This window comes from Marinomonas transparens, assembly GCF_016463975.1.
GTDB classification, from domain to species: Bacteria; Pseudomonadota; Gammaproteobacteria; order Pseudomonadales; family Marinomonadaceae; genus Marinomonas; species Marinomonas transparens.
Genome location: NZ_JAEMNX010000001.1, coordinates 55,689 through 113,359, shown reverse-complemented (window position 1 = coordinate 113,359; position 57,671 = coordinate 55,689). Strand labels below are relative to the sequence as shown.

54 protein-coding genes (2 of these 54 cut by a window edge) are annotated in these 57,671 nt (G+C 44.8%); 30 read left to right on the top strand and 24 right to left on the bottom strand.

The genetic code is table 11. From position 1 onward, the window contains the following. From I8J31_RS00565 to I8J31_RS00510, 12 genes are all read left to right on the top strand, one after another. Positions 1 to 8, top strand: the 3' portion of a protein-coding gene (locus I8J31_RS00565) for a MarC family protein (RefSeq protein WP_199466636.1). It extends 604 nt beyond the left edge of the window; 8 of the gene's 612 nt are visible here — the last part of the coding sequence; its start codon lies beyond the left edge, outside the window; the stop codon is at positions 6 to 8. 101 nt (positions 9 to 109) lie between these two features. Further along, positions 110 to 1,093, top strand: coding sequence for a nickel/cobalt transporter (locus I8J31_RS00560; protein ID WP_199466240.1), 984 nt, complete (start codon positions 110 to 112; stop codon positions 1,091 to 1,093). Next, positions 1,093 to 1,593, top strand: coding sequence for a Fur family transcriptional regulator (locus tag I8J31_RS00555; protein ID WP_199466239.1), 501 nt, complete (start codon positions 1,093 to 1,095; stop codon positions 1,591 to 1,593). The genes I8J31_RS00560 and I8J31_RS00555 overlap by 1 nt, the downstream gene beginning before the upstream one ends. Continuing rightward, positions 1,590 to 2,366 (top strand): zinc ABC transporter ATP-binding protein ZnuC, encoded by a 777-nt coding sequence (gene znuC, locus I8J31_RS00550; RefSeq protein WP_199466238.1) that lies wholly within the window; start codon positions 1,590 to 1,592, stop codon positions 2,364 to 2,366. Before I8J31_RS00555 ends, znuC begins: the two co-directional genes overlap by 4 nt. A 38-nt stretch (positions 2,367 to 2,404) precedes the next feature. After that, positions 2,405 to 3,196: a zinc ABC transporter permease subunit ZnuB gene (gene znuB / locus I8J31_RS00545; protein WP_199466237.1), complete on the top strand. Its 792-nt coding sequence runs from the start codon at positions 2,405 to 2,407 to the stop codon at positions 3,194 to 3,196. Positions 3,197 to 3,355: 159 nt separating this feature from the next. Continuing rightward, complete coding sequence (locus I8J31_RS00540; RefSeq protein ID WP_199466236.1) at positions 3,356 to 4,984, top strand: methyl-accepting chemotaxis protein; 1,629 nt, start codon at positions 3,356 to 3,358, stop codon at positions 4,982 to 4,984. Positions 4,985 to 5,178: 194 nt separating this feature from the next. Next, on the top strand, positions 5,179 to 6,807 hold the full coding sequence (locus I8J31_RS00535) for a TadE/TadG family type IV pilus assembly protein (RefSeq protein WP_325101153.1): 1,629 nt from the start codon (positions 5,179 to 5,181) through the stop codon (positions 6,805 to 6,807). 39 nt (positions 6,808 to 6,846) lie between these two features. Continuing rightward, complete coding sequence (locus I8J31_RS00530) at positions 6,847 to 12,429, top strand: beta-propeller fold lactonase family protein (protein WP_199466235.1); 5,583 nt, start codon at positions 6,847 to 6,849, stop codon at positions 12,427 to 12,429. 59 nt (positions 12,430 to 12,488) lie between these two features. Beyond that, the gene (locus I8J31_RS00525) at positions 12,489 to 14,168 is read left to right on the top strand and encodes a TolC family protein (RefSeq protein WP_325101152.1); all 1,680 of its coding nucleotides are present in this window, start codon (positions 12,489 to 12,491) and stop codon (positions 14,166 to 14,168) included. Further along, complete coding sequence (locus tag I8J31_RS00520) at positions 14,165 to 14,947, top strand: efflux RND transporter periplasmic adaptor subunit (RefSeq protein ID WP_199466234.1); 783 nt, start codon at positions 14,165 to 14,167, stop codon at positions 14,945 to 14,947. Before I8J31_RS00525 ends, I8J31_RS00520 begins: the two co-directional genes overlap by 4 nt. Beyond that, entirely contained in the window at positions 14,944 to 16,305 is a 1,362-nt protein-coding gene (locus tag I8J31_RS00515) for an efflux RND transporter periplasmic adaptor subunit (RefSeq protein WP_199466233.1), read from the top strand. Before I8J31_RS00520 ends, I8J31_RS00515 begins: the two co-directional genes overlap by 4 nt. Positions 16,306 to 16,321: 16 nt before the next feature. Then, positions 16,322 to 18,490 (top strand): HlyD family efflux transporter periplasmic adaptor subunit, encoded by a 2,169-nt coding sequence (locus I8J31_RS00510; RefSeq protein ID WP_199466232.1) that lies wholly within the window; start codon positions 16,322 to 16,324, stop codon positions 18,488 to 18,490. Here I8J31_RS00510 and I8J31_RS00505 read toward each other — a convergent pair. Together I8J31_RS00505 and I8J31_RS00500 are read right to left on the bottom strand one after the other, a co-directional pair. After that, entirely contained in the window at positions 18,487 to 19,863 is a 1,377-nt protein-coding gene (locus I8J31_RS00505; protein ID WP_199466231.1) for a sensor histidine kinase, read from the bottom strand. The genes I8J31_RS00510 and I8J31_RS00505 overlap by 4 nt on opposite strands. A 4-nt stretch (positions 19,864 to 19,867) precedes the next feature. Continuing rightward, the gene (locus I8J31_RS00500; protein WP_199466230.1) at positions 19,868 to 20,533 is read right to left on the bottom strand and encodes a response regulator transcription factor; all 666 of its coding nucleotides are present in this window, start codon (positions 20,531 to 20,533) and stop codon (positions 19,868 to 19,870) included. Between the two features lie 331 nt (positions 20,534 to 20,864). Between I8J31_RS00500 and I8J31_RS00495 the strand changes: the two genes are divergently transcribed. From I8J31_RS00495 to I8J31_RS00430, 14 genes are all read left to right on the top strand, one after another. Beyond that, positions 20,865 to 21,062: a Flp family type IVb pilin gene (locus I8J31_RS00495; RefSeq protein ID WP_199466229.1), complete on the top strand. Its 198-nt coding sequence runs from the start codon at positions 20,865 to 20,867 to the stop codon at positions 21,060 to 21,062. A gap of 14 nt (positions 21,063 to 21,076) precedes the next feature. Continuing rightward, positions 21,077 to 21,625, top strand: a complete 549-nt coding sequence (locus tag I8J31_RS00490) for an A24 family peptidase (protein WP_199466228.1) — start codon at positions 21,077 to 21,079, stop codon at positions 21,623 to 21,625. A 16-nt stretch (positions 21,626 to 21,641) separates the two neighbouring features. After that, on the top strand, positions 21,642 to 22,574 hold the full coding sequence (gene cpaB / locus I8J31_RS00485) for a Flp pilus assembly protein CpaB (protein WP_199466227.1): 933 nt from the start codon (positions 21,642 to 21,644) through the stop codon (positions 22,572 to 22,574). Positions 22,575 to 22,622: 48 nt separating this feature from the next. Next, entirely contained in the window at positions 22,623 to 24,026 is a 1,404-nt protein-coding gene (locus I8J31_RS00480) for a type II and III secretion system protein family protein (RefSeq protein WP_199466226.1), read from the top strand. A gap of 18 nt (positions 24,027 to 24,044) precedes the next feature. Next, the gene (locus I8J31_RS00475) at positions 24,045 to 24,692 is read left to right on the top strand and encodes a CpaD family pilus assembly lipoprotein (protein ID WP_199466225.1); all 648 of its coding nucleotides are present in this window, start codon (positions 24,045 to 24,047) and stop codon (positions 24,690 to 24,692) included. A gap of 15 nt (positions 24,693 to 24,707) precedes the next feature. Then, positions 24,708 to 25,946 carry a CpaE/TadZ family protein gene (locus tag I8J31_RS00470; RefSeq protein ID WP_199466224.1) on the top strand — a complete coding sequence of 413 codons (1,239 nt, stop codon included), beginning with the start codon at positions 24,708 to 24,710 and terminating at the stop codon, positions 25,944 to 25,946. A 2-nt stretch (positions 25,947 to 25,948) separates the two neighbouring features. Beyond that, positions 25,949 to 27,310: a TadA family conjugal transfer-associated ATPase gene (locus I8J31_RS00465; RefSeq protein WP_325101151.1), complete on the top strand. Its 1,362-nt coding sequence runs from the start codon at positions 25,949 to 25,951 to the stop codon at positions 27,308 to 27,310. Next, positions 27,311 to 28,300, top strand: a complete 990-nt coding sequence (locus tag I8J31_RS00460; protein WP_199466223.1) for a type II secretion system F family protein — start codon at positions 27,311 to 27,313, stop codon at positions 28,298 to 28,300. Then, positions 28,297 to 29,250: a type II secretion system F family protein gene (locus tag I8J31_RS00455; protein ID WP_199466222.1), complete on the top strand. Its 954-nt coding sequence runs from the start codon at positions 28,297 to 28,299 to the stop codon at positions 29,248 to 29,250. The genes I8J31_RS00460 and I8J31_RS00455 overlap by 4 nt, the downstream gene beginning before the upstream one ends. Before the next feature lie 2 nt (positions 29,251 to 29,252). Further along, entirely contained in the window at positions 29,253 to 30,149 is an 897-nt protein-coding gene (locus tag I8J31_RS00450) for a tetratricopeptide repeat protein (RefSeq protein ID WP_199466221.1), read from the top strand. Then, positions 30,149 to 30,640, top strand: a complete 492-nt coding sequence (locus I8J31_RS00445) for a pilus assembly protein (RefSeq protein WP_199466220.1) — start codon at positions 30,149 to 30,151, stop codon at positions 30,638 to 30,640. Before I8J31_RS00450 ends, I8J31_RS00445 begins: the two co-directional genes overlap by 1 nt. Continuing rightward, the gene (locus I8J31_RS00440) at positions 30,637 to 31,197 is read left to right on the top strand and encodes a TadE/TadG family type IV pilus assembly protein (protein ID WP_199466219.1); all 561 of its coding nucleotides are present in this window, start codon (positions 30,637 to 30,639) and stop codon (positions 31,195 to 31,197) included. The genes I8J31_RS00445 and I8J31_RS00440 overlap by 4 nt, the downstream gene beginning before the upstream one ends. Before the next feature lie 45 nt (positions 31,198 to 31,242). Beyond that, positions 31,243 to 31,620: a YbaN family protein gene (locus I8J31_RS00435; protein WP_233402518.1), complete on the top strand. Its 378-nt coding sequence runs from the start codon at positions 31,243 to 31,245 to the stop codon at positions 31,618 to 31,620. A gap of 89 nt (positions 31,621 to 31,709) precedes the next feature. After that, positions 31,710 to 32,318, top strand: coding sequence for a biliverdin-producing heme oxygenase (locus I8J31_RS00430; protein WP_199466218.1), 609 nt, complete (start codon positions 31,710 to 31,712; stop codon positions 32,316 to 32,318). Positions 32,319 to 32,331: 13 nt separating this feature from the next. On the opposite strand, the gene I8J31_RS00425 is transcribed toward I8J31_RS00430, so the two are convergent. The 7 genes from I8J31_RS00425 to I8J31_RS00395 form a co-directional block, all read right to left on the bottom strand. Further along, positions 32,332 to 32,808 carry a DoxX family protein gene (locus tag I8J31_RS00425; protein WP_199466217.1) on the bottom strand — a complete coding sequence of 159 codons (477 nt, stop codon included), beginning with the start codon at positions 32,806 to 32,808 and terminating at the stop codon, positions 32,332 to 32,334. 15 nt (positions 32,809 to 32,823) lie between these two features. Beyond that, entirely contained in the window at positions 32,824 to 33,579 is a 756-nt protein-coding gene (locus I8J31_RS00420) for an HvfC/BufC N-terminal domain-containing protein (protein ID WP_199466216.1), read from the bottom strand. After that, on the bottom strand, positions 33,563 to 34,486 hold the full coding sequence (gene bufB, locus I8J31_RS00415; protein ID WP_199466215.1) for an MNIO family bufferin maturase: 924 nt from the start codon (positions 34,484 to 34,486) through the stop codon (positions 33,563 to 33,565). Before bufB ends, I8J31_RS00420 begins: the two co-directional genes overlap by 17 nt. Before the next feature lie 15 nt (positions 34,487 to 34,501). Further along, positions 34,502 to 34,777, bottom strand: a complete 276-nt coding sequence (locus I8J31_RS00410; RefSeq protein WP_199466214.1) for a BufA1 family periplasmic bufferin-type metallophore — start codon at positions 34,775 to 34,777, stop codon at positions 34,502 to 34,504. 110 nt (positions 34,778 to 34,887) lie between these two features. Next, positions 34,888 to 35,079, bottom strand: a complete 192-nt coding sequence (locus I8J31_RS00405; RefSeq protein ID WP_199466213.1) for a zf-HC2 domain-containing protein — start codon at positions 35,077 to 35,079, stop codon at positions 34,888 to 34,890. Positions 35,080 to 35,087: 8 nt separating this feature from the next. Beyond that, positions 35,088 to 35,717 (bottom strand): RNA polymerase factor sigma-70, encoded by a 630-nt coding sequence (locus I8J31_RS00400; protein WP_199466212.1) that lies wholly within the window; start codon positions 35,715 to 35,717, stop codon positions 35,088 to 35,090. 90 nt (positions 35,718 to 35,807) lie between these two features. Further along, positions 35,808 to 36,365 carry a gamma carbonic anhydrase family protein gene (locus tag I8J31_RS00395; RefSeq protein WP_199466211.1) on the bottom strand — a complete coding sequence of 186 codons (558 nt, stop codon included), beginning with the start codon at positions 36,363 to 36,365 and terminating at the stop codon, positions 35,808 to 35,810. Positions 36,366 to 36,555: 190 nt separating this feature from the next. Between I8J31_RS00395 and prlC the strand changes: the two genes are divergently transcribed. Beyond that, on the top strand, positions 36,556 to 38,586 hold the full coding sequence (gene prlC, locus I8J31_RS00390) for an oligopeptidase A (RefSeq protein ID WP_199466210.1): 2,031 nt from the start codon (positions 36,556 to 36,558) through the stop codon (positions 38,584 to 38,586). Between the two features lie 46 nt (positions 38,587 to 38,632). Then, the gene (locus I8J31_RS00385; RefSeq protein WP_199466209.1) at positions 38,633 to 38,893 is read left to right on the top strand and encodes a YheV family putative zinc ribbon protein; all 261 of its coding nucleotides are present in this window, start codon (positions 38,633 to 38,635) and stop codon (positions 38,891 to 38,893) included. A 74-nt stretch (positions 38,894 to 38,967) separates the two neighbouring features. Here the strand turns inward: I8J31_RS00385 and I8J31_RS00380 are convergent, their stop codons facing one another. The 3 genes from I8J31_RS00380 to I8J31_RS00370 form a co-directional block, all read right to left on the bottom strand. Next, positions 38,968 to 40,881, bottom strand: a complete 1,914-nt coding sequence (locus tag I8J31_RS00380) for an alpha-amylase family protein (RefSeq protein ID WP_199466208.1) — start codon at positions 40,879 to 40,881, stop codon at positions 38,968 to 38,970. 440 nt (positions 40,882 to 41,321) lie between these two features. Continuing rightward, positions 41,322 to 41,960, bottom strand: a complete 639-nt coding sequence (locus I8J31_RS00375; protein WP_199466207.1) for an NAD(P)H-dependent oxidoreductase — start codon at positions 41,958 to 41,960, stop codon at positions 41,322 to 41,324. Between the two features lie 94 nt (positions 41,961 to 42,054). Continuing rightward, positions 42,055 to 44,001, bottom strand: coding sequence for a putative bifunctional diguanylate cyclase/phosphodiesterase (locus I8J31_RS00370; protein WP_199466206.1), 1,947 nt, complete (start codon positions 43,999 to 44,001; stop codon positions 42,055 to 42,057). A 304-nt stretch (positions 44,002 to 44,305) separates the two neighbouring features. Between I8J31_RS00370 and I8J31_RS00365 the strand changes: the two genes are divergently transcribed. Next, on the top strand, positions 44,306 to 44,815 hold the full coding sequence (locus tag I8J31_RS00365) for a glycine cleavage system transcriptional repressor (protein WP_199466205.1): 510 nt from the start codon (positions 44,306 to 44,308) through the stop codon (positions 44,813 to 44,815). A gap of 198 nt (positions 44,816 to 45,013) precedes the next feature. On the opposite strand, the gene I8J31_RS00360 is transcribed toward I8J31_RS00365, so the two are convergent. The 12 genes from I8J31_RS00360 to I8J31_RS00305 form a co-directional block, all read right to left on the bottom strand. Then, on the bottom strand, positions 45,014 to 45,196 hold the full coding sequence (locus tag I8J31_RS00360) for a YgaP family membrane protein (protein ID WP_199466204.1): 183 nt from the start codon (positions 45,194 to 45,196) through the stop codon (positions 45,014 to 45,016). 235 nt (positions 45,197 to 45,431) lie between these two features. Then, complete coding sequence (ahpF, locus tag I8J31_RS00355) at positions 45,432 to 46,976, bottom strand: alkyl hydroperoxide reductase subunit F (protein WP_199466203.1); 1,545 nt, start codon at positions 46,974 to 46,976, stop codon at positions 45,432 to 45,434. Positions 46,977 to 47,106: 130 nt separating this feature from the next. Next, positions 47,107 to 47,664, bottom strand: a complete 558-nt coding sequence (gene ahpC, locus I8J31_RS00350) for an alkyl hydroperoxide reductase subunit C (RefSeq protein ID WP_233402517.1) — start codon at positions 47,662 to 47,664, stop codon at positions 47,107 to 47,109. 218 nt (positions 47,665 to 47,882) lie between these two features. Then, on the bottom strand, positions 47,883 to 49,124 hold the full coding sequence (locus I8J31_RS00345; protein ID WP_199466202.1) for a cystathionine gamma-synthase family protein: 1,242 nt from the start codon (positions 49,122 to 49,124) through the stop codon (positions 47,883 to 47,885). A gap of 267 nt (positions 49,125 to 49,391) precedes the next feature. Beyond that, positions 49,392 to 50,315 (bottom strand): 5-oxoprolinase subunit C family protein, encoded by a 924-nt coding sequence (locus I8J31_RS00340; protein WP_199466201.1) that lies wholly within the window; start codon positions 50,313 to 50,315, stop codon positions 49,392 to 49,394. After that, positions 50,305 to 51,018, bottom strand: coding sequence for a 5-oxoprolinase subunit PxpB (gene pxpB, locus I8J31_RS00335; protein ID WP_199466200.1), 714 nt, complete (start codon positions 51,016 to 51,018; stop codon positions 50,305 to 50,307). The genes I8J31_RS00340 and pxpB overlap by 11 nt, the downstream gene beginning before the upstream one ends. A gap of 3 nt (positions 51,019 to 51,021) precedes the next feature. Next, positions 51,022 to 51,774, bottom strand: coding sequence for a 5-oxoprolinase subunit PxpA (locus tag I8J31_RS00330; RefSeq protein WP_199466199.1), 753 nt, complete (start codon positions 51,772 to 51,774; stop codon positions 51,022 to 51,024). 21 nt (positions 51,775 to 51,795) lie between these two features. Continuing rightward, complete coding sequence (locus I8J31_RS00325) at positions 51,796 to 53,103, bottom strand: TRAP transporter large permease (protein ID WP_199466198.1); 1,308 nt, start codon at positions 53,101 to 53,103, stop codon at positions 51,796 to 51,798. Further along, complete coding sequence (locus I8J31_RS00320) at positions 53,103 to 53,621, bottom strand: TRAP transporter small permease (protein ID WP_199466197.1); 519 nt, start codon at positions 53,619 to 53,621, stop codon at positions 53,103 to 53,105. The genes I8J31_RS00325 and I8J31_RS00320 overlap by 1 nt, the downstream gene beginning before the upstream one ends. Before the next feature lie 127 nt (positions 53,622 to 53,748). After that, complete coding sequence (locus I8J31_RS00315; RefSeq protein ID WP_199466196.1) at positions 53,749 to 54,711, bottom strand: TRAP transporter substrate-binding protein; 963 nt, start codon at positions 54,709 to 54,711, stop codon at positions 53,749 to 53,751. 134 nt (positions 54,712 to 54,845) lie between these two features. Beyond that, the gene (locus tag I8J31_RS00310) at positions 54,846 to 55,646 is read right to left on the bottom strand and encodes a putative hydro-lyase (protein WP_199466195.1); all 801 of its coding nucleotides are present in this window, start codon (positions 55,644 to 55,646) and stop codon (positions 54,846 to 54,848) included. A 106-nt stretch (positions 55,647 to 55,752) separates the two neighbouring features. After that, positions 55,753 to 56,637, bottom strand: a complete 885-nt coding sequence (locus I8J31_RS00305) for a LysR family transcriptional regulator (RefSeq protein ID WP_199466194.1) — start codon at positions 56,635 to 56,637, stop codon at positions 55,753 to 55,755. 192 nt (positions 56,638 to 56,829) lie between these two features. On the opposite strand from I8J31_RS00305, the gene I8J31_RS00300 reads away from it, so the two are divergent. Next, positions 56,830 to 57,671: the 5' portion of a TRAP transporter substrate-binding protein gene (locus I8J31_RS00300; RefSeq protein ID WP_199466193.1), read on the top strand. The gene runs 223 nt beyond the window's last position; the window shows 842 of its 1,065 coding nt (coding positions 1-842); it begins with the start codon at positions 56,830 to 56,832; its stop codon lies beyond the right edge, outside the window.

Sequence of the window (57,671 nt, the reverse complement as noted above, 5' to 3'; positions counted from 1 at the left end):
GCAGTTAATCTTTCGTATTAAATGTGGTGTATCGGGACTGTGGCTTCTCCTTAGGGTATGAGTGTTATATCATAACAATATTGCATTCTAAACTTAAGTGAGAGCCATTATGGCGAAGAACGCCGCTTTTATTCTTTTCTCTTTTCTGTTTTTTCATTCGCCACTGTATGCCGCGATGGACATAGCAGCATACCAAGATTTCATTCAATGGGTGATTTCCCAGCAGGCAAATTTTCATCGTGAACTGGTGACCCTAGTTCGTTCTATTAGTAAAAGCGGTAGCCCTATTTTGTTATGGGGATTGATTACTACCAGTTTTTTCTATGGTGTGTTTCATGCCGCCGGCCCCGGCCATGGTAAAGCGGTGATTTCCGCTTATATGTTAGCCAGTAAAGCACCACTTCGTCGTGGGATCAGCTTAGCTTTTTTGTGTGCTGGGGTTCAGGCCTTGATGGCAGTGCTGGTGATTGTGGTGCTGAGCCAGGTGTTTTCTCTCGCTGGCAAGGCGATGCAGATTAGCCGTTTTTTTGAAGTGGCGAGCTTTGCGGCGGTGGGCATGATAGGTGTTTGGATGCTGACCCGTCTGTCCCGTGGCAAATCGAGTTGTGGGCACGACCATTCCCACGACCACGACCACGACCACGACCACGACCACGACCATAGCCATAGCCATAGCCATGGCCATGGTGTGGCCTGTAGTCATTGTGAAGAAGAGCAAGCGGTATTGAGCCCTGAAGCCATATTAGCTGAGAAAAAAACGGCGCGCCGAGGCTTATGGGCAATGGTGCTCGCGGTAGGGGTTCGTCCCTGTACTGGTGCTGTTTTGGTTCTGTTGTTTTCTTTGAGTGCTGGTATTTTTCAGTGGGGCTTGGCGGCGACTTTTGCTATGGCATTGGGTACCGCAATCACTGTGTCGGCATTGGCCGGGGTGAGTGTTTTTATACGTGATACGGGTTTTGTATTGAGTAGTGGGCAAGATAAATGGCGGCGTACGTTGTCCCGTGGCTTTGGCTTTTTCGCGGCGTTTGTCTTGATTTTTATTAGTGTCTCCATGGTTTGGAGTTACATAGATAATGCAGGACGGGCCTTTTAATGGATCATCAAGAGTCGCATACACATAGCAGCCATAATCATAACGATTGTATTGAGACGGCATTGGCAACCGCAGAAACCCTGTGTCTTGAACAGGGGCAACGACTAACAAAAGTACGGCGACGAGCGCTGGAGTTGATTTGGCAAAGCCATCGCCCTTTAGGAGCTTACCAACTGTTAGCCAAGTTAGCTGAGGAGGGGTTTAATTCTGCTCCACCAACGGTTTATCGGGCTTTGGATTTTCTGCTGGCGGCGGGACTGGTGCATAAGGTGGAATCCATGAATGCCTATTTAGGTTGCGCCCATGCGGATAAACCACATAAGGGCTATTTTTTGATCTGTGATTCTTGTCATAACGTGATGGAGTTTGATTACCAAGATGTGCATACCTCATTACTAGAAAAGGCGGCGCGACATGGTTTTGAGTTACGTGCTGAAACGATTGAGTTAACGGGTCTTTGTGCCAAATGCAAAATGGCGAGCACGGGAGCGAATGCATGAGTACGCGATTAGTCGCTTTTGAAAAAGTCGGTATTTCTTTTGATGATCGTGTCTTGCTTGACAGTATTGATATGGTCATTAATGAGGGCGAGATCGTTACCCTTATTGGGCCCAATGGCAGCGGTAAGAGCACCTTAATTCGCACCTTGTTAGGCTTACAGGTGGCAACTCGCGGTCAAGTGGTTCGTCATAAAAAGTTGCGCATCGGTTATATGCCACAGAAGCTACATATTGACCCTACCTTGCCTTTAACCGTGAAGCATTTTTTGGCCCTAGTACGTGGGGTGGATAAGAGCGAGATTCGTCCCACCTTAGAAAAGCTGGGTATTGCCTATTTGATTGAGTCCCAAGTGCATGTTTTGTCCGGTGGTGAGACGCAGCGCGTATTGCTGGCGAGGGCCTTGTTGAACCATCCTAATTTGCTCGTGCTGGATGAACCTGTACAAGGCGTCGATGTGAATGGTCAAGTTGAGCTTTATAACTTGATTGAGGGGATACGCGACGAGCTGAATTGCGGTGTCTTGATGGTTTCCCATGATTTGCATTTGGTGATGGCGAAAACCGATACCGTGGTGTGTATTAATCAACATGTGTGTTGTTCTGGCACACCGCAACACGTTACTGGTCATCCGGCCTATCAAGCTTTATTTGGCGTGCCCGGTGCGGATGAATCCATTGCCATATATGCCCACCAACATGACCATGTCCATGACGATCATGGTGATGTTTTATCTAATGACGACGGTTCTCATAGCCATTGTAATCATCATTAAGCGCGTCTTCGCTAGCGGATTTTGGAGCAAGTTATACTATGTTAGATCTTTTACTCAGAGCCTTGTTAGGTGGATTGGGTGTGGCCGCAGTCGCAGGGCCATTAGGGGCTTTTGTGGTTTGGCGCCGGATGGCGTATTTCGGTGATACGCTGGCGCATTCCGCCTTGTTAGGAGTAGCGTTGGGTTTTTTGCTCGATATTAACCTTAACCTTGCCATCATAGTATTGTGTGTGGGGTTGGCGTTGGTGTTAGTTACCTTGCAGAAGAAGCATATCATTGCCACGGACACCTTGTTGGGGATTCTGGCCCATTCTGCCTTGTCTTTGGGGTTGGTGGCGGTGAGTTTTCTCGACAATATTCGCATCGATTTAATGGCGTACTTATTTGGTGATTTATTAGCGATCAATCAAACGGATTTATATTGGATTTACAGTGGTGGGATTGCTGTGATTACCTTGCTAGTGGTGTTTTGGAAGCCGCTATTGGCGATGACAGTGAATGAAGAATTGGCAAAAGTAGAAGGCTATCCGGTTGAGGCGATCCGTTTGTTGCTTATGTTGTTGGTTGCCTTAGTGATTGCCGTTGCGATGAAAATAGTAGGCGTTCTGCTGATTACTTCTCTGATGATTATTCCTGCCGCTACGGCGCGTAAATTGTCTAACACACCGGTGCAAATGGCGTCGATGGCGAGTGTTATAGGCTGTCTTGCTGTGTGTGGTGGTCTGTGGGCCTCTTATCGCTGGGATACGCCAACTGGACCGAGTGTGGTGGTATGCGCTGCTATGCTGTTCTTAATTGCCTATACGGTACCATTTAAGCGACGACGTTAATTTTTTTTGGATCTAAAAAAAGCCACTTTTGATGTGGCTTTTTTAGTGTCTTTAATTTATGTCTGTGTCTGTAATAAGATTGGATAATACTCCGTCAAATGTGTTTAGCTTAGATGTTATAGATTTGTCATCAATGGAATGTTCAAAAAGAGGTTGTTTATGCCAGGTTTTACTAGTATTCGAGGTCGTCTCAGAACCAGCTATGTTGTGTTGCTTACTATGCTGGTGCTGGTGATACTTTTATCAGTTTCTCGTTTCCAGCTTTTGTCAAAGAACATTCGCGGCATAGTAGATGAAAACGCGGCGTTGGTTGAGTTAACGGGTGAGTTAAACGTCAACGCTGAAAGTTTAGCGAGTCGTTTGTTATTGCTATTTGTACTGGAAGAACGAGACGCTAGGGTTGAGATTTATAAAGAGATTGATCAGCGTAATAAGAACCTAGACGATAGCTTAGAAAAAATGGGTGGGTTAGTTCAAACAACGCAAGGTAAGGCATCCGTTGCGGCATTAAAGACTCAGCGTCAGGTTTATCAGGCGGCGCTGCAAGCCACGGTTGAGGCGTTAGAATTTGGCGAGCTTGCTGATGCAAAAATGCTGATGGCGGGCACCACTCGTGATGAACTGCAAACCTTTTTGACACAAACAAATGTCTTAGCCGTGCAAGAACGGGAAATGATGCAGTCACGTCAGCAAGAAGTATTGTCAGAATCTGAATTGGCAATTTGGTTGATTGTCGGTGTTGGTGTTTTGGCTATTTTGATTGGCATTATTATGTCTACTTTCATCACTCGCAGTATTGTGATTCCTTTAGGCTATGTTGTTGCCTTGTTGGATAAATTTGCTCGAGGTGATCTTTCTCAGTCGATTACTTTAGTGCAGAAAGGTGAAATTGGTCAGTTGTTGGACAGTGTTAAACGCATGCGTTCTAGCTTGGCTGGAGTGATTGAAAAAATTGATAGTAGTGCGAAAACTGTAGTGAGTGCAGTGAATGATATCCGTATCAATGTTGATGATGTGCATGAAGGTTCGAATACTCAAGCGGCCATGGCAAATGATATTCAAGGTTCGGTTGGTGAATTATCTAATGCAGCCCGTGTGATGGCGGAGCATGTCAGTGTGTCACGCAACCAAGCAGAAGCGGCCCATGACTTAGCGAAGCACGGTAAGGCCGTGATTACTTCGGCCGCGACAGATATTACGGCGGTCGCGGCTTATATCGAAGATACGTCACACTCTGTAGCTGAGTTGAATGAAAGTGCGAGCACAGTGACCAACTTTGTTAATAGTATTCGAGATATTGCAGAGCAAACCAATTTATTGGCACTCAATGCGTCGATTGAAGCGGCTCGTGCTGGAGAAAGCGGTCGAGGGTTTGCCGTGGTGGCGGATGAAGTTCGCAACCTAGCGACGAATACGGCGGATGTAACCTCATCTATTGATACAGTTATTACTAAAATTGGTAGCTTATCTCTGCAAATATCCAATGAGATGGTCGAAGGCCAAGAGAAAATGCGTCATGGCGTGGCGCAGATTGAAGATGTCGTTGCACCTTTGAGCCAGTTAGAAGCGGACTCAGCTAAGTCGCTCGAAAGCTTAGATGGCCTGTCTCAATTGGCTCAGCAACAGGCCGGCGAAGCCAATGACATTGCTGAGCACGTTACTCGTATTGTGGAAGTGACGGCGAATAATGAGACAACGTCAAATCGCTTAAGTAAACTTACTGATGCTCTGTCTGGCGCGGCGGAACAAACCCATGAAGCAACGTCAACCTTTACTTTACCAAGTTAGTGTTGGGCCTCCTATAGCATAAAGACAAGGCAGTATTAAAAACCACTTCAGAAATGAGGTGGTTTTTTTTGTTCTATACGACAAACATTAATGATTATTAATAAAGCCAATACGTCATTTTGTTGCGAATAGTTATCATCTTCATTAGTCTCTCGACATTAAAGTGATACGTCGGTGGATGGGTGAGGGTTGAAGTGATTAAAACGGTTCTATTCGTTAAGGTGCTATCGGCATGTAAGCGGGCTCTTGCTAGGCTATGCAAGACGCAAGCTAATGCTACTCATCCTTCCTTTCTTAAAGACCAATCCGGTGCCGTGGCACCCTTTGCTGTTCTGGCTTTAGTTGGCGCTCTGATTGCCATTTCTTTTGCCGTTGATACCTCTCGAATGATCAACAGTTCTGCGCAAGTGAAACGGGCGACGGATGCCGCCGCCATGGCGATAGGCAATATTGAGCTACGCAGTGGCAATGAGGGCAAGTTGTCTGACTTGCAAACCGTGGCCTATGGCTATGTGAAAAACAATCTGGGAATGGATGCTGAATTGCTCGGTCAAATAGCACAAAGCCAGATCAGGGTCTCACGGGGTAAGTCTGATAATGGCGTAACCTATTCGGTGAGCGTGACATTAAATGCCCAGTCCGCTTTGCTCGGTGCTGAAGAAGTCGGTCAGGTGATTTCCTCTACGACGGAAGTGGTCACTCAGGATACCGAAGTGGCTTTAGTGATACCCAACTCTGCGGGGTCTGCATCGTCAGCCAACTTATCGGCTCTGCACGAATTAAGTAAAGATTTTATGGGTGAACTGGATGTGGAGGGTGGAAATGTATGGTTTTCACTTATTCCTTTTATGTCATCGGTCAATGTATTCGATCCAGATGACCCGGATCGTATTCATCGTTGGTCTAAGGAGGGTGCGTTAAATCCTCCAGCGCTGCGTAGTCTTTTTAGGACAGGTAAGTTAAGAAGTCTAGCCGACCCAAGGGCGCCTGATGTTATTACTCATCGCCTTTGTATGTTTCGTGGCTTGGGAGTAGGAGAAAATGCTTTCTGGGATGAGCCTCCGACGAGTCAATTTGGCGTGTATTACAGTGCTGGTAGTGCTGGCAACCAGCCGTTTGTTAGGCCGGTAATTTCTTGGGATGGTCCTAATCCTGTTGTTTGGCCTGACCCTGCCGTAGGTGCTCGTGAAATTTGGCCGCAGAAGGCGTGTCCAATTGCTCCTTTACTGCCCCTTACCAGTGACGTTGATAAGCTTGACGCGCGTTTTGCTCAAATGCAGCCAGTAGATGCAACCTATAACAACCTTGCCATTGCCATGGGGTGGGCGGGTTCTAGCTTGGCTCCGAATATGCGTGGTGCCGCAGGGTGGGGGGACAGTAAATTGCCATTAGATTTTAACGAAAGTGTAAAAGCGATTGTTGTGCTGTTTGATGCTGATGATTACTCAGGAGATACAAATGGCTACAACCGCGGCAGTTTGGGTTCTAACGGTAGTGGTGCAATTGGTCTTTATGGTGTTGCTCAAAGACGTTTCCGAGATTTATGTCGAGATTTTCGCAGTAAGGATATTAAGTTTTTCATGCTTATCGCTTTCCCTTCCGGAGAAGTAGAAGGACCGGTCGGTAACGAAATTTCAGATCTCTTAGATGGTAGGTTTGGGACTGAGGCGGTTCCAAGTCTTCAGACTTGTACCGGAAATGGTGGTGCCTTGTATGCGATTAGCTCGCCTAGTTTTTCTGAGGGGCGCAGTCAGTTCAAAAAATATTTAAAAACGGTTGCTGGCAAGATTCGCAGTAACTATTACGTTCGCTTAATCAACTAACGAGAGTCTTGATTAGGCTCAGTCGAGCAGGGGTTTTATATGTTTTTAAAAAGGAAATCATCGTCTTCGCTTAGCTTGATGCTTGAGCCTCGTTTGATGTTTGATGCGGCGGCCGTTGAGACAGCGATCACAACGGAATCTACCTCAATTGAATATGTTGATCAGTCGAGCACGGATGTTGGGGTAGATGGCGGCATTGATTTGTTAAAAGGCGCTAATGATCTGGTTTTTAGTGCAGATGGTAAATTTGCGTATTCGGTTCGTGCTGGTAATGACGATTCATGGGATCTTGAGGAGTACTCTTCCTCTGTTAGTGTTTATAGCGTAGAAGAAAATGGCACGTTAACGGCTATTGGTGCTGAATATAATCTTAGTGGTGAATTTAATTGGGATACGGCCGAATTCGATTCTACCCTTGATATCGATGGGTTAGCAGGTGCTTCAATTGTTCGTTTATCAGAGGATCAAAATTTTCTGTACGTTTATGGTGAGACGGACAATAGCATGGTGGTCTTCAGTCGGGATACGACAACCGGCGAATTGACCTTGCTAGGCAATACCGATCTTAGTGAATTTGGTATTGATAATACGACGACGTTTGTGGAAGACGTGACGGCATCCAATGGCTATTTGTATATTGCTGGAGCAGATAGTGTGTTTGTTTTGTCGACTCAAGGTGATGGCACTTTAAGTTTGGAGCATAGTTACAGTAACGAGACCGATGGTGTTGAGGGTCTAACTGGAGCGCGACGTTTATTAGTGAGCGAAGATGGCAGCACCATGTTTGTTGGTGGCAGTGGGGATGACAGTGTTTTAACGCTATTTTCCATTGAAGAAGATGGTGCGCTGACTTATATCAGTTCCGTAGAAGGCACGGCAAACGCTTATTATATTCAATCCATTGCTGTGTCTAGCGATGGTGAAACGATCTTTGCTTTGAATGAAGACAATGGCGCCAGTTTACTGACCATGGTCTTTGATGGCACAGATCTTGTCTTGAAAGATAGCTATGAAGTGTCTGCTGATGCACGAGATATCATTACGACAGAGGATGGGACTGGAGTCTTGGTGCTTGGTAATAACATTGATGTTTTTTCACAGAGTGGATCGACTCTGAGTAAGGTGAGTACTATTTATGGCAATAATAATGATTTAACAAGCTTTTCAGGAATTAAAACGGCGTCGCTAAGTGCTGATGGCTCTAAGTTGATCGTGGTGGGAGCTGATGCGGTTCGTACCTTTGAGTTTGCCGCGCCTTCAGTAAGTTATACCGAAGGCGGTGATGCTTCTGTTGTGCTTCCTAAGGGGTTAGTGAGTGATGCTGAGCTAGGTACTTTAGAGGACTATAATGGCGCCAGTTATACCTTTGCCCGTCAGTCTGGGGTTTTACCAGAAGACTCTTTTGATTTTATCGAAGCAAATGGTTTCGAGCTAACACGAACCGGTGATATTGAGTTTAATTACGAGAAGATTGCGACCTTTTCGGTGGTCGACAATCAACTGACGGTGACCTTTACATCGTCTGTCTCTCAGCAAGTAGTGACCGATGTCTTACGCCAAATTACCTATAGCAGTACCAGTAATGATCCCGTCGTTGGAAGTCGTTCTGTTGAATTTGTGGTGACGCTTGACGATGGTATTGGAAATGAAAGTACCCTTAATGTGACTACGCCCCTTGAAGTTGCTTTGCTTCCCACCGGTCTTGTCAGTGATTCTGAGTTGGATGCGTTAGACAACTACAATGGTGCTAGCTACCACATTGCTCGGGAATCTGGCGCTTCACCAGAAGATTCTTTTGGTTTTTTAGAGACTAATGGATTGACGCTTTCAGGTGACAAGATTGTCTTGGATAACAGCGAAATTGCCACCTTTGCACTCGTCAATAATGAGCTTACTGTAACCTTTACTTCTTCTGTTTCTCAGCAAGTCGCGCAAGATGTGTTGCGCCAAATTACCTACTTTAATACCAGCAACGATCCTGCTGCGAATGATAGTTCTCCCGTTTTTGTTATTACTCTAGATGACGGTGATGGAAATCAAAGTAAGACGAATGTCACGGTTGATTTAGTCGGCGTAAATAACCCAGCTACGCTAGAGACAACAGCGTTAACGCCTACCTATCACTTAGGTGATGACTATACCCCTCTATTTCAGAATACTTCCATCGATACGATAGAGGCTGATCAGCCCGTCAACCAAATTGTGCTCACGTTTGATAATGCAACCAGTGACGATGTGTTGAAGGTCGGTTCGGCAAAAATTAGTTTCGATTCAATGGGCTTTAAAAATATTAATGGATTTCAATATCGTTTAACACTTTTAGACAGTGGTGAGACAGAGGTTCTTATTTACCTTCCAGCCACTACCACTGCTGAAGAAGTGGCCAGTACCATAGATAGCATAACCTACAAATATAATGGTAGTGATGTGGGCGGTCAGAAAAATGTGACGCTCACCATTAATGAGAGAGTTGTTTCTGGCGACACAGGCGAAATATCGACCACCTTCAGTGAGGGGAATGCAGTTATTACCTTGGCTGCAGCAGAACAAGAAAACGAAGCCCCTAGCATGGCTAGTAGTGTTGATTCTGTCTCTTATACAGAGAACACTGCTGCTGTTCCTGTATTTACGGGTACGACGATTTCCGATACTCAAATGGACTCCTATAACGGAGGGCTAGGTAACTATCATGGGGCGACTTTGGTGGTCTCTGTGGACAGTGATTCATCCGATCATGTTTTGGAATTTACAGAAGAAAATGGTCTTTCCGTAGTAGGTAATGATTTACTTAAAGATGGTGTAGTGATCGGGAGCTTCCTAAACAAAGACGGTACGTTGACCATTACGTTTACAGAAGACAATGGATCAATTCCGACTACGTCGGATGTGCAAAATGCATTAAGCCAAGTTCAATACCTTAATGAGAGTGATTCCCCTGACGCTAAGGTTGATATAACAGCCACTTTAACAGATCAAGCCGGTTTGTCCGGTGAGCTGGTGATGCAAGTAAATGTTGTGCAGGTAAACGATGCGCCAACGATTGCGGAGGACCCTTTACTTTCAGTAGGTGATATTGACCTCATTGACTCGTTGAGTGAAATAGATGGATTAGGTGACATAACATCGTCTACCGTAACGAGTGATGGTAGTACTCTTTATGTCTCTGATAGTGCAGGTAATATCGCTGTTTATTTACGAGATACTGATACTGGAGAATGGGTCTATCAAGCAACACATGATGCGTTTAAAGATGTCGCTCCTGAAGTATTTGAAGGGCTTCCTACGACGGTGAGTGAAGTGGTCGTTTCATCGGATGGTCAATCACTTTATGTACTTTCTTCTAATAATAAAGGCAGTATTTTAACCGTATTGAGTGTGACTGAGACGCACGAACTTGTCTTAACTCAAACTCTCACTAATGGAGATGAAGCGGAGTTCTCTTTTAGTGAGATAAAAGAACTTGTTGTCTCAGAAGACGGTAAAAACCTTTATTTCTTTAACGCTGAGGGTTTAGCTGTAATGAGCCGCGATAGTGCTACAGGAGAGTTAACCTTTGTTGAAGAAATGAGCAATGATGCATGGAACGAGCCTTTCTTGTTTAACCCTAGCAGTATCACAGTGACAGACGACTATGTGTTTGTAACGGCTACTTTTACTGACAATACGTTAATTGTGTTGGAGCGAACTGATTCGGGGTTGGATTGGGTAGCGTATATACGCAATGGCTCTACCGATACCTTGGGTAGTACTGTCTCCATGAGTTCAATCAATCACATTGTTGCAACAGAAGACGGAAGCATTATTTATCTGATGAGTAATGAAGGTTTACAGACCTTCTCTTACGACGCTGATAATAAGCAATTGACATTTGTTAGTGTGCAAGAGCTTGCTGTCGATAATGTTACTGATGTTGCTCTTAATGAGGAAAACAATCAGCTTTATGTGCTGGCATCTGATGCTTCATTGGTACGTTATTTAGTGGGCGAAGATGGTGGACTGATTCTCATAGATACTGTTCAGCAGGCACCTTTGGGAAATGATGGTGAGCTTTCTGTACTCGAAGATGGCAGCGTATTTGTACAAGGCTCAGACCTTACTATTTATCAGGTCGAAACGGTAGAAGAGCCGAAATATGCTATAGGTGACGAGCCTGTGTTGGTTTTCCCTACTGCAGATGTATTTGATGTCGAGCTTAATCGTCTGGATAGCTACAGTGGTTTTAGTCTGACCATTAATCGTGCCGATGGTGATACCGAAGATCACTTTGGTTTGCTTGCAGGAGGCGATTTTTCTATTGATGGTGAGCGCTTGTTGTATTTGGGAAACGAGGTGGGGAGCTTGACGCAGAGTAATGGTGATTTGGTTATTACTATTACAAGCGCTCTTACCCAGTTTCAAGTCAACAGCTTGATTCGTAGCCTTACCTTTGAAAATGCTAGCCTTGCAGAAGATACGGTATTGAGTTTTTCCATGGTGGCTAATGATGGTACGGATGATAGTGAGGTTTTCACCGTTACAGTTGATGCTGTGGATAATGAAGAGCCTGTATTGTCTGATTTATCAAGTAACTATGCGCTGCCGACTGCGACTGTAGGTGTCCCTTTTTCTCTGGTTATTCCTGAAAGCTTAGTATTTGATGCGGATGGCGATGAGTTGAGTTGGTCTTTATCGGGTCTGCCTAGTGGCGTGGCCTTTGACCCAACAACATTGACTTTATCGGGTGTCACCAGCAGTACTGGTGAGTTTTCTTTATTGCTCACAGCATCCGATGTTTTTAATAAATCTGTGCAACTTACCTTATCCCTTGAGGTGGTCATGCCTGTCATTGATGAGCCAGTTATTAATGACCCTGTCGTTGAAGATCCTGTCGTTGAAGATCCTGTCGTTGAAGATCCTGTGGTGGATCTGCCTATCCCTGTGGTTGCGAATACCGGGCCGATTACCGATTTCAGTCCTGTGCAAGCGAATGACACCTTTGCAGAGAGCCAAGGAAGTCAGTCGAGCGGCTTTACTCGTTCGCAAATCAGTTCTGCTGTGCCATTGGTAAGTACACCTGTGTCTTCTAATGCGGTTGAAGTGTCCGTTAGTCAAGTGTCGACACCGAGTTTTAGTGATAATGCAACAGTCAGTGCTTCCTCTTTTAGTACTTTACCTGTCGAGCCCTTTGTACAGGCGTCTGTGACCTTCTCAGCATCGGCTGACAATGCTCAATACTCCCTCGTAGACAGTGTCTTATCCATTGAAGAAAAGCAGATCGATTCTGTTTCCATGGCGGATGGCTCGGCGTTACCGGAAGGGGTAACGTTCGACGCGAAGACGTTGCAGTTGAACGTGAGTAAAGGGGCCTTAAAAGCCGGAGAAACTTTAGAGCTGCAAATCTTGGTGACAGACAAGGAGGGCAATCAATCTCTTGTTCCTTTGGTATTAGACGTTCAGGGGGAGGCAGATACGACGGCTTTGCAAGGCAGTTCTGAAGCAACAGACAACCAAGAGACTTCTGCAGGGAAGGCGGTCGAAGGTGCAAATGCTGCGGCAGCGTTAACCCAGCAAGTGAAAGCGGCAAGCCAATTAGCGGTGGCTGAAAAGAGCCGTCAGTTACTTGCCGAGTTATCGGCTAATTAGGCCGCCAGGTATTTATTTCTATTCAGCAACTTTTTAGAACCCAATAGTAAGGTTTTGATGTGAACAAACGACAAGCAGTAGTTAAGACTAAAAGATTTCAGCGCTCTCTATTCGGTGGTTTATTGGCGGTCAGCTTAAGCGCCTGTTCGGTAACGCCAACGGCCATTACGTTGGATCAGAAAATGGCGCTGGTGGCCGCAGACCGTGAGGCCATGTTTAGCAATCAAGAACCTATTTCTAAGGCCATTGGTTTAGAAGAGGCGATGGCCCGTGCGGTGAAATACAATTTGCAAGAACGCCTAGCGTTAATGGAAAAGCTAGCCGAAGAGAATGTGCTGGATCTGCAACACTTTGATATGTTGCCCAAGGTGGCGGCCAACGCCGGTTGGACAACCCGTGATAGTGAATCAGCCTCATCGAGCAAATCTGTGTCCACGGGGGCTCAATCCTTGGAGTCGTCGACCAGTCAGGATAAGTCGGTCAGTACGGCAGATCTGAGTGTGTCATGGAATATATTAGACTTCGGTATTGGTTATTTCGGCTCTAAAGCGCAAGCCAATAATATTCTGGCGGCTGAAGAGCGCCGTCGTAGTGTGGTGGCCGATATTATTCAAAAAGTGCGCAGTGCCTATTGGGACGCGGTGACCGCTCAGCAGTTACAACCTGTGGTGAAGGCCACTTTGCAAGAAGCCTATGATGCCTTAGAAAAAGCAAAGCAAACCGAAAAGGAGCGCCTGATTGCGCCGCTTGATGCGCTTAAGTATCAGAAAAGCTTGTTAGAAATGATTAGCCGCTTAGAAACCCTTGAAGGGGATTTGTCGGCATCGAAAGCACGCTTAGCGGCTCTTATGAACTTGCCACCGGCGACGCGTTATCAGCTGGTGGAGGAGAAGGTATTACCTACTAGTCTGCATTATTCTCTCGAAGATCTTGAAGCCATGGCCATGGTAAATCGTCCAGAAATTAATGAGGAAGCCTACCGCGCCCGTAATGTGGCCTTGGACACGCGCTCTGCGCTGATGCGCCTATTACCCGGGGCTTCCTTATTTGTTGGCTCGCACTACAGCAGCAACAGTTACTTAGCGAATAACGATTGGGCGGATGCCGGGGTTCAGGTGAGCTGGAATCTATTAAATGTATTCTCCTATTCGGACATCAAACGTCTAGGAGAAACGAAGCAATCGGTGGCCGATTTACGTCGCCAAGCTTTACGTATGGCGGTGCTAACGCAGGTGAATATTGCTTGGCAACAATATAGTCAAGCCAACAATCAATTCGAACGTACCTCTGAATTGCTTAGAGTGCAGAACGCCATCCTTAAACAAACCTCTGGCGCTTATCAAAACAATGCTCAGTCTTTGGTGGAGCGGGTGCGCATGACGACCGAAAGTGTGTTGGCGACCCGCAGTCGTGACCGTAGTTTTGCACAAATGCAAAATGCCTATGGTGCTATTTTTCAGGCGGCCGGATTAGATCCATTGCCAGAGCAAGTCGCTGACCATAGTGTAGAAACTTTAACGCAAGCCATCAGCGCGCAGAGTCGTTTACTGGATGAAGGGCAAGTGGCTGATTTGTCTTCTTTGCCTGCCTCTCAATTGGCGTCTTTGAATGTTCCTGTCGACACTAACCTATTGCGGCCTGTGGTGAATCAAGTGAACAAAAATATTAACGCGCAAGATGCTTGGCAAAGTTTGGGGTCTCTACAGGAAGTTCAAATGAAGGACTATACCTATCAATGAGGCGCTTTTTAGGTCATAGATTGTGTGTTTGTCTAGTCGGTAGTTTGATCATGGTGGCTCAGGCAAGGGCCAGCGAGACAGTGGATGAGGCGTCGGGAGAGTCGTCGTCCATTCGTGTTCAGCTTAAAGCCAAAGATCAGATGGTATTGTCCAGTCAATTATCAGGGCGCATTAAAACCTTGGCATGGCGAGAGGGGCAGACTTTTAAAAAAGGCCAACTGTTGGTGAATTTCGACTGTGCAATTTATCGCGCCAAGCTTAACTATGCGCTGGCGGCGGAAACCGCAGCGCAGAAAAAAAAAGCCATTGCTCAGCGCTTGGATAACCTCCAATCCATCAGTGTGATGGAGGTAAGCCAAGCGGAATCGGACCTGATTATGGCAAAAGCAGAGCGTCAGATTGGTGACGTCATGGTAAAGCGTTGTGCGATTAAGGCGCCGTTTTCTGGTCGTGTATCGGAGCGACTGGTTGAGCAAGGGGAGTTTGTTTCAGAAGGTGAGCCGTTATTAGATATTTATGATAATCGTGCTTACGTGGTTGAGCTTATTGTGCCTTCGAACTGGGTGCGCCGCATCAAGGTAGGTGATGCCTTTAAAGTAAAGTTGGACGAAACGGCACAAGAATACCCGGCCAAAGTGACGCGTCTTGGGGCTGTTATTGACCCCCTTAGTCAGTCATTTTCTGTGTTTGGTCAAATTACCTCTAAAGAGCAAAACCACTTGCTACCCGGTATGAGTGGTAGTGCCTTATTTGCCCATCAAGTAGGCGCGTCGCCATGATCCAAACGGCTAGTCAACAAGTGGCTTCAGCTCGAAATGACTCTGTTGAGCTTGCTTTGCTTGACCTGTTACAGCTGGAGGAAAACGTCCGTGCTGTTAATACATTGGATGAGTTGCAATTTCTTTGTCTAAATGACACGCGATTGTTGCTCGAATACCGTCAAAGTTTGTTATGGCGCAGTGATACCCGTCGATTAGTCGGTGCCTCGGGGTTAGTGGATATTGATGCTAACTCCCCTTTTTGTACTTGGGTGAATGCCCTGTGCCGTGGCGTTGCCGAGCTTGATAAAGCCGAGCGTATTCATCGTATTGACCCACAAACCATGGAAAGCGACGATGCTGAGCGCTATGCCGAATATTTTCCCTCTCATCTGATTTGGTTGCCGATCAAGAATTCGGATGGCAAGTTAATCGCTGCTCTATTGTTAGCCAAGGATGAAGAGGTCAGTCTTCGTGAAAAGCGTTTGTTGAGCTTCTTACTGGGGAGTTATGGTCATGCTTGGCAAGGGTTTATTCGACAGCGTCGTTTTTCGGTTAAAGGTAAGAAAACGGCGCGTTGGTGGTTGGCTGCTGCGGTATTGATGGCTTTGATTATGCTGATTCCGGTGCGCCAATCTGTGGTGGCCCCTGCGGATATTGTGCCGTCTTTGCCGCATATTGTGCGTGCACCAATGAATGGGGTAGTGGATAAAATCTTGGTGAAACCCAACCAGTTGGTGGTGGCTCAGCAAGAGATAGTGCATCTAGATGCCCGTGAGTTACAGCAAAGGCTAGCCAGCGCACGACAAGCTTATGATATCAGTCAGGCTGAGTTAAGAATGGCGCGCCAGCAGTCTTTTGTGGATGAACGTCGCAAAGCCACCTTGGCGGTGTTGGAAGGGAAGCAGGCCCAAGCCAAGTTAGATCTTGTCTATTTACAAAAGCAGTTAGAGCGCACCGTGTTGCGTGCCCCCCATGATGGCGTGGCAATTTTTGATAGCCAAGGTGATTGGCTAGGCAAACCCTTGTCCTTAGGTGAGGCTATCATGACGATTGCCGACCCCAAAGATACGGCTCTAGAAATTTCTTTGCCCTTGCAGGATGCCATCGATTTGGCAATAGGTTCGAGCGTACGGTTATTTCTAAACAGTGATCCATCGAATCCCATTGATGCTGTGCTAGAGAGCATGGCTTATAAAGCCACCCCGACTCAGGATGGCCAATATGCCTTGCGGCTCAAAGCTCAGTTTGTGCAACAGGATGGGCGCATTCGCTTAGGTAAGAAAGGACTGGCTAAATTGTACGGTGAGGATACCAATGTATTTTATTATCTGTTCCGTAAGCCGCTTTCTGAATTGCGTATTTGGTTGACTTGGTAGTATGGGCATCCGCGTAATGGGGCGTTCACAAGCGACTCAAGCCATCACAACAAAGCAATCAGAATCGACCGCCGACTCATTAGGTGAGCTCAGGGATGAACTACGTTTGTTCGAAGGGCCAGCGGCATTGTCCGGTGCGCCCACTTGGACGATAGAAGACCCGCTGAATGGGCGTTTTTACCGTTTAGGTTGGTTAGAGATGGAAATGCTCGCCCGCTGGCATCTGGACAGCGTCGAAGCGATCCAGCAGGACATTCAGTCGTTCACCACCCTGCAGGTAGAGCAACAAGAGATTCAACAGTTTGCACGTTTTTTGACCGTCCATCACCTGCTAAAGGTCACGGGCGAGAAAGCGCTCAAGGGTTTGTCAGAAGAGAAGCTGCGAGGCAAAGTCAGCCCTTTTCGTTGGTTGTTAAAGCATTATTTATTTTTACGGGTGCCAGTTTGTAGCCCAGATCGCTTTCTTCAGCGTACCTTGCCTATTGCACGCTTTTTCATCAGCAAGGTTTTCTTTTGTCTGACACTCATGGCGGCTCTTATGGGGGGCATATTAGTCAGCCATCAGTGGGATGCCTTTCGTCATACCTTTTTGTACTTTTTTTCCTTTGAAGGCGTCGTCATGATGGGGGTGGCGTTGTTTTTGACCAAGCTACTGCATGAATTAGGGCATGCTTATTCCTGTAAGTTTTTTGGTGGTCGAGTGGCGACCATGGGAGTGGCTTTTTTGGTGTTATGGCCTGTGCTCTATACCGATACTTCCGGCTCTTGGCGTTTAAAAAATAAGTATCAGCGTATGATGATTGGTGCCGCCGGAGTATTAGTCGAAATGGTGGTCGCTGTTTGGGCCATTTTTCTGTGGAGCTTTTTAGCCGATGGCATATGGCGCAGTTTGGCCTTTATGTTGTCGACCACCTGGGTGCTTTCTTTGCTTATTAACCTCAGTCCTTTTATGCGCTTTGATGGGTATTTTCTGTTGTCAGATTTTTTGGCTATGCCAAACCTGCAACAGAGGGCGTTTGCCTATACTCGTTGGCAGCTTAGGGAGTGGTTGTTTGGCTTTAGAGAGGCGCCGCCAGAAGTTTTTACGGCCACCATGCGTAAAGTGCTGTTGTTGTATTCCGTGGGAACGTGGCTGTATCGCTTGCTGTTATTTGTGGGCATTGCCCTAATGGTTTATCACTTTGCCTTTAAAGTGCTGGGAATCGTGTTGTTCGCGGTAGAGATGTTGGTGTTTGTGCTCTTGCCCGTGTTGAAGGAAGTGAAAGAGTGGTATGCAAGAAGGTCGAATATGTCGATGAATAAAAATACTCTGCTGAGTGCGAGTGTGTTGCTTGTCCTGGTGTGTCTCGTTTTTATCCCGTGGCGTGGTGAGGTGTCGGCGGCGGCGATTTTACGGGCAGAGCAACAGTCATTGATGTTTGTTCCCGAGGGCGCTCAGTTGGTTGAATTGAATGTGGTGCAAGGGGCCTCGGTGAAACAGGGTCAGCGCTTATTTCGTTTTGCTTCGCCAGATTTGCAACGGGAGTTTCAATCTCTGGAACAGCAGCGCGTGTCTTTAGAAAAGCAAATCAAGGTAAATCAGTTCGATAAGCAAGCCTCCTCTAGCTTGAGAGTGGTGCGAGAAGAGCTGGTATCGCTACAGGCGCGTTTGCTGGCGTCTTCCCAGCGTATGGCTGATTTATCTGTGGTAGCACCGTTTGATGGTGTAGTGGCAGATTTATCTGAGCAGTTTGCTGTGGGCAGCTGGTTGTCGGCTGGAGAGTGGTTAGGAACGGTCGTTGGTCAAGGGGGCAATCTAGTCGAAGCCTTTATTGAAGAGAGGGATGTTGCACGTATCAAAACAGGCAATCTAGCGCGATTTGTGCCCGAGAATGTGTCTTACCCTGAGGTCATTGTGCGCCTAGATAGGATAGAGCAAACTGTGGTGAAGCGGTTGTCTTCTGCGCCAGAGCTGGCCTCTTTGTATGGTGGGAAGATCGCAACGAATAATGTGCCAGGCGATTCGCTTCCCCACCCTGAAAAAGCTCTGTATCGTGTTTCTTTAACACCAATCAAGGGTGGTGACTCACTCTCGCCGAGCTTTGTGATGCGTGGTCAGGTGGTGGTAGAGGCCGAACCACAGAGTGTGGCGAGTCGCATCTGGCAGGGTGTGTACTCGGTATTGATACGAGAAGCTTCGTTTTAATTAATCTGGTTGGATGGCAGCTTTATACCGACGCTGAGCCCTGGGTGGGTGTTTTTCAAAGTGAGTTCCCCGTGGTGCAGGGCGACGATGGCATTGATTAGGGTTAGCCCTAAACCATGGCCAAAGACGTCACTTTTGGTGGTGAGACGTTTAAACCGCTGAGTGACTAGGCCCTTACTGTCTTCCGGTATGCCTTTGCCTTGATCCACAACGCTGATGTAGGTTCCACCTAGCCGAGACTCTATATTTAGGGTGATTAGCTGGCTTTCTGGTGCGTATTTTATGGCGTTGTCGAGTAGGTTGGCAATGGCCTGAAAAATCAATATTTTGTCGGCGTAAAAGCAGTACTTTTTGCTAGCATTAATCTGTATCTGAATGTCATGTTGTTCGGCCAACGGGGCATAATATTCGTAGGCATCATGCAAGATGTCGTAGGCATTTATTTTGTCCTTGGTGAGGCTGACTTGGCCTGTTTCGACTTCAGAAAGCCGCATGATAGAACGGAACAAGACTTGAATCTGCTCGGTTTCCTTGATGGCGTGGTCTAATTCTTCTAACTCACTTCCTTCTACCTTTTCAGAGATATTGACTAGGCGGTGCTGGAGGCGTGTCATTGGTGTTCTTAGCTCATGAGCCACATGGCTGGTGATAGTACGAACTTCTTCCATTAGCTTCTGTGTGCGAGCTAAGACCTGATTGGTTTCTTTGCTTAAGCGGCCAAATTCATCGCCGTTGTTCTTGTAGTTTACCCTGACGTTATGTTTGCCACTGGCGTACTCTTCTAGGGTTTTTAAAATGTGGTTGACCCTAGATAGGTTGTGCAAACTAAAAGGCAAGCTGATAAGCAAAATAGACAACTGGATGGCCAGCAGTCCCGCTCCTGTCATCAATGGAATAATGCGGGTTTGTTGTATCATAGGACGCACGTCATAGGCATTAAAATAGAGGCCCCCATCCGCGAGGGGAACCAGTAAGCCAAGTAACTCTATCTGTTCATTTTTTAAGGTTATGATAGCCGGTTTTTTGACGTCGTCATGGGTGAGGTTATGAAGTTGTTGTTCTGATAACTTGCTGTTATCACCATACAAAAGAGAGCCATAATCGTCGAAAATGAAAGAATAATGGTTTTTTCTTTGGTCTTCTTCTTGGTGGTTTTTAAGTCTTTTTACTAGGGTATGACTGTCTTTTGCTAGGCCGTGATGTTTTTGGTGTTCTAGGTTTTCAAAAATCATGCCTCGCACATGGCTTTTCATGATGCTTTCTAGAATATGGTCACAAACCAAAATCGCAGCGGAAGAAATTAATAGACAAATAAATGCAATGGTTGCCGATTGCCGAAAGCTACTGCTGTGCAATAAAGACCGAATAGACACAGAGTTATCCTAATGCGTAGCCCACTGAGCGTATGGTGCGAATAATGGGGTTTTTAGAGCCTCCATCCAGTTTGTTTCTGAGTTTGGAAAGGTGCACGTCTAAAACATTGGTTTGCGGATCAAACTGATACCCCCAGGCTTTTTCGAGCAGCATGCTTCTGGTGACCGTTTGTCCCGGGTGCTCCGCGAGAACATAGAGCAATTTGAATTCTTTATTGGTGAGATCAATGCGTTCACCGGAGCGTGTGACTTCATGAAGCTCCAGGTTGATCATCATGTCTTTGATTTTGATAAGGTTGCTTGAGGCGACTTTTTTCGTTCGGCAATACAGGCGTTCCAAGCGTAAAAGCAACTCGGTAAAATCAAAAGGTTTCCCTAGATAATCGTCTGCACCGGCTTTTAGACCTTCAATTCTGTCTGATATTTGGTCATTGGCCGATAAGATAAGGACGGGAGGGTGAGGGTCTGATCCCAATGTATTGAGTACTTCTATACCATCCACTTTTGGTAAAATCCGGTCGAGTAAGATGACATCAAATACCTCGTTTTTAATGAACTTTAGTGCATCTTCTCCATTATCAACTAGCTTGCAACTGTGTCCAGATGCATGCAGCTTGCTGTTGATCCAATGACTAACTGAGACATCATCTTCAACAATTAAGATGCGCATGGTTTTTACTACTCCATAAGTTGAGAAGTGATTGTGTGAGATGTTAAAGCCTATGACCGCGAACAGTATATACAATTGATAATCATTATCAATTAAGTTTTTCAATAATAGTTATTTCAATTTTTGTATATCTGGATTGATAAATTCTTATTGTTCTCTACCCCACTCTAATCTCCCCATCCTAACAATCAGTGCCTAAAGAGCCAGTTTCCTTTCATTAAGCATTCTTAATGCTTCACTGGTTGAATTGTTAATGAGAATCAATCTTAATGTGATGCCTTGATAAGGTCTGTTGAATAGATCTTGCTTAAATACTTTAGGGGATGGAGTTATGAAAAACAGTGTAAAGCGCTTTTTATCCGATGAGCGTGGTGTCACCGCAATTGAATACGGCATTTTGGCGGCTGCTATGGCCGCGGCTATTGGTGTGATTTTTGGTTCAGATGGTGTGTTTGTTACCGCGCTGAAAGATCGCTTTTCATCGATTGCAGAGCAAATTACGAATACCAATAACCCTGGTACTGAGTAACGCGAGACGTATTTATGGCAAGTGCTGTTGTCTGCTTTATGGCCATTTGGGTGATCTTTACTGACTTGTTTTATCGCCGCATACATAACCTGTTGATTATAGGTTTGATTGTTGGTTGGTGTGTGAGCTTGTTGGTCTCTGCTTGGTCAATGGGGTCTTATGATTCGGTCATCCAGAGTGCGTTATTGCGAGACGCCGGTTTTTCTTTGCTCGGAGCAGTATGCGTATTGGTGGTGGGGTTTGGTTTGTTTCTGGTGGGTCAAATGGGCGCGGGAGACGTTAAGTTGATGTCGGTTTTGTGTCTTTGGGTTGGCTATGACGATCAGCTTATTTTTTTGATTGTGACCGCTTTGGTGGGTGGCATGTTGGCCTTGTTTATGCCATTTGTGACCTTGCTTGAGTTTGGTGGTGCCAAATTGATCATGCAAATGACGAAAAAATTCCCGCGTTTTAACATTCCTCCGCCGATTGTATTTTCCCATGAAAACGTCAAGGGATTGCCATACGGTTTGGCTATTTCTGCAGGGGCTATTTATACATTGATTAGCCCATTTTCTTACTAATTCTACGGTTGTTGTTATGAAAGCTTCGTCTGTTTTTTTTATTTCTGCCGCCTTGGTGTTTGCCTTGGGTGGGGCGCTCTTGGTGAGAGTTTTGATGATGTCGCCGCCAGCGGCACCTTCTGTAACCAAAGCGCCTGAGGTTGTGCCAGCTGCCCCTGCACCATCCTATTCTCCTGTGTTAGCGGCGGCGAAGGACCTAAAGCCGGGTGATTTTTTAGATGGTTCTGCGGTTCGTTGGGTAGAGGCAGAGCAGGACTATTCGCCTCTTCGATATTTTCTTGAAGATAAAGATGACTTGAGCATGGTGTTTGGGGCAACGGTGAGAGAGCCGATTAAAAAAGGAGCGTTGCTTGATAATAACGCCATTGTGCATGCCGGGGAACCGGGCTTTTTAGCCTCTGTGCTTAAACCGGGTATGCGAGCGGTGGCGATACCCACCAATGCTGTGGCGAGTAATGCAGGCTTGGTGTCCGCTGGGGATAGAGTGGACGTTATTTTAGGGCTTAAACGTGATCAGGAAGCAAGTGGTGATGGCTCGGAAGGTGAGTTGATGCCGAAGCTCGCGTCACAGACCTTGCTGACGAATGTGCGAGTGTTGGCGTTGAATAATGTGGCGCGAGCTGGCATTCGTTTAAGGGCCCATGACAAGGAAGTAGAGGAAAAATCGAAAAGAGAATACTACGAAACCGTGACCTTAGAAGTGTCTGCTTTGGCGGCGGAACGGTTAGCCGTTGCCCGTGAATTGGGGACTTTGCAGTTGGCTTTACGCAGTGTGGAAGACGCCGCTGATGTCAGTGGTTTAACGGCAGCCGCGGCGGTGCCTATGGACAATGATTCTGGTGTCACCATGTTGGATCAGGTCACCAATATTTATAGCAGTCTTTATCCAAGTGTGGACTCTAACTCGGTGCTTATGTATCGCGGGGACTCAGTTCAAGCCTCTCAATAAGCTGTAAAAAAGTTAGGCGTTTTTGCTGACCTATTTTGGAATTTTTAAATGAAGTCTATTCGAGTGTTATTAAGCTTTTTCCTTCTCCTTGGTGGTTTCTCGCTATTCAATCAAGCGGCTAGTGCTGCGTCTTATGGGGGGAAGGATAAGGATGCGTTACGTCTTGATCTTGCAGAAGGTTTTCAACAAGTTGAAATAAATCGAACGGTGGATTTGACGGTCAATGAAGGCAAGTTGCTTACTTTAACCGAAAAAGCCGCCAAAATATTGCTGGCAAACCCAGACATAGCAAGCTTTCAAGCCCCTTCGCAGAACAGTGTTTTTGTGTTTGCAAAACGCTTTGGAAAAACCACCTTGTACGCGTTAGATGAAAACGACAAGGTGATTCTCGCGGTCAACTTAAGGGTTGGTTACAACCTAGATAAGGTGAGCCAGTATGTGAATGCGGAAGTGCCCGGAGCAAAGATCAAACTAGGACCTTTGACGCAAGGTGGCTTGATTGTTAAAGGCATGGTCAAAACGCCGCAACAGGCGAAGGCGGTTATTAGCAGTTTAGAGTCTTATTTGGGCATTGATTCCTCTGCCGCTGGTGGCCCTCCTAGAGGACAAGGTGGTGGGCCGGCATTGCGCATTGTTAATCAAATGAAGGTGGAATTGTCAGCGCAGATTAATATTAGCGTGCGTATTGTCGAGGTGTCGCGCACCTTGAGCCGCTCTCTTGGTTTTAGTTGGGACGCCTTGTTTGATAATAACCAATCATTTTTTCGAAACGGCAGTAGTTTGTTTGATGCATCAAGCGGCGCCTTTACTGGAGGAGATGTGACCAATGCGGTACTTGGTTCATCTAGCAGTAACCTTGGTGGTGTGTTGTCAGCATTATCTTCTGATGGCATGGCAAGCATTTTGGCAGAGCCAAATTTGACAGCCATGTCCGGTGAAACAGCAGGTTTTGCGGCCGGTGGGGAAGTCCCTATCGTGATCGTGAGCAACAACAACGTTTCCATCGAATACAAGCAATACGGTGTCATCATGAGAATGACGCCTACCTTACTTTCCCCCAATCGAATCAGTTTACATATTGCCCCTGAGGTCAGTGACTTGAGCGATGTGGGCTCGGTTAACCTGTCTGGCAACATTATTCCAGCCTTCAAGGTGCGCCGTGCTGATACCACCGTAGAGCTTGCCAGCGGCCAAAGTTTTGCTTTAGGTGGCATGTTACGCAGCAGTATTAATCAAACCATAACTGGGGTGCCTGGATTGAGAAATATTCCTGGCTTAGGGCGCTTGTTTGAGTCTGAGGTGAACGAGAAAGAGGAAACTGAGTTGGTGATTATCGCCACGGCTTACGTTGTCGCTCCGACATCCCCCAACGATCTGCAAACACCGGGGGAAGGCATACAAGCACTGGATGCTACTTTACCTTCAATGGCGTCTGCCGGTTACTTGTATTAATAAATAGGTGGTTCCGTTATGCGTTTTATGATTTTTTCTGTGGTGTTTTTGCTGCTACTGAGTGGCTGTGATCACACGGTAAATAGATTAAGGGAAGACTCAAATGTGTTTGAACATGGGGTGAGCCGATCTTCTTCTGTGAAGCCGACCATGTCGTCTATTTCCTTGTCAGTGCAAGACACTGGAGGCCTTGATCAGCCTTCATTGCAAAGTTTGAATGCGTTATTGCGTAATCAAGGACGTTTGTCTAATCAGGTGATTCGCATTCAACCTTTGAGTGAAAAAGGTGAGCAGTTCGCACAGCGCTTAGAAGCTTCTCTTTTGGAGCTGGGGATGAACAAGAGCCATTTGACGCTCCTGCCATTGGTTTATCGGGTAAGCAAAACAGAATGGGATTTGCAGCTGACTTCTGAGGCGCTGGTGGTACTTAAGCCAGACTGTTCTATCGCGGATAAAACGACGTGGACAGTGAAGCCGTTTGATGCGGTGGGGCCATTGGGTTGTGCGAATCGCGCTAATATCGCGCAAATGGTAGTGAACCCAAGGGACCTTATGCGTCCGAGTGCTTTAGATGCGGGTGACGCAGTAACGGCGGTCGGTGCTGTGCAGCGTTATCAAGAAGGCGATACAACAGAATTGCTTGATATTGATTTTCAGGCGGATTAATCAGAGGAATGCATGATGAGTGATATGAATCCTACAGAGAGTGATGGACAGCAACCTCTTGTTGTTTTTTCGTCGAATGGCATTGAGTGCAAAGCTTTTGAAGAGAATCTAACGCGCTTGGGCTATGCCTCTGATTATGCGCTTGCGGGCGGTGTGACAGAAGCCATTGATTGGGTGAAATCCCATACTGTGCCCCCTTTATTATTTGTTGATATTGATGATGAAGCATCTCCCTTCGAAATGTTGGCAGAGCTAAGTGCCATTTGTGGTCCTGTGTGTAGCATAGTGCCATTTGGCAGTAAGCAAAGTGTCGATCTTTATCGTGCGCTATTAGCGAATGGCATGTTTGATTATTTAGCCAAGCCGGTTCCTTTGGATATGTTAGCAAATACTATTCAAGGTGCTGAAAAAGGCGCAAGGGAAGAGTCGCTAACCGGTAGAACCATAGCTGTGACGGGAGCTTCTGGCGGCGTAGGGGTGACTTTAGTCAGTGTTGGCTTGGCCAAATTGTTGTCTGAGAAGCGCCATTTGATGACGTCTTTGGTGGATTTCGACCGTAAAAATGGCGTCGCGGCCTTGATGTTAGGGCATCAAGGTGAAGCTGGTTTGGCGGGCGCTTTGAATGCCGACAATATTGATACAAGGCTGTTGCGTCGTTCTATTGGTAAGGCGGCTGAGCGCTTGTATCTGGTGGCACAACAGCCAGATTTTTATGCTGAAGAATTTGCAGACAGCACAAAAGTACTCGAATTGGGTGGTAGTTTATGTCGTATGTTCAATCAAGTGGTATGGGATCTTCCCGCCGCGAAGCCCCACGGTTCATTGGATGTGCTTTTGCATGCGCAAACACGCATTATTGTCACCGACTTTACTGTTACGGATGCCCGTAATACCTTGAGGTTGTTAAAGGAATTGGGGGATGAAACGTCAGGGCAGCGTATCTTATTAGTACACAATGATGCCCGTCATGCTGGTAAGTCCGTGATTACGCAAAAGGCCTTTGAAGACTTTGTTGGCCGTCAGGTCGATGTGCTTCTTCCCCATGTCGGGGTAAAAATGAACGCGTCTTTATTAGAAGGTAAGGTGTCTTTTGATGCCTGTCCTGAGTTAGTAACTCCCCTATTAAAACTCGCGGATCTGGCTTGTGGCAGACCTCCTGAGGCAGAGCAAGGTAAGCCTGTCGGCATAGTAAAGCGTATTGTTGATTTACTAAAACCGAATAAAAATCCTACTTTGAAATTTAAGAGGGATTGATTGTGATTATTAAGCAATCGACTAAGCGAACCCCTACCCGTACAAAAATAGCGGTTGAGGTAGGCGAACCGACAGAAGAAAATTCGCGCCAAGCTTCCCGTTCTATTGGGCTTAATCAAGCGGATACTTTGAGCGCTAAGAATAAGCGCCTGATCCGTGATCATTTGTATGAGCAAATTGACCCAGTCAAAGCGGCTTCCTTAAGCCATGACCGTCTGCGTAGTCAGATAGACATTATGATTCGCAGTATTTGCGATGAGCATCGTCTACAGCTTTCCCTTGAAGAGGAAGCGTCGGTTTGCAATGACATGTTTCATGAGATGGTGGGGATCGGCCCCATCGAACCCTTGCTTGCCGATAACTCGGTCAATGACATATTGGTCAACGGAGCGGGTCAGGTGTTTGTTGAGCGCTATGGCAAATTAGAATTGTCTAACGTGCGCTTTATTGATGAAGAGCATGTGTTGAACATTGCCCAGCGCATTGCCGCTGCCGTGGGGCGGCGGATTGATGAAACTCAGCCCATGGTGGATGCACGTTTAGCGGACGGTAGCCGAGTGAATATTATTACCCATCCGTTGGCGATTGATGGCACCACCATTTCTATTCGTAAGTTTATGCGCCGCAACATGTCGTTAGAGATATTGGCGGAGCGTGATGCCTTGTCCGCTGAGATGGTCGATGTGCTACGCCGTGGCATGCAGGCCAAGCTGAATATTATTGTTTCGGGCGGAACGGGAGCGGGCAAAACCACTTTGCTGAACGCCTTATCGCAGAAGATAAGCGATGAGGATCGTATTATTACCATTGAGGATGCGGCGGAACTGCAGTTACAGCAGGCCCATGTGGTGCGTCTGGAAACTCGTCCAGTGAGTGCAGAAGGCACGGGTAAAATTGATCAACGGGATTTGGTGCGCAATGCTTTACGTATGCGTCCAGACCGTATCATTTTGGGTGAGGTTCGTGGTGGCGAAAGCTTTGATATGTTGCAGGCGATGAATACCGGTCACGATGGTTCCCTTTGTACGGTCCACTCTAATACCCCCCGTGATGCCATTATGCGTTTGGAAAACATGGTGATGATGGCCAGTATGCAATTGCCCCTTGAAGCCATACGCCGTCAAATAGCCAGCGCGGTGAATTTGATTGTTCAGGTTGAACGTATGCGTGATGGCTCGCGTCGTATTGTTTCCATTACCGAAGTTTGTGGAATGGAAGATGATGTGATTCAAACCCAAGAACTGTTTGCCTTTCGCACTGACTCGTTTGACCAGCGAGGTAAGGTGGTGGGGGAATTTGTTTCTTCTGGTCAGCGACCTAACTTTTATATCAGTCATGCTCATTTCTTTGAGGAAACAATATAAATGAATGATGTCGTCAATTTGCTCACTTTAGTGGTGTTTTTAGCCATACTATTTTTGTTTTTGTTTGTGCGCAGTATAAATGGGGCTCGCCGCAGAGAGAAAGAATCGCAGGCTTACCTTCAAACCTTGAAAGGTCAAATACTGGGTGAGATGAGTGCCACATCAGCGGAAAAGTCGGATGACTTAAGTCGTCAAATTGATGAGCTATTTTTATCTAAATTGCCCGTTTTAGGTAGCAGCATTGAACGCTTTTGGATGGACTTGTCTTTGCTTGGTTGGCAAAAAAACTGGCGTTCTAGGGTGGTATTATTGGCGGCACCTTGTCTTCTTCTTGGCTTTACCTTGGGCAAGGATAGCTTGTCTCCATTGGGATTAAGCTTTGCCCTTGCTGCGCTATTTTTTGGTCTTCTGGTGTTTTTACTGTATCGCAATGCGATGGCTAAACATTTAAAAGAATTTAGACAAAACTTACCTCAATCGATTGACTCTATTGTACGTGTGGCAAGAGCTGGGGTACCAGTGACTAATGCCTTTAATCTCGTCTCTGAGAGTCTACCCGGTCCTTTAGCAAAGGAGTTTTCTCTGATTGATAGCTGGTTGCAATTAGGTGTGCCACTGCGTCAGGCGATGCAAGACTCTGCCGCTCGCGTCCCGCTTAATGAATATCGATTTTTTGTGGTTATCTTGATCATAAATCAGGAAACAGGTGGGCGTTTAAGTGACACCTTAGAACGCTTGTCGGTTACCCTTAGGGAACGTCAAGAGCTGGCGCTTAAAATTCGTGCTAAGACCTCTGAAGTAAGGGCCTCAGCCGTCATTGTTGCTAGCCTTGCGCCCTTGTCTTTGGCTTATATGTATTTCAATTCTCCAAACGATTTTCAATTTTTGTTGAACGACCCAACGGGTAACAGTGTGTTGATGTATGCCTTTGGCAGTGTCGCATTCGGTTTGGGCATTACGCACTTTATGATTAGGCGAGTAATTCGATGAACAATGAAGCTTTGCTGTTGATATTCTCAGGCGTTATTTTGTGCTTCTTAGGGCTGGTGCTATTGGGCATGTATTTTCGCACTAAAACCAAAACTCTGCATGACATATTGAATCCTGAAGGGGAAAAGGAAGATCAACTCGCGCTGGATGTTGATGCCATTTTGTATGGCAAGGATGCGAAAAAAAGCCGTTTTCAGCATTTTTTAGCGCCATTTGAAAAAATAGGGGTTGAATTAGCCGGCACGGAAAGTGATCGAATGGCGACCCGTAAGTTACTGTCGATGGCAGGTTTTCGACGTCGACAGGCATTAGGTTTATTTACTATTAGTAAATATCTGTTAGGAATCGTCGGTATTGTCGTGTATTTATTTGCTGTTCTAGAGCCGGGTAAGCGCATGGGGTTGAATGGATTAGCGGGCAGTTTGATGATTTTATTCTTCAGCTCTTTCTTTGTTGAAGTATGGATGAAGATGCGCGCAGCCAGCCGTGGCGGACGTTTGTCTGGTAGCTTGCCTGATGCGTTGGACTTGATGGTAATTTGTGCTGAAGCAGGTTTGCCATTAGGCCGAATATTTAAAACCGTCTCTAAGGAATTGGCTTTTTCTGCCCCAGAGTTGGCGGAAGAAATAGGTCACACCTATGCAGAGTTGCAATTACTCAGTGATAGAACAAAAGCCCTATTGAACCTATCCGAGCGTTGTGGCGTGGATAACGTTGAGGCCATGGTATCAACCCTGATACAAGCTGAGCGTTATGGTACGCCCTTATCACAAGCACTGAGAACGATTTCGGAGGAAAGCCGAACTCGTCTGGTGCTTGATCTCGAGGAAAAGGCAGGCAAGCTCCCCGCGCAGCTTAGTGTTCCGCTAATGGCATTTATATTGCCACCTGTTATTGCCATGATGGGAACCCCCGCCATGGTGCGAATTATTCGTCTCTTGGGCAATTAATCATGCCTGCATCTGTGGAGTGGAAATACGTGAATAAACCTTCTTACCTTATTTTTTTATTGCTGGCATTCGTGCTGAGTGGCTGTGCAGGGCAGGGGGCGAAAAAGACGCTTTCCTCGGGGCAAGATAGCCTTTTTGAAGAGACGACGGTTAGCGATAACGCCGATGAAGCATTGAAGCTAGCGCATTTATTGCGGGATAACGGGCGTCTAAAAGCCGCCTATGAAGTGTATGCAAAAATGGATGAGAAGGGGCAGTTAGCCGGGCCGTTTTTAGTTGAGTACGCCAGTATTGCTAGCTATGTAATACCGGGGTCGGATGTCATTAGTTTGTATCAACGGGCGGAAGCATCCTTGGGTAAAGAGATAACCACAGCGCAGCAGCAGGCCATATGCAGTGGTTTAGGGCGCGCTTACCTTGCCACCATTCAATTAAATAAGGCCAGTGAAAAATTTCACTGTGCCTTGCAGATCAGCGCGAAAAGCGTGCCAGCATTAAATGGCCTTGGGGTGATTGCCAGTATGAATGGGGATGCGGCTGGAGCGCAGGCAATGTTTCAGCAAGCGCTTGATATCGCGCCTTCTAATGAACTGGTGATTAATAATTTATCCTTATCTTGGATGACATCTCAGGACTATCAAAAAGCCATTAGCTTATTAAAAACCAAACGCAACAGTGACAACATATCCACACGCCTTAATCTTGCCTTAGCCTATGTGCTTTACGATAGGGAAGACATGGCAAGGGAGTTGTTGACCCATTCTATTGCTCGTGATAAAGCAGAAAAAATTCTCGCCCGCTATGTGTCGGCTAGGAGCCGAATTCAAAATGGTTCGGAAATATCCGCTGAAATTTTGTCTTTAACGAATTCGCCATTTGAGTTAAAGGATGAAGCTTAATGAAGTCACCAATTCTCACCTTCTTGAAGAAAAAAAATGCGGTTGTTTCTATTGAAGTCGCACTGAGTTTTCCGGTTCTTCTTTTTATTATTATGATGTTTTTTGAATTGGCTAGAATTGCTTTGATTGTTACAGTTGTCGATTTTTCATTAGAAAAATCTATGCAGGAATTTCGTTCAGACATGCAATATTATGCTAAGGGAAATGGTCAAATGACAAGGCTTTTAACAGAAAGGGTAATTGCTAATTCATTTGATATGTTGTCCTCGGAAAAATTGGATGTGGACTTGCAATCGTTCGATAACCTAGATGCATTTTCGGGTGAAAAGAATGATTCAGAGCGTTATTACAAGCACCCTATATTAAGTTTTAATGTTTTACTAAAGGAAGACTTTATCACCCCTTTACCTTCTATTTTTGGATTGGGTGAATCTTTTCAGCACGAATATAAATACATACTCGGTGATTTAATTGGTGTATCAGAGTCATGATTCGAGATTTTTTTTCTCAACAGAGAGGGAATGCTGTTCTTGAGTTTGCTTTGCTGCTACCAATATTAATTGGCGTGATTTTAGTGAGCGCTGATCTCTATAACATTAACCGCATTCGTGGTGTGTTTGAACAGTCATCCCATAACTTCGCTTCTATTCTAGCCAATCAATCTGAATTGAATGTGAAAAGCTTTGACCTGTTGGTGGAGAGTGTTTTTCCTGTCACGTCGTTAGGTGACTATAGTTTGATTGTATCGAAGGTGAACTTAGACCGTAGTATGGATTGGAAACCTATTTATAGAGGGGAGTTAGAAGGCATATGCCCTGAATATTCTGAAGGTGATCGATATGTTGGGGAGATGCCTGAGGAAGATAAAGAAGAGAGTGATGTGTCTTTTATTGTGGTTCAACTATGTCGTACAACACAGGGGCTAACCATGAACAGTGGGCTGTTAGGCGATAAATTAATTGAGTCGGTTGCCATGAATAGAATGTCCACCCATACGGTGAAATTGGATGAAAGACTTTCTGCTGAAGTGGGGGTCGACTATGACTAGCGTTCATGAAGAATGCGCTCAAATCGTTATAAGGGAGAAAGTAATATGATAATAGCGCGTGGAAAGGTTTTAATTTATCAGGTAATTGCTGTATTAAGCCTCATTATGGCATTTGTGGGTATTCTTCTACCGGGTATTCCCGCTGCAGAGTTTATTTTACTTTGTGCATGGGCCTCCGCAAAAAGCTCTCCAAAAATAAATAATTTTTTACACACTAATAAATATACGGGTCCTATTCTATATAACTGGAATAATGGCAAGGTGGTTTCTAGAAAAAGTAAGTTAATATCAAGCTTTAGTATGGTTTTATGCTCATTTTTTATTATCTATCATGATGTTAATTTGTATTTATCAGTATTTGCTTTTTCTGGAATGTTAATCGGTTTTGTTTGGATTTGGTCACGGCCAGAAAAAGTATCTTAAATATGATTTTTTCTTAATAATCCCGACATTGATGTTGGGGGAATAGGTTTATATTATTTATTTAATACGTTTTATAGTTGGGGTATGCAATGGAAATGGTCGTCGATAAAAAAGAAACTAGCGAAGAATTATCTTTTGCAAAGCGTTTGAAGTTTTCAACGCGAACAGATCATGATGGTGTTGATAAAATGGTCATGGCATCCAAGCCTTTTGATAATGAAGCGAACTATGCCAAATTTTTAACACTACAGCATGTATTTCACTCTACTGTTTCTCCTTTGTATCAGCATGCGGATTTACAAGGTCTTTTCCCCGGATTAGCTGAATTACCACGTTTATCTGCCGTTGAATTGGACCTGAAAGATCTCGGTATGGAGCCTGATGTTGACCCGTCATCATTGGAAAAGGTGGACGATATATATGAAGCGATAGGTTGGTTATATTGCAGTGAAGGCTCCAATATAGGCGCCGCTTTTTTGTATAAAGAAACACAGAAACTCAACTTTGACGCTGACCGAGGAGCAAGGCATTTGGCTGCTCATGCGGATGGGCGTGCACCACATTGGCGTAAGTTTGTGGCTCAGCTCGATGCGCTTTGTCTTACTGAAGAGCAAGAAGCGTTAGCTGTGAAAGGGGCGGTGAATGCTTTTGACTTTTATAAAAAGGCCTTGAGAACCACAGGCCTTTCCGTGAACTGATGGGTAAAAACGATTACTTAGTCGTTTTCCCTAGTAAGTAATCGAATGAGAAGACACCTGCCCCACGATGCATGAGTAATAGTGTGATAGCGAGCCATGTAGCGTGGGTTGGGTAAGCGTCGGGGTAGACAAAGAGTTGAATGACCAGGGTCATGCCCGCGAGCCCCAATGCCGCAAAGCGTGTAAAGAAACCCGTTAAGATCAAAATAGGTAAAATGTGTTCTGCTAAGGTTGCTAAAGTAGCGGCCACTGCGGTAGGCAGCAGGGGGAGAGCGTATTCATGCTCAAAAAGGAAGAGTGTGGTGTCGGTTAACTGAGGCCAGCCTAGGCTCATCTTCATGGCAATAATATCAAGAGAAAACCCCTCTATTTTGGTTTGTCCTGATTTCCAAAAGACGGCGGCAATCGCAAAACGTGCTACGAATAAAACCAGTGATTCGGGGATTTTTTTAAACAGGTTTTCACCTGTTTTCAGTATAAAGGACACCATAGTTTTTCCTTCTTGTTAGATGCTAGGTTCAGATACTTGAATCAGTAATTTCCAATCAATTAACTTTGCTAAACTCGCCCCTAAATCAAAATTGTCATTGTCCGGAACGGCTTCGCCTAATACTTTGCCCTGTAGAAGGTTATTTATAAATATTGCCTCGTTTTGGCTAATAATATAGAGCTTAGCGTAAATGTGAGACTTAGCGAGAAGTAAGTGCTCGCTATTGGTTGTTTTTATGTCTCTGAGTTTGTGTGTCGCATCGCTTTGGTGAGCTTGATAAATAGAGCCAATAGCAAAAGGGCAAGTACACACTTTTGAGCTAGGCGGTAGCGCTAAAATGAGCTGTGCAGGGTCTGAGGCATTCTCAAAAGCCGCTGCAATTTGTTCGCGTTCTAGAGTGTTATATTCTTGTTCGTTGGTTAGCTGTAATAAGCTGTGTTCAAGCTTTGCTAATCCACCTAAAAAAGGCAGGCTTTGCGCTGGTTCAAAGTGGTGAATAAAGTCAGAAAACGTATCGCCATATTCGCTGATGACCGGGCTTTGGGGTTGATGGAGAAGAATGTATTCTCTTGCCATAGCACGGAAAAAATCTTCTCCTACTAGAGCTTGAGTAACAGGAAAGATATCTGCCAAGGCATCCATCAGTGAGACGAAAATATTATTACGATACACATTAATTCGTGCTTCTTTTTCTATAGCGGAGTTGGCCCGAATTTCTTTATAAAAGCCATTATCTTGAGAAAATAGAGCGGCTTTAAGCTGTGTATTCATGCCTTGACTCCCTTACCTTAGCTCTTATCTCATCCGCATAATGAGCCTCTGTTAACAGCTCTGCTATGGGCGGTAAATTACCATCTCGTTCTATCAAAGTGGGGCAATCTCCAACATGCATTAATGTATGCTGATAGAGATCCCAAACATCATGGCAAACGGCTTCATCGTGGCTGTCTATTTTCAATGGAATGATGGCGTTTTGATCTAGGGTGTGGCCAGCAAGATGAATTTGCCCAACAGCATGAACTGGAAAAGCATTAAGGTAATCATAGGGGTCTGTTTTCTGGTTGAAGCAAGACACCTCGACATTGTTCACATCCAGTAATAAGCCGCACCCGGTTCGCTTTGTCATTTCGCAGATAAAGTCGATTTCGCTGCGATCACTACGGGTAAATTCAAAATAGGTTGAAGGGTTTTCAATCAGCACGCGACGCTGCAACGTACTTTGTAGTTGATCTATGTGCTCGCAAACTCTATTCAGAGTGGTTTGGTCATAGGCAACGGGTAGTAGGTCGTTCAAAAAAACATTGTTGTGAGTGGACCAGGCTAAATGCTCAGAAAACACCTCAGGCTTTATTTCATTGACCAGTTGAGCCACCCGGTTAAGATGCTGTTTATCCAATGGCATTTCACCACCAATGGACAAGCCAACGCCATGTACGGTGAAGGCATAATGTTCTCTAATTTGTTGTAAGTAATGACGTGCTGGGCCGCCTTTGCTCAAATAGTTTTCTGCGTGAATTTCGAAGAAACCTATTTCAGGAAAATCGGCTAGGATGCTATGAAAATACTTAGATTTTAGGCTAATGCCGGTTTGATGAAAAAAGCTAGAGGGCGTGGATACGCCCTCTACTCGGGAAAGCTTGTCGTTTGAAAGCGTTTCTTTTGCTGGTGCAGAAGTCATTCTAAAAATCGTTTCTTAAAATGCTTTTAATTGGCCATGGCCTGTTGAAGAGGTTTTTGATTCCATTTCTACGCAAGAACCTGCTGGGACGAGTTTCCATGCATCAGACTGGTAATCTGTTTTAGAGGTACCTGCACAAGAAGTTCCTGGGCCAGCGGCACAATCGTTTTGACCTGCTAATGCAACGCCGTAGCATTTTTCTTTGCTAGCGGCTTCTGCTGGAACGGCAACAGCAGAAAGTGCGATCGCTGTACCAAGAGCAAGAGACAAAGAAGCTTTAGTGTTTTTCATAGGTAGATCCTCATAGTTATTTAAAGTGGAAGACAAGTATGCCTTATTGTTACATATCCTTTGACGTTTGCTTTAACGAACTTATTACACCACAAAGTAAAAATATTTTTTTATTTTGTGGTTGCGTCCTTTCCTTTTATATAACGTTTTGAAATTTCACGCATTTCTTCCATCTGTTTACCAAACTGACGGCATGGCGAGCAGATCGCGGTATGCATGGCCAATGATACTTTTTCTTTGGTCGCGAGAGGGCGGTCCAGTTTCTCAGAGAGCAGTTGTGTGGCTTCTTTACATTTCATCATAGTGTTTATTAAGACCTCTCTGCTTGAAACCAATTGTCCTCTAGGCACTCTCTTAAGCGTAGTCGAGCACGGTACAGGGTGACATTTAAATTACTAATCGACATGGCTTCGTTATCACAAATTTCTGGTGTATCCATTTCTAGAAATTCACGCATCATAAATAGGCGGCCATATTTTTCGGGTAAAGCATTTAAACAAGCATCAAAAATACGCCAAAAATGCTCATTCTCTACACCGTGATCGGGTTGATCCCATTTCTTCGGACGCTCGTTTTGTTGCCAGTGTCCATTTTCCTCGAATAAATTATCGATTAGGGCTTCACCATTAGTGTTTGGCCCATTTTCCAGCTGCTCAACACCCACATGGCGTTTTTCTTTACGTAATAAATCAATGACCTTGTTCTTCAGGATAGAAAATACCCAAGTTTTAAATGCAGCTTGACGACCAAAGCGATCAATATTTTGGTATGCCGACAGCATGGCTTCCTGAACGGCGTCTTCTGCTAACTGACTATCCCTAACCTGCATTTTTGCAAATTTAAGCATTTGGTTACGTAGATCTTCTATAAATTCAGCATCTTGGAAAATACCCGCGGTAAATGCATTTTCTGTTTCAGAAGGGATATTCGCATTGATCATTTAAGCCTCGGCTGTCTCTTCTTAAAGTTAGACGTAATGGTTTTGAACTTTCTTACAAAAATGGAAACGATTTTTGCACTTTCTTTGAAGTCAGTCCTTTTCCTTCGTAATAAGTTCCGCATCCACTAAGTATTCGTCTTTGAGTTTGACGTAGTTTAAACCAGCGTATTGGAAGTATTCGATCTCCGCTTTGCTTAATGGACGAACCTGTTTTACTGGAGAGCCTAGATACATATAACCGGATTCTAAGCGCTTGCCCGGAGGCACGAGAGAGCCTGCACCTATGATGACTTCGTCTTCTATGACGGCGCCATCCAGAATCGTCGTTCCCATTCCTACCAGAACGCGGTTGCCGATTTCACAGCCATGTAGCATGGCCATATGACCAACAGTCACATCGTCGCCAATGGAAAGTGGGTGGCCTTCAGGCTTGTAATGGCTGGCGTGGGTGATATGTAGGCAAGAATTGTCTTGGATGCTGGTGCGGGCACCGATGCGAATGTGATGCATGTCCCCACGAATCGCCACGAGAGGCCAAACTGAGCTGTCGTCACCAATGGTTACATCACCAATCAATACTGCGCTATCATCCACCCAAACACGTTCGCCAAGTTGTGGCGTATTGCCACGGAAAGATTTCATAACCATAAACTCTAACCCTCTCTTAGAATGTTTTCTTATAAATGAAGAGTGTGCATTGAAAAACGACAAACACCACATACTAAATGAACATGTGATTATTAATACCTTCTTAGCGTGTCAGGTTAATGACAACTGTGTAAGAGGGCGAAAATGCTGAATTTAAAGGCACCAAAATTTCATTAAAGGATACCACGATATGCCACAGTCTGTATGGGACGCGACAAGCCTTCCACGTTTTTCTAGCGTTGATGTTGCCAGTATTGAGGCAGATCTAGAGACACTCCTGACCAGCAATCAAAGCGCCATTGAAGCTTGCGTGAGCAAGAATAGTGAGCCAACTTGGCAAAGTTTGGTGTTGCCATTGGATCAATTACAAGATGACTTAAATAATTTTTGGTCACCTATTAGCCATTTGAACTCTGTTAAAAATACCCCTGAAATGCGTACGGCCTACAATGCTTGCTTGCCAAAGTTGACCCAGTTCTACACCGACCTTGGTCAGAATAAGGCGCTTTATCAAGCTTACAAATTATTAGCGGAAAGTGATGCTGCGAAAAGCTTAACAGCGGCTCAAATTGAATCATTAACACAGACGATTCGTGACTTTGAGCTGTCTGGTGTTGGTTTGGAAGGTGAGGCGAAAAAGCGTTACGGGGAGATTAGTCAGCGGTTGTCTGAACTTGGCAGCCAGTTTGGGGAAAACGTATTGGATGCGACACAAGCATGGAGCAAGTTGATTACGGATGAAGAAGAGCTGGCGGGTCTACCAGAATCGGCCCTTGCACAAGCTAAGCAAATGGCCACAGCAAAAGAAAAAGACGGTTGGTTATTTACCCTAGACCTACCCTCCTATATTCCAGTGATGAGTTATGCTGATAACGCCGCTTTGCGTGAGGAAATGTACCGAGCTTATTCGACCCGGGCCTCTGATCAAGGTGGCGATATCAAGTTTGATAATACGCCTTTAATTGATGAAATCTTGTCGTTACGTCATGAAATGGCACAGATATTAGGTTTTGATAATTACGCTGAGTTATCCGTTGCGACTAAAATGGCGGACAACGGGCAGCAAGTGATCGACTTTTTAGAAAACCTTGCGAAACAATCAAGATCATCGGCAGAACAGGATCTTGCGCAATTGAAAGCCTATGCGAAAGATGAAAATGGTGTATCAGAATTAAATGCTTGGGATATGTCTTATTACGCGGAAAAATTGCGCCAACACAAATATGATCTTTCTCAAGAAACCCTTCGACCTTATTTTCCAATGAATAAGGTGCTATCCGGTTTGTTTCACGTGGCACAAACCTTGTTTGGTGTGGATATTCGTGAAGAAGATGAATTTGATAGTTACAACAACGACTTGCAGCTATTTACTATCAGCAAGAATGGAGAAGATATTGCACGCTTCTATCTAGATCCTTATGCCCGTGAAGGAAAGCGGGGTGGTGCTTGGATGGATTCATGTCGTACTCGCCGTCGTTTGAGCGATGACCGTTTGCAGCTTCCAATCGCCTATTTAGTTTGTAACTTTACGCCACCTATTGGTGATAAACCTGCCTTGCTTACCCATGATGAAGTGACTACGTTATTTCATGAGTTTGGTCATGGTTTGCATCATATGTTGACTCAAGTTGAGGTGTCATCGGTATCGGGTATTAATGGTGTGGCATGGGATGCGGTCGAGTTACCTAGTCAGTTTATGGAGAATTGGTGTTGGGAGCCAGAAGCTTTGGCTTATATTTCCGGTCATTATGAAACCAATGAGCCGCTGCCAAAAGATCTATTGGATAAAATGATGGCCGCGAAAAATTTCCAATCGGGAATGCAAATGGTGCGTCAATTGGAGTTCTCTTTATTTGATTTCCGCATCCATAGGGAATATCACGCAGGACTAAGTGTACAGGCTATATTGGAAGACGTGCGTAGTCAGGTCTCTGTTACTAGACCGCCAGGGTTTAATCGCTTTCAGAATAGTTTCTCGCATATCTTTGCAGGCGGTTATGCGGCAGGTTATTACAGCTACAAATGGGCAGAAGTGTTATCTGCTGATGCCTTTTCGAAATTTGAAGAAGACGGTATTTTCAATGCGAATACCGGGGCTCACTTCCGTGATACCATATTGGCAAATGGCGGTTCTCGCCCCGCAGCGGATTTATTTATTGAATTTCGTGGCCGTGAACCAAGCACTGATGCTCTGTTGAGACACAGTGGTATTGCCGCTTAAATTTTTGCACTGCAAGGACGCGGTAATTCATAGGGTAGATAAGGTTATGACAGTAAAACGCTTTATTGCGGGTGCCGTTTGCCCCCGTTGTAGTGAGATGGATAAGATTCGCGCATGGCGTGATGATGATGCGGAGAAGCAATACCGTGAATGTATTTCCTGTGGCTATGAAGATGCCCAATCGACCGTTGTACAGGCACAGCCTACTGAGATTCCAACACGGGTAAATACACCCCATAGTAGCGCGCCAGAAGCGGAAGAAGTGGTGATTAACTTTATCCCTAATTCTGGTATGACAAAGCACTAAAGCGAGCCTTTTAAATAAAAACGGATTCACTGACAGGTGAATCCGTTTTTTTTGCTGTTGATTTTGTCTAAACCTTACTCAGCATTGGTTAACCAAAGAATATCCAACGGTTGAATTTTTTCAAGGGCAAGGAGGTCAATGTTCTCGTTGCTTAGGAGGTTGTATGCAGAGTCTTGTCCAAGGTGCTCACTTAACGGTGCGGTAAGTTGAATTAGGTGCTCACTCATATTGGCGACAACGACTAGGGTTTTGTTAGCAGAGCGGCGCTTAAAGGCAAACAGGTGTCCGCTGTTCAGTGTGATGAGTTCAAATTCTTGAGCGGCGAAAATAGTATTTCCTTTGCGAATCTGGATCATGTCACGGATGAGCTTAGCGATTTGACCTTGCGGTGTTGTTGGGTCCTCGGCAAGAGCGAAATCCTTCCCTGTTAGCTTTTTACGATGTACCCAACGGCTATCTTCTTCTTTCGCTGGATCGGCTAGGTAATCATCGTTGTTTAGAACACCAAGATCGTCCCCTTGATAGAGAAGTGGAATCCCCGGCATGCTGAAGTTGATGCCGTTTAAGACGCGAATGCGTTTGATCGCATGATCAAGCAATACAGGGTCATTTTGTGCAACAGCCTTTTCAACACCTGCTAAAGAAGCCAAGGTTCCGCATACTCGGCAGTCGCCATTGACTGGGTTTTCTTGGAAAGGCACACCCGCGGCGAAAGCGCCTTCAAACTGGCCTGTATAAAATTGATTTAAGAAGTGGCGATGGCCGTAACCATTTATGCCAAGTCGATCTGAGATCGCGTCATCCCATAACCAGCCAATGTCGTCATGGCAGCGAATGTAGTTAATCCATGTCGTATGCTCTGGAATTTGAAAACTACGCTCAAGGGATTGATATAACAGCTGTGTTTGACGGGTTGCCAGACTCTCCCACAACAATGCCATCATCAATGGGTTGTACGAAAGTGTGCATTCGTCCGCACCTATGTATTTGTTCACTTCATCTGGGTGCACAATGGCTTCTGACTTAAAGACGACTTTAGGCGCGGCAATGTCCAAACAGGCTTTGAAGGCTTTAATCAGGTTGTGAGCTTTGGGGAGGTTTTCACACACTGTGCCTTTTTCTTTCCACACAAAGGCCAGAGCATCCAGGCGTAACACATCGCAGCCATTTAAGATAAGGTGCAGCATTTCTTCGACGACCGCGACGAATACCGCAGGGTTGGAGTAATTCAAATCCCATTGGAAGGAGTTAAAGGTGGTCCATACATGGCTGTTTAATTCTGGGTAATGGGTAAAACTACCACGACGAATTTGTGGAAAAATTTCTCGCACCGTTTGGTTGTATTCGGATGCTTCTTGTTCGTCCATGAAGTAGTAATACCCTTGGAATTCTTTATCGCCTTGCTTTGCGGCTTCGGCCCAACGGTGTTCGTCTGAAGTGTGGTTAAAGACAAAGTCTAAGACCATGCGAATGCTTTTTTTATGTAAAGCAGAGGCCAAATCTTTTAAGTCTTTGTTGGTGCCCAAGTTAGGCGAGACGGTTCGATAGTCTGAAATGGCGTAGCCACCGTCACTGTTGCCTTCTGGGGCTGAATAAAGCGGCATCAGGTGCAGGTAGTTGATACCCAAGGATTCAAAGTATGGGATTTTATCGATGAGCGAGCCTAGATCATCAGCCAGTAAATCCACATATACCGCAATGCCAACATTTTTATTGGATTCAAACCAGAATTCTGAGTTGTCTTTAATTTGTACTGGGCGTTTTTTTTTCTGAAAATCGGCGAAAGACTGCAGTAATACTTTGAGATGATAATAGAGATCAAAGCAATTGCCATACAGCGGATATAACTGAGTGAAAAGTGGTTCAAAGCCGGATTCTAAGCGGCCAATGAAAGACGCTTTTTGTGTTGCTGTGAGGTGACTTAAATCCAATTCTGATAGAAGACGTTGGTGTGTTTTTGTCGACTCAAAAGATAAGTCAATTACCATGTTGGTGCCTTTTATAAAGAGCTCGTTGGGCAAACACGAGCTAAGTTGTCGTTATTTTTAGATGGGGGTATTACGCCTTAAAATAGGCTTTTTTTAACGCATAGAGTAACTGGTTTTCTGATAGTGAAAGCTAGCTTAAGGGGTATGTCTGGTCAATATGTGGGCTCTCTAAATACTGACTTAATTTTGCAAAGCCTCTTTCTCTAGGGAGATTGAGGGGGGGGAGAGTGTGGATCTGGTTATCAGCGTAGTCACTGTCAATCACGCAAAGGGCTATTTTGAGTCCAAGCTTTGAAACTTGTAAAGCAATCTATGTGGAAAGGGGTTGCTTTTCGGGCCCGAAAGAAAGGGCAATTGCTTTACTCACGGTTAGCGGCTAACAGCGGCGGTAAGAAAAACGTCGGATATGAACCGACGTTTTTGCTTTTGTGAAGAGAAGGTTAGTTCATTTCTGTGATGAACTCTTCTTTTGAGCGGCGAACTTTCTTTAGACCTTTTAGCCAGTCACCGTCATCGGCACGGTAACCAAGCGGTAGTAAAACAACCGAGCGTAAGCCACGTTCCGTCAAACCTAGGATTTCGTCTACTTTCGCAGGATCGAAGCCCTCCATTGGCGTGCTGTCTACACCTTCTTCTGCCGCCGCAATGAGCGCAGTACCCAGACCAATATAGGCTTGGCGAGCCGCGTGCTGGTAATTCACTTCTGCGTCACGTTTTGGATAAGCGCCTAATAACATCTGGCGATAGTTTTCCCAGCCTTCGTTAGAAAAGCCACGTTCATTATTAACAAGGTCGAACATGTGGTTAATGCGTTCTTCTGTGTAGTTATCCCACGCTGCAAAAACCAATAGGTGAGAGCCATCTGTGATTTGTGCTTGGTTCCACGCGTTTGGTACAATGGCTTCACGTAGTTCTTTGTTTTTAACCACGATCACTTCGTAAGGCTGAAGGCCGCTTGAGGTCGCAGTAAGGCGAACGGCTTCTAGAATGCGGTCTACTTTTTCTTGCTCAACGGCTTTTGTCGCGTCCATCTTTTTTGTGGCGTAACGCCAGTTTAGTTTGTCTAATAAATTCGACATGTTGAAGTTCCTTAATTAGGTGAGGTATGCAACTTATATGGTTGATTTATACGAAACTTCAAGTGAGCATTTGAGAAAGCAATGAGTAAGCGTCTTAAATTTTCTGCTCAGTACTTGAGTCGAGATACTCAGTCAGTTGCTCAGCTTCTAAAGGTCGGCAAAGGTGGTAGCCTTGTAAAAGGTGTGCTCCAATGTCCTTAAGTATTTTTTCTTGTTCAGCGGTTTCCACTCCTTCTGCAACGACTCTAAGGCCCATGGAATGGGCAATTTCCATCACCGCCTTGATGATGCTCAAACCCGTGCTATCGATTTTATTGATGAAGCTTTTATCAATTTTGATAATGTCAGCTCCCAAGTTTTGCATACTAGAAAGGGATGAGTAGCCTGTTCCAAAATCATCAATAGATATTTTGATATTAAGCTTCTGTAGAGCTTGTATCTGCTCTAAAAGTGTCTTTTGGTCCGTAGCAAAAACGGATTCGGTGATTTCTATGAGTAGTAAGCTAGGGTCAAATTGTAAACGAGTGAGTAAGCTTTGAACCTGACTGGCAAAGTTATGGTCTTGCAGTTGTATGACAGAGACATTCACACTGACTGAAGGAGGTTGAGACCCTTTCGATAAGCTGATGCTTTGTAGGCAGGCCTGTTCTATTACCCATAAACCTATGGTCTTGATCAGACCATATTGTTCTGCTAAAGGAATAAATTCTACGGGCGCCACTTCTTCGCCATCAAGGTGCCACCTGAGTAATGCCTCTAGACCCGTTACCTTACCGGTCTGGCTTTCTAAAATAGGCTGAAAGACTAACCGCAAAGCATTTTCTTCAATGGCGGTGGACAGTCGATCACTGAGCAAACGTTCGCGTATTAAACGCTGGCGTAGTGATTCGTTGAAGTAGCCAACTTGACCCTTTTCAACACGCTTCTGATGGTACATCGCCATATCGGCATTTTGAATCAGGCTGTCATGGTGGGTGCCGTGTTCTGGGTATAAAGCCACACCAATGGTTGCCCCAATCCAAGTTTGGGATTGTTTAGTAATATGAGGAGAGCTAACCGCTGTTATGATTTGTTGAGCAAAGTGATGAGTTTGTTCATGGCTTTCATAGTTGAGTACTACCAAGAACTCATCGCCGCCCCAGCGACATAAAAGAAGAGAGCCTTTGCATAATGAAGCGATTCGCGAAGAGGTATCTTTAATGACCTTGTCGCCGACTTCGTGGCCCATGCTGTCATTGATTTGTTTAAAGCCATCCAGATCAATAAACAACAGAGCTAAAGAGGTTGATGGGTTTACAGCAACCATGTGGTTGAGCTCTTTGAGAAAAGCGTTGCGATTCAATAGCCCCGTTAACGGGTCGATATTAGAAAGCCGATAAATTTCTTGAGTACGTAGCTCAACCTTTTTCTCCATATCCCGCAATAATTGGAGGTGCTGAGTTTTTAGATGAATAGCATCTTTAGTAAAAGAAGATGTCTTATGAGCAGATAACATCATTACAAAAGTAAATCCTAAGCCAATTAAGCCTAGTAAATGCTGGTGTGAATCCTCCGACAGTAGCAGTAATACCGCTAGGGGCCCTAATATAATGAGCGCATAAGTGACGGCGGTAAATTGATGGGCAGACCAGAGATTTGCGCCACCCGCGGCCATGCCACAGATAACTATGATGGTGACTGTCAACTCATCTGGGCTTGAAAAGGGGAAAAAGTATAGTGCATAGGCGCTCCAGATACTGGCTCCCATAGAAGCAAAAACAGTAAAACGCAGTATATCTTGTTGTAGTGAGAAGAGGTTTTTATAGACTTCCTTTTGATATAGAACGGAGTCTAAATGGCGTAATGATATAAACACCATCATCAGGACCCACCAAATAATTTTATGGTCAGTGTATTCTTGGTCTTCAGAATCAAACTCAAAGCCAAATACAAGAGAAGTACTCACAAGGAAGGAGACAAAGGAACCCGCACTAACATTGGCGTATAAAAGGCGTAAGGCTTCCCGTAATTCGACTTCTTTCAGGCTTGTTTTGTTTCTCATTCCTTCTCCTATATAAGCATCTAGTTGCTTCGCTACATACTTTCCATGAACGTCGATTCTAAAGTAGCCATCTCCATAAACTGTATACTAAGCGAGTTCGTTCTTTTTTATACGGCAGAAAAACGTAATGTATCGTAGTTTACTAGTTGAACGCGTTTAACTTTGTTACTAGCCAAAGCGTCACAAAACGAAAAAGTATTCGTTTTTCTAGGAACTCTGTTTTTTGTAAGTTACTTTAATTGTTAAAGATTAGAGTAGTACTTAGTTTTATCAATACATTTATAAATGTAAATAGGAGATATTTATGACTCAACAGCTAGTACTTAGCTTTATTGGGGACGATAAAATCGGCATTGTTGAGCGTCTTTCCGATACGATTGCACAGTACCACGGAAATTGGTTAGAAAGCCGTATGGCCCACCTGGCAGATAAATTTGCTGGCATTTTGACCGTGTCTGTTGCTGTTGAGCATCAAGCGGCCCTAATTAATGCCTTACAAAAATTTGACCAATTTGGTTTGAATGTGACGGTAGAGTTAGCTAAACAGCATGAGGCCGAAGGGTCTAGTTTATCTTTATCCGTGGTTGGCAATGATAGACCGGGGATTGTGAAAGAAGTATCGCAAGTGCTGCATGCATTAAACGTCAATGTGAAAGAATTAACGACTTCTTGTGAACCTGCACCGATGAGCTCGGATATGTTATTTAAAACCGAGATGGTCTTGGTTGCCCCAAAAGAACTGGATTTGTCCGTGTTAGAAGATGCCTTAGAGAATATTAGCAGTGATCTGGTAGTTGAGTTATCTGTGAGTTAGTTCGCTTAAGCCTAATAATATTGCCTTGTTGCCCTTTATATTAGAGACTTTTGCACGATTGCTGCGCGCACCAATACATTGTTAAAAACAGACTCAAAATGCGCATTTACAACCCATAAACTCTGCTTCTTCGTCTGTTTTTGCCTCGTATTGGCTTTGTTCGCGACTTTGTGCAACGGTCTCATCTAGAGGGCTAATTTACTTTTTGCAGGTCGAGATCCCGAATGGCAGGTAAGCTGGGCATACCTTAATTACTCCTGTTAGAAGTAGAATGACTCCGAGTGCGCCCCACCATGAATTTGAGTAAGCGCCAATTGCTATGATCGCAACGCCAAGGATTATTCTGATGGTTCGATCTGTTTTACCTATGTTAGATTTCATTAGGTTCTCCTATCGGGTTTAGCTTATAGGTGACTCAACACTGTCTCGTATAATAGAGAGTGCTTAGAGAAAGGCTGTTGTGCCTATTTTTTGACCATACCCCGTAACCTAGGTCTTTGCTATTTTTTCTGCTTGTTTCTTGATCTATGTGCTAGTTAGCCTTTTTCTTGTAACAGCATAAAAAAAACCGACCTCCATATCATTGGTAGGCCGGCTTTTAGTTTTTAGTGCGAGTTTAGTTTCTGATCAAGTAATCAAATGCCCCAAGTGCAGCGGTTGCGCCCGATCCCATGGAGATGATGATCTGCTTGTATGGCGTTGTGGTTACGTCGCCTGCGGCAAATACACCGGGGATAGAGGTTTGGCCGTGTGCATTGGTGACGATTTCACCTCGATTCGTGAGTTCCAGTGTGTCTTTTAAGAACTCGCTGTTTGGTACCAAACCGATTTGCACGAAGATGCCGGCCACGTCGACTAGGTGCGACTCGTCTGTGGTTCTATCTGTGTATTTTAAGCCAACAACACGTTCTCCATCGCCAATCACTTCTGTGGTCATGGCCGATTTGATGATGGTGATGTTCGGCATGGACTCTGCTTTTTTTACTAATACATCATCGGCACGAAGTGTATCTGCAAATTCGAAGACGGTGACATGCTCTGTAATACCCGCAAGGTCGATAGCCGCTTCAATACCAGAGTTACCGCCACCGATAACCGCCGTTTTCTTGCCTTTGAATAAGGGGCCGTCACAGTGTGGGCAGTAAGCCACGCCTTTATTTCGGTATTCTTGCTCGCCAGGTACGTTCATTTCGCGCCAGCGTGCTCCTGTGGCTAGGATCACGGATTTGCTTTTTAATACCGCGCCATTTTCTAGTTCGACTTCGATGAATTCTTTTTTCTCTAGGCGAACCGCTTTTTGCGTTTTCATTAGGTCAACATCGTAATCAAGAACGTGCTGCTCAAGACCTGCGACCAGCTTTGGCCCTTCGGTTTCTTTTACTGAGATGAAGTTTTCAATGGCCATGGTGTCGGCGACTTGTCCACCGAATCGCTCAGCAATCACGCCAGTACGAATACCCTTACGAGCAGAATAAATTGCCGCAGACGCACCTGCTGGACCACCGCCAACGATGAGCATGTCGTAGGGCGCTTTTTCGGAAAGTTCAGCGGCTTTTTTATCCGCTGCGCCAGTATCGACTTTATTTAGAATTTCTTCTAACGACATACGGCCTTGTCCGAAGAGCTCGCCATTTAGGTAAACCGATGGCACGGCCATGATGTTGCGTTCGCTTACTTCGTCTTGGAATAAAGCACCATCTATCATGGTAGTGGTAACGTTCGGGTTAAGCGCTGCCATTAAATTCATGGATTGCACGACTTCCGGGCAATTTTGACAGGTCAAAGAGATGTAGATCTCAAAATTTAACTTACTCGTTAATGACTTAGCTTGATCCTGTAATGCTTGGCTAGCCTTTGATGGATGGCCGCCAGCTTGTAAGAGTGCAAGGACAAGAGAGGTAAACTCGTGACCCATTGGAATGCCTGCAAAACGAACGCGAGGTTCTTGCCCCTGTGGCGCGATGGCCATCTGTGGTGCACGGCCTGTTGGGGAATTGTCTACAGACAAGGAAATTTTATCGTTTAATGTCGCAATTTCTTTGGATAAGGAAACGAGTTCTTCTGCTTTAGCAGAACCGTTAGTAGACACAGTAATCTCGATAGGATTAATAATGTTCTGTAGGTAGGTTTCCAATTGCTGTTTAATGGTTGTGTCTAACATGATGTAATCCATCCTTATTTACTGTGTTGCTTAATAAAAGGGTCAGATCCCTTAATGTGAGTCTGATGTAATAGACCCCTTTGGTGTATTTTTAAGGGGTCTGACCTCTTTTAGAGGGTTATTTCTTTACTTAGATTTTGCCAACGAGATCCAAAGAAGGAGCAAGAGTTTCTTCACCTTCTTTCCATTTTGCTGGGCATACTTCACCTGGGTGAGCAGCTACGTATTGTGCGGCTTTTACTTTGCGAAGCAGGTCTTCTGCGTCACGGCCAATACCTTCGGCAGTAATTTCCATTGCTTGGATGGTGCCTTCTGGATCGATCAAGAAAGTCGCACGATCTGCAAGGCCTTGACCTTCACGCATCACGTTAAAGTTGTTAGTGATGTTGCCTGTTTGGTCACCAACCATGAAGTATTGGATTTTGCCAATAGTGTCAGAGCTGTCATGCCATGCTTTGTGAGTAAAGTGAGTGTCAGTTGAAACAGAGAACACTTCTACGCCACGTTTTTGCAATTCTTCGTAATGATCTGCTACGTCACCAAGTTCTGTTGGGCAAACGAAAGTGAAATCGGCTGGGTAGAAAAAGAACACAGCCCATTTGCCTAGAACATCTTTCTCAGAAATTTCTACGAATTCGCCATTTTTAAAAGCCGTTGCATTGAATGGTTTGATTTGAGTGTTGATCATTTGTATTTCTCCTAAAGTGTGTTTTGAGTGCGTTACCAACAGGAGCCATATTAGGGAGAATAGATCGATTAATAAAATTGTTAATAACTAAAATATCAATTGTAAAAAACTATAGCTGTGTTTTTTTGAAGAGGATGAGAAATAAAAAAGCCCCAACAACTTAGCGTGCCTAAGATGTTGGGGCTTTCATTGGGCTTGTTCGGTGTTATTTAGGCTTGTTATGACAACTCGTCTAAGCCGTGTTGGAAGCTTTCTAATAAATCATCGGTATCTTCAATGCCAATAGAACAGCGAATCATTTGCTCACTGATGCCTGATTTTGCTCGGTTTTCTGGCCCCATTTCATAGAAAATCGTACTGGCCATAGGTAACGCCAAGGTGCGGTTGTCCCCTAGGTGAGTGGCATTAATAATAATATCAATGGAATCCAATAGCTGAGCGCAATCGTAGCCTGCTTTTAGATCAAAGCTGAGGATGGTGCCATAAAGTTTAAACCAATGAGTAGCTCTGTCGTGCTGAGGGTGAGAAGGCAAACCCGGGTAGTAAACCGTGTCAACTTTATCATGGGCCTCTAGCAGCTGAGCTAATGCCAGAGCGTTTGCGCAGGCTCTGTCCATGCGTAAGGCCATGGTTTCTGCGCCTACTGCGATTTGATAGGCGCCATCTGAACTCAGTGATCCGCCCATGTCTCGTAAGGCTTTTTTCTTGATTTGAGTCAGCGCCCACTTGCTTTTATCACCTTTTCGATAGGCGTCAAAAATATTAGGGTAATCTGTCCAGTCGTACATGCCTGTTTCTGTGACGGCGCCGCCTAAAACGGTACCGTGACCACAAAAATATTTAGACAAGCTGTTCATCACCAAGCTGGCTTTTACTCTGATGGGCTGAAACAAGTAAGGTGAGGTCATGGTGTTATCCACGAAATACACCACGCCTTGTTGTTCACACCAGTCACCAATGGCAGCCAAATCGGCTATTTGTGTGCCTGGGTTGGCAAGGGTTTCCACAAACACCATTAGGGTATTATCTTGCTTTGCTGCAATGACGTTCTCTACATTTGTGGCGTCAACCAAGGTTACTTCAATACCGAAATTTTCTAAGGTAGTGATTAGACTGTAAGAATTACCAAACAAAAAACGGCTGGCGATGAGATGATCACCACTTTTTAGCAAAGTGAGAAAGGTGGCACTTAAAGCGGCCATGCCGGTTGCAAAAACCAAGCTGCCAACACCTAACTCGGTTTGCGTAATCATGGACTGTAAGCTGTCAGTGGTTGGTGTGGCTTGTCGTGCGTAACTATGCCCCACGGTTTTGCCTTGAAACACATTTTCTAGATCTTTTGTGCTCTTGTAACCATAAGGCACAGAGTTATAAATAGGCGTATGAATAGGGCTATCGTTATAACTTTGTTGGCGGTCATGGTGAACAATGTTACTGGTAAAACCTTTTAACTTTATCATGTATGCATCATCACATTTTTTTGTTGAATGACGGCTCAAACTTAGTCGTCTTAATAATTTGTTTCGTTATGATAATACGGTTCTAAGAGTGATACTAGAAGAGACCTTTGCACGACTGCTGTGCGTACCAATACATTGTTAAAAATAGACTCAAAGTGCTCATTTATAACCCATAAACTCCGCTTTCTCGTCTATTTTTACCTCGTCTTGGCTTTGCTCGCGACTTCGTGCAAAGGTCTCTAGAAAAGTTAAAAGGCTCAATCACCGCTATCGCCACTGATTTAATCGTGCCATTTTTAAATGACGTTCATGCTCTGCTTGATCCACCGTCATCGGAGTGAATTGAATCACATCACCGGGCTTCTTCTGAGATAATATGCCACCGCCATAGCTGGTCACGCAGCCCATTTTTGGGTAACCGCCAATGGTTTGCCTGTCTCTTAACAGCACAATCGGTTGACCATCTTTAGGGATTTGTACTGCTCCATAAGCGATACCTTCTGAGATAATGCCTTTTATATCACTGGTAATGGCGTTGCCTTCCATTCGATAACCCATGCGGTCACTGTTTGACGAGACGGTAAAATCGCTGGAAAAAAAGTGCGCCCGTTCCATCGATGAAAAAGACTGATACTGATAACTTAACACCAGAGGAATGTCTGTCTGGCTGTAATCAGGAATAGCGGATCTAGGCACGGCCCTTTGTTTGTGTTCGCTGCTTGCTTTGTATTCGAGCCAATCGCCTTTTTGTAGCTTGTCGCCTTTACCGGTTAATCCCCCTAGCTTTTCTCGCACAACGGTAGCAACACTGCCGAGGACGGGTTGGCATAAAAAGCCACCTTTTACCGCAAGGTATGCTCTTAAGCCCCAAACGGGTTGCTGGAAAGTCAGTACATCATTTTTCTTAATGGCATAGGTTTGCCAAGGGGTAATGCTTTTTCCGTTTAAGCTGGTGGCAAGGTCGGCACCAGTAATAGCGATGCTGGTGTCGGCTTGTGCTTCTAGTGTTAGCATGCCGAAAGTAATTTCAATTTGTGTATTATTTGGGTCGTTATCAAGCAGCGCATTGCCCCAGCGAAATGCCATTTCATCCATTGGACCACCTGTCGTCAGGCCAATCGACTGATGACCATGACGCCCTAAATCTTGTATCAGTGCCATGAGGCCAGGTTTGATTACTTTAAAAGCCATCGAGTTGACCTCCTAATACTAAAAATTCGTCCCGGGAAATGGGTTCAAATCGTACCGAATCTCCCATGGCAATTAAGGCGAGGTTTTCACTGCCCCAATCGATTAGGTTTAATGGCGTACGTCCGATAATCTGCCAGCCACCCGGTGTGACGCTTGGGTAGACAGCGGTTTGGTTCTCGGCAATGGCAACACTACCAATAGGAACTTTAAGTCTAGGAGTGTTTTTTCGGGGTATGTGCAACTCATTAGGTGTGTTACCAAGGAAGGCAAACCCCGGTGTGAAGCCGACAGCATAGGCTCGATAAATTGTTTCACTGTGACGTTGGATGATTTCTTCTTCAGTTAACTGGCAATGGTTTGAAACATCGCTTAAATCAGGTCCCACTTCTTTGCCATAATAAACAGGAATCACGATTTCGCGACAATCTGTTTGCAATGGCTCGTTAGGGTCTATGTTGGTTATCACATGACGAATCGCTTTAATAATGGCAAAGCGGTCATAGTGATCACCATCAAATACAACAAGTAGTGTGGTATAGGATGGTACTAAATCAACGACACCATTTAATCTTTTTAAATGATGAGTAAGTTGGGCAATTCGATTGGAAACCGTTTCGTTAATAACCTGACTAAAAGTGAGTAAGCACGCGTGGTCACTGACCATGTCTATACTTGGTAAGGTGGAAGCATCAATTTGGCTCATGATTTAGTTCGCTTTTACCTTATTTAATCCGTCTACGAGCGAACGAATACGAGTGACCGCATCAACAGCATGGGCGCCATCCCCATGGACACAAATGGTATCGGCATGAATTTTAATGGTTTTTCCTGATCCTGTTGTGACAGTGCCGGTTTCACACAATTGAATAACTTGTTTTTCGATGAGTTCAAAAGAGGCGTGAACGGCATTGGCTTCTTTGCGTGGTGTCAGTCTTCCTTCGTCTGTATATAGACGATCAGAGAAGGCTTCAAACCAAACGGTTAAGCCATATTTTTTTGCCATTTCTTTTATTTCGTTGCTTTCGGGAACCGCACCAACCATGAGAGGAAGCGTGGCATCTAATTCGCTCACCGCTTGCATGACGGTGTCTAAAATACTGAAGTTCGCCATCATTTGGTTGTACATGGCGCCATGTGGTTTTACGTAGTCCACTTTCACATTTTGCCCAGCGCATATGCCTTTCAAGGCACCTATCTGATATTGGATTAACGCTTTTAATTCAGTTGGCGCTATGTCCATATTACGACGACCGAAGCCAACTAAATCAGGGTAACCTGGGTGGGCACCAATGGTGACATTATGTTGCTTGGCTAGAGCCACTGTTTTTACCATAGTTAATGGATCGGAAGCATGAAAGCCGCAGGCAATATTAGCCTGATCTACAAACGGCATGATTTTGTCATCCAATCCCATTTTCCATGCGCCAAACGCTTCACCCATATCGCAATTTAATTTCATTTTATGTTCCCACTTTTAGTCTTAGTTTTGCGACATGGTCGCTGGTAAATAGGTCACTATTTCAGGAAAAACGCTGATAAACACGATAGCTAAACCGATCAGTAAAAAGAAAGGTAGAGCGGCTTTAGCCACATAAAGAATGTTTTTCCCCGTTAAAGATTGAATCACAAATAGATTAAAACCAACGGGAGGCGTTATTTGCGACATTTCCACCACTAAAACAATAAAAATACCAAACCACAGAAGATCTATATTGGCTGCTTGAACCATAGGAAGTACAACAGCAACGGTTAATACCACCACGGAAATACCGTCTAAAAAACAACCTAAAACAACGAAGAAAATCGTTAAATATAGAATGAGTACCATAGGCGATAGCGATAAAGAGCTGATCCACTGCGCCAATGCGCTAGGAATGCCTAAAAAGCCCATAGCAAGCGTTAAAAAGTGTGCACCAACCAAGATGAAGCCAATCATGCAGGAGCTTTTAACTGCGCCTAGCAAGCTATCAATGAAGCTATTTATATTCAGAGATCCGGTAAGGGCAGCCAAAACAAGGGCACCACTTACGCCCAATGCGGCAGCTTCTGTCGGTGTGGTCAGTCCGCCGTAAATAGAGCCTAAAACGAAACCGATTAGACCGAGAACCGGCAGTAATTGGCGTAGTGCTTTAATCCGTTCCGACCAACTTGTTTTTTTACCTGTGGACTTAGGTAATTCGTCTTTATGTAGGTAGCCCCAAATCATGGTGAAGCCCATGAATAGACAGACCAATAATAGACCCGGTAAAGCGCCCGCGATAAAGAGGCGAGCAATCGACACTTCCGCAGCTACTCCATAAACAATCAGAATAATAGAAGGTGGAATTAACAGCCCTAACGTACCTGATCCTGCTAGTGTACCTATGGCCATTCTTTCGCTATAACCTTGCTTACGGAGTTCGGGCAGCGTCATCCGTCCAATGGTGGCTGCCGTTGCCGCAGAGGAACCTGATACGGCGGCAAAAATCCCACAACTTAAAATGTTTACATGGAGTAATTTTCCCGGAACGCCACTCAGCCAAGGGGATAATCCCTTGAATAAATCTTCTGATAATCGCGTACGAAATAGCACTTCACCCATCCAAATAAATAGAGGTAATGCGGTTAACGACCAAGCGGTACTTGCTCCCCAACTAGAGGTGGCAAACAATAAATCGATTTGATAATTTTCTGACAAAATGAGACCGATGCCGCCAATGGCAATGAGGGTGAATGATACCCAAACACCCATAGATAATAAGACGAGCATGGCAACGGCTAGAATGATGGAAATCCATGTCATATCCATTAGATTTCCTCCAAAGATAATTCGTCTTCTAGCGTGCTGTATGTTGGTTGTTTTCCACGTAGTGCCATAATTAATGCGTCTAATACCGCGAGGTTTAAAGCGATCATGCCAACGGCAACGGGAACCTGAGGAATCCATAACGGAACGGGTATATAGCCATAAGATACTTCGTTATAAATATAAGATTCGTAAACCATATAAATGCATGAATAAGATAAGAAGCACAGCAAGGCAAAAGACAGAGCAAGAATGACGCCTTCCTGGATTTGACGAGGCAATGGTGATAAACGCTGTATTAAAAGGGTCACACGAATATGGCCACCTTCGCGAAAAGTATAAGCCAGTCCAAGAAAGGTTGAAGCGGCAAGCGCATAACCAGCAAAGTCTTCTGCTGATGGCACAATAAAGCCTATAAAGCGCCCGATAATTTGGGCCAGTAACAGGAGAGTAATAATAACGATACACAACCCAGATAATAGGCCAGAGCATAGGTAAAGTTTTTCTTTTAATTGGCTCATAGTGTTCACTTTTTGAGAAGAAGGTACCGCCTAGGTTGTCATGGATATGCTTATTTAGAAAAGTCTCTAAACAAACTATCCGGACAAAAGTCACTAGGCGGTATTGGGAGGACTCTTTTACTACAGGTTATTTATTGTAGTTCGATAGAATGTCACCAACCGCTTTAGGGTCTTCGGCTTTCCATTCTTCTGTCATTGTTTTACCAATGGCTTTTAATTCTGCTACAAGCTCAGCTGATGGCTCAGTGACCTTCATGCCGTTCTCAATCAGAATTTTAGTATCTTTTTTAGCGCGTTCAACGACTTTTGTCCAACCAGCCGCTTCGGCCTTTGCGGCTGCGTCCATGACAATTTTCTGTGTTGCTTTATCTAAACGGCGGAATGCTCGTTTGTTTACGATAACGATGTTTTTAGGTATCCATGCTTTTATGTCCGTATAGTAATTAACATAATCCCAAGCTTGGCTGCCAACACCTGTTGAGGGAGATGTTACCATCGCTTGAATGATGCCAGTACTAAATGCTTGGGGGATATCAGGGACTTGAATTGTCGTTGGAGTTGTTCCCATGAGGTCTGCAAGGCGAGAAGTTGATGGGCTATATGCACGCATTTTTGTGCCTTTTAGGTCGGCTAGTGTATTTACTGCATTCTTGCTATAAAGACCTTGAGCAGGCCAAGCAACCGTATAAAGTAAAATCATACCGTCTTTATCGAGTTGTTTCGCAACAGCAGGTTTCGCTGCCTCCCATAATTTTTTAGCATCGGCATAAGTCGTGGCTAAAAATGGAATGTTATCGTGTTTGTAAACAGGGTTTTCATTACCCAAAATACCCAAAAAAATCTCACCCATTTGCACTTGGCCGGTTTTTACTGAGCGTGGAATTTCTGTGTGCTTAACCAAAGAGGCACCAGAGTGAACTGTGATGTCTAAATCGCCATTGGTTTGAGCTTTAATCTCGTTTGCAAAGTCATAAGCAATTTGCGTTGGAAGATTACCGTCACCATAAGGTGTTGGCATGTGCCATTTTGCTGCAAAGCTGGCAGTGGAAACGAGTCCACCAATAAGTAACGCGCTGGTTAGTTTTAACATATCTTGTTCCTTTTAAGGCTCTGTTTTTATTAAGTTAGTGGTTTTTAGTGGTGTTACATTTTTAACTTATGAGTTCTTTTTCATAAGCTTTTGCGTATCAGTAATGCAATTATTTTATAAGTCGATGTCAGTCATTAAAGAACGGCCAAATCGGTATCTAAAATATCAGTAATAAGCATTTTCCCCGGTGCATGAGTAATGCAAATCGGTGGTTTGGCATTACGTATTGCGACTTGAGGTGTGACGCCACAGGCCCAAAAAACAGGTATTTCACCGTCTTTTACTGTGACCGGCTCGCCAAAGTCTGGCTGGCTTAGGTCGTGTATACCTATCTCTTGTGGTGTGCCGAAGTGCAAAGGCGCGCCATGTGCTTTTGGAAAGCGTGTGGTGATTTGAATGGCACGAATGGCATCTTTTGGTTTGTATGGACGCATGGTGACGACCGTGTTGCCAAAGAAACGCCCTGCTGGCGTTGTTGCTATGTTGGTTTCATACATAGAAACATTGACGTTTTCTTCAATGTTTCTTGGTGCTAGCCCAGCTTGAGAAAGCGCGTGCTCGAAAGAAAAAGAACAGCCTAAAACAAATACCACCATATCGTCTTGCCATAAGTTTGCGATGTCTGAACGACTTTCGACCATCTCCCCATTACGGTGGACATAATATTCGGGAAGGTCATGGCGTATGTCTATGTCTGTCGCTAATTCTGGAAGACGATAATCACCGATTTCAGAAACACCAATGAGTGGACAAGAGACAGGGTTCTTTTGACAAAAAAGTAAGAATTCATTGGCCCAATCGGCCGGCAAAATGACCACGTTCCCTTGCATAGCGCCAGTGACAAGACCACTGGTTGGCCCTGTATGGTCATTACTGCGAATAGCTTGGCGCAATTCACGAGTTTGTTGCAGTAAAGGTGATTCAGATTGTTTCATCTACGTTTTCCTTATTATTGCCACATCTTGTCGTAATTAAGAATAGATCTAGCGCCGACATAAAGTCTAATCGTGTTTTTTTGTGTTATTTGATCACTTTTTTTTATCAAAAAGCCATGTTCGTTCTCTGGTCATATTCCTCTGCAATTTGAAGAGCTAATTTTGCAACCTGATGTACGGTATGATCCAGCGGGTCATTTAAGTAAGATGCCGTGAAAATAAGGTCATTCGGAACCCAGCCTGGATTAAAAGGAATGAGGCGCTTTGTTTCAATAAATCGCTGAGCAAGTTGTATGGGCAGAACACCAACGCCAATGCCGGCAGCGATCATTTCGAAGGTGGTTGACAGTGACGTAGATGGAAAAACCTGCCCCACTTCTCGATAACGTTGCATAAGTTCAGACATGAGTTCTTGATAAGGGCGAGAGAGCCTAGAAAACGAAATAATGGGTGTGCTGCCTAGATCCTGATTTTTAGTCGATGGATGACAGAACCAGCCAAGTTTAAACGAAGGTAAGATGATGTTTTCGACATTCCCCTCAGATAGGGGGCCCATGAGAATGACGACGTCCATATTTCGGCTTAATAGTTGATCACGTAAATTCATGGTTATATCGACAGAAAGCTCAACAACCAGCTTTGGGTAATGTTTTCTGAGAGCTGAGAGAAACTCAGATAACCAGGATTGCGCAATGGTTTCTGCCACGCCGATTCGTAATGTGCCCTTTACTTCTTCTGATGGTGTTAATTCTGCTCTTATCTGTGACAGGTAGCTTTCCACTCGTTCTGCATGTGACCTTAGTAATAAGCCTTCTTTTGTCAGCACAACACCGCTTTTTTGGCGATCAAACAGTTTAATTCCCAGCTCTTCTTCTAATGCTGAAATTCTTGCCGATACAGCCGGTTGAGATAAGTTCATTTGCTTGGCAGCTCTTCTTACTCCGCCTAACTTTGCGACCCAAAGGAAGGTTTTTAATTGGTCGAAATTCATATTTAGGGACTCTTTATTTTTGCATTTTCTATACAGGTGATCGGTTTTTTTTATCACTTTAGAAAGAAAATAGCGAATTGACTTTATCGCTTGGTCGTTCAACACTGAACTCAGCCTATCTGAGGACAATTTGTCTTTTGAGGTATATAAGAAAAATTTGTCACTAACAAATTCACAAAATAGGACAGGATTATGACTAAGCAGAATATATGCAGAACGAGTATTCCCTTTATTTTAGCGGGGGCGCTTTTCGCAGGTAAAACCGTTGCGGGAGAGTCGCTTTCTATTGTTGGTAGTTGGAGTAGTTTGCCGCTTTATAAGCAATTCGAACAACCTTTCTGGACCAATACACTCCCGAATGACAGCAAGGGCGAATTTAGTGTTTCCATGACAACCCATGATCAAATGGGAATTGGTGGTGGTGATGTTTTTCGTATGTTGGGTGATGGCGTTTTTGATATTGGTATGACAGTGGGTGACTATGCTGTTGCTGATGCGCCTGCATTAGAAGGTCTAGATGTTCCTTTAGTTGCTAATACCGCAGAAGAGGTGCATAAAATGGTCAATGCGGCTCGCCCAATGGTCGGAAAAATTTATGAGACCGCCTTCAACTCTAAAGTATTGGCTATTGTTCCTTACCCACCACAAGTCGTGTTCTGTAAGGCCCCAGTGTCGTCTCTAGATGATTTGTCTGGTTTGAAAATACGTGCTTCGGGTCGAATGACGGCAAAATTCTTAGATGCGTTAGGTGCGCAAAGTGTCAATATTGGCTTCGGTGAAGTCCCTGGCGCTTTACAGCGTGGTGTTATCGATTGCGCTGTTACAGGTGCGGGATCAGGCTATAGTGCGGGTTGGTGGGAAGTAACCACTACATTGATGACCATACCTCTAGGTGGATGGGATCCTGTGGTGACTGCCATTAACTTAGATAAATGGAACGACCTTTCAAGCGAACAACAAGCATTTCTTCAGGCTGAAGTGGCGACCAAATTTGAAAAACCAGTCTGGGATTCAGCACAGAGTGATCTTGATCA

Bases quoted from the DNA above. Each gene is read 5' to 3' on its own strand.
- ahpC (WP_233402517.1), bottom strand. From the start codon at position 47,664: ATGATCAACACTCAAATCAAACCATTCAATGCAACGGCTTTTAAAAAT.
- I8J31_RS00455 (WP_199466222.1), top strand. From the start codon at position 28,297: ATGAACAATGAAGCTTTGCTGTTGATATTCTCAGGCGTTATTTTGTGC.
- I8J31_RS00420 (WP_199466216.1), bottom strand. From the start codon at position 33,579: ATGAATACACAGCTTAAAGCCGCTCTATTTTCTCAAGATAATGGCTTT.
- I8J31_RS00395 (WP_199466211.1), bottom strand. From the start codon at position 36,365: ATGGTTATGAAATCTTTCCGTGGCAATACGCCACAACTTGGCGAACGT.
- I8J31_RS00410 (WP_199466214.1), bottom strand. From the start codon at position 34,777: ATGAAAAACACTAAAGCTTCTTTGTCTCTTGCTCTTGGTACAGCGATC.
- I8J31_RS00385 (WP_199466209.1), top strand. From the start codon at position 38,633: ATGACAGTAAAACGCTTTATTGCGGGTGCCGTTTGCCCCCGTTGTAGT.
- prlC (WP_199466210.1), top strand. From the start codon at position 36,556: ATGCCACAGTCTGTATGGGACGCGACAAGCCTTCCACGTTTTTCTAGC.
- I8J31_RS00495 (WP_199466229.1), top strand. From the start codon at position 20,865: ATGAAAAACAGTGTAAAGCGCTTTTTATCCGATGAGCGTGGTGTCACC.
- I8J31_RS00520 (WP_199466234.1), top strand. From the start codon at position 14,165: ATGAGGCGCTTTTTAGGTCATAGATTGTGTGTTTGTCTAGTCGGTAGT.
- bufB (WP_199466215.1), bottom strand. From the start codon at position 34,486: ATGACTTCTGCACCAGCAAAAGAAACGCTTTCAAACGACAAGCTTTCC.
- I8J31_RS00435 (WP_233402518.1), top strand. From the start codon at position 31,243: ATGATAATAGCGCGTGGAAAGGTTTTAATTTATCAGGTAATTGCTGTA.
- I8J31_RS00315 (WP_199466196.1), bottom strand. From the start codon at position 54,711: ATGTTAAAACTAACCAGCGCGTTACTTATTGGTGGACTCGTTTCCACT.
- I8J31_RS00530 (WP_199466235.1), top strand. From the start codon at position 6,847: ATGTTTTTAAAAAGGAAATCATCGTCTTCGCTTAGCTTGATGCTTGAG.
- I8J31_RS00375 (WP_199466207.1), bottom strand. From the start codon at position 41,960: ATGTCGAATTTATTAGACAAACTAAACTGGCGTTACGCCACAAAAAAG.
- I8J31_RS00470 (WP_199466224.1), top strand. From the start codon at position 24,708: ATGAGTGATATGAATCCTACAGAGAGTGATGGACAGCAACCTCTTGTT.
- I8J31_RS00425 (WP_199466217.1), bottom strand. From the start codon at position 32,808: ATGGTGTCCTTTATACTGAAAACAGGTGAAAACCTGTTTAAAAAAATC.
- I8J31_RS00380 (WP_199466208.1), bottom strand. From the start codon at position 40,881: ATGGTAATTGACTTATCTTTTGAGTCGACAAAAACACACCAACGTCTT.
- I8J31_RS00330 (WP_199466199.1), bottom strand. From the start codon at position 51,774: ATGAAATTAAATTGCGATATGGGTGAAGCGTTTGGCGCATGGAAAATG.
- znuC (WP_199466238.1), top strand. From the start codon at position 1,590: ATGAGTACGCGATTAGTCGCTTTTGAAAAAGTCGGTATTTCTTTTGAT.
- I8J31_RS00310 (WP_199466195.1), bottom strand. From the start codon at position 55,646: ATGAAACAATCTGAATCACCTTTACTGCAACAAACTCGTGAATTGCGC.
- cpaB (WP_199466227.1), top strand. From the start codon at position 21,642: ATGAAAGCTTCGTCTGTTTTTTTTATTTCTGCCGCCTTGGTGTTTGCC.
- I8J31_RS00445 (WP_199466220.1), top strand. From the start codon at position 30,149: ATGAAGTCACCAATTCTCACCTTCTTGAAGAAAAAAAATGCGGTTGTT.
- I8J31_RS00360 (WP_199466204.1), bottom strand. From the start codon at position 45,196: ATGAAATCTAACATAGGTAAAACAGATCGAACCATCAGAATAATCCTT.
- I8J31_RS00480 (WP_199466226.1), top strand. From the start codon at position 22,623: ATGAAGTCTATTCGAGTGTTATTAAGCTTTTTCCTTCTCCTTGGTGGT.
- I8J31_RS00405 (WP_199466213.1), bottom strand. From the start codon at position 35,079: ATGATGAAATGTAAAGAAGCCACACAACTGCTCTCTGAGAAACTGGAC.
- pxpB (WP_199466200.1), bottom strand. From the start codon at position 51,018: ATGAGCCAAATTGATGCTTCCACCTTACCAAGTATAGACATGGTCAGT.
- I8J31_RS00325 (WP_199466198.1), bottom strand. From the start codon at position 53,103: ATGGATATGACATGGATTTCCATCATTCTAGCCGTTGCCATGCTCGTC.
- I8J31_RS00450 (WP_199466221.1), top strand. From the start codon at position 29,253: ATGCCTGCATCTGTGGAGTGGAAATACGTGAATAAACCTTCTTACCTT.
- I8J31_RS00555 (WP_199466239.1), top strand. From the start codon at position 1,093: ATGGATCATCAAGAGTCGCATACACATAGCAGCCATAATCATAACGAT.
- I8J31_RS00510 (WP_199466232.1), top strand. From the start codon at position 16,322: ATGGGGCGTTCACAAGCGACTCAAGCCATCACAACAAAGCAATCAGAA.
- I8J31_RS00475 (WP_199466225.1), top strand. From the start codon at position 24,045: ATGCGTTTTATGATTTTTTCTGTGGTGTTTTTGCTGCTACTGAGTGGC.
- I8J31_RS00460 (WP_199466223.1), top strand. From the start codon at position 27,311: ATGAATGATGTCGTCAATTTGCTCACTTTAGTGGTGTTTTTAGCCATA.
- I8J31_RS00320 (WP_199466197.1), bottom strand. From the start codon at position 53,621: ATGAGCCAATTAAAAGAAAAACTTTACCTATGCTCTGGCCTATTATCT.
- I8J31_RS00500 (WP_199466230.1), bottom strand. From the start codon at position 20,533: ATGCGCATCTTAATTGTTGAAGATGATGTCTCAGTTAGTCATTGGATC.
- I8J31_RS00560 (WP_199466240.1), top strand. From the start codon at position 110: ATGGCGAAGAACGCCGCTTTTATTCTTTTCTCTTTTCTGTTTTTTCAT.
- I8J31_RS00430 (WP_199466218.1), top strand. From the start codon at position 31,710: ATGGAAATGGTCGTCGATAAAAAAGAAACTAGCGAAGAATTATCTTTT.
- I8J31_RS00490 (WP_199466228.1), top strand. From the start codon at position 21,077: ATGGCAAGTGCTGTTGTCTGCTTTATGGCCATTTGGGTGATCTTTACT.
- I8J31_RS00345 (WP_199466202.1), bottom strand. From the start codon at position 49,124: ATGATAAAGTTAAAAGGTTTTACCAGTAACATTGTTCACCATGACCGC.
- I8J31_RS00305 (WP_199466194.1), bottom strand. From the start codon at position 56,637: ATGAATTTCGACCAATTAAAAACCTTCCTTTGGGTCGCAAAGTTAGGC.
- I8J31_RS00370 (WP_199466206.1), bottom strand. From the start codon at position 44,001: ATGAGAAACAAAACAAGCCTGAAAGAAGTCGAATTACGGGAAGCCTTA.
- I8J31_RS00540 (WP_199466236.1), top strand. From the start codon at position 3,356: ATGCCAGGTTTTACTAGTATTCGAGGTCGTCTCAGAACCAGCTATGTT.
- I8J31_RS00400 (WP_199466212.1), bottom strand. From the start codon at position 35,717: ATGATCAATGCGAATATCCCTTCTGAAACAGAAAATGCATTTACCGCG.
- I8J31_RS00440 (WP_199466219.1), top strand. From the start codon at position 30,637: ATGATTCGAGATTTTTTTTCTCAACAGAGAGGGAATGCTGTTCTTGAG.
- ahpF (WP_199466203.1), bottom strand. From the start codon at position 46,976: ATGTTAGACACAACCATTAAACAGCAATTGGAAACCTACCTACAGAAC.
- I8J31_RS00365 (WP_199466205.1), top strand. From the start codon at position 44,306: ATGACTCAACAGCTAGTACTTAGCTTTATTGGGGACGATAAAATCGGC.
- znuB (WP_199466237.1), top strand. From the start codon at position 2,405: ATGTTAGATCTTTTACTCAGAGCCTTGTTAGGTGGATTGGGTGTGGCC.
- I8J31_RS00340 (WP_199466201.1), bottom strand. From the start codon at position 50,315: ATGGCTTTTAAAGTAATCAAACCTGGCCTCATGGCACTGATACAAGAT.
- I8J31_RS00515 (WP_199466233.1), top strand. From the start codon at position 14,944: ATGATCCAAACGGCTAGTCAACAAGTGGCTTCAGCTCGAAATGACTCT.